The sequence below is a fragment of the Bacillus infantis genome, assembly GCF_008180445.1.
Lineage (GTDB): Bacteria > Bacillota > Bacilli > Bacillales > Cytobacillaceae > Bacillus_AB > Bacillus_AB infantis_B.
In genome coordinates this window covers 391860-436054 of record NZ_VTER01000001.1, presented here as the reverse complement: position 1 = coordinate 436054, position 44195 = coordinate 391860, and the positions used below count along the sequence as shown (strand labels likewise).

Annotated in this window: 40 protein-coding genes, 1 tRNA gene, 2 rRNA genes, 1 pseudogene, 1 riboswitch and 2 other annotated features (1 of these 47 only partly in view); of the genes and pseudogenes, 35 read left to right on the top strand and 9 right to left on the bottom strand. The window is 46.2% G+C overall.

The annotated features are described in order from the left end of the window. A 23S ribosomal RNA gene (locus FZD51_RS02365) occupies window positions 1-130 on the top strand; the annotation flags it as partial. Between the two features lie 68 nt (window positions 131-198). Further along, window positions 199-315, top strand: a 5S ribosomal RNA gene (gene rrf, locus FZD51_RS02360). Between the two features lie 673 nt (window positions 316-988). Here rrf and FZD51_RS02355 read toward each other — a convergent pair. Beyond that, window positions 989-1612, bottom strand: a complete 624-nt coding sequence (locus FZD51_RS02355; protein WP_148973272.1) for a LysE family transporter — start codon at window positions 1610-1612, stop codon at window positions 989-991. 148 nt (window positions 1613-1760) lie between these two features. Between FZD51_RS02355 and mgtE the strand changes: the two genes are divergently transcribed. The 4 genes from mgtE (at window position 1761) to FZD51_RS02335 (ending at window position 7154) form a co-directional block, all read left to right on the top strand. After that, the gene (gene mgtE, locus FZD51_RS02350; RefSeq protein ID WP_420886206.1) at window positions 1761-3107 is read left to right on the top strand and encodes a magnesium transporter; all 1347 of its coding nucleotides are present in this window, start codon (window positions 1761-1763) and stop codon (window positions 3105-3107) included. Between the two features lie 65 nt (window positions 3108-3172). Then, a complete protein-coding gene (locus FZD51_RS02345) occupies window positions 3173-3352 on the top strand; it encodes an H-type small acid-soluble spore protein (RefSeq protein WP_022544063.1) in 180 nt (59 codons plus the stop codon). A 144-nt stretch (window positions 3353-3496) separates the two neighbouring features. Next, complete coding sequence (locus FZD51_RS02340) at window positions 3497-6298, top strand: response regulator (RefSeq protein ID WP_148973270.1); 2802 nt, start codon at window positions 3497-3499, stop codon at window positions 6296-6298. A gap of 64 nt (window positions 6299-6362) precedes the next feature. Continuing rightward, a complete protein-coding gene (locus FZD51_RS02335) occupies window positions 6363-7154 on the top strand; it encodes a CheR family methyltransferase (RefSeq protein ID WP_262380649.1) in 792 nt (263 codons plus the stop codon). A 166-nt stretch (window positions 7155-7320) separates the two neighbouring features. Here the strand turns inward: FZD51_RS02335 and FZD51_RS02330 are convergent, their stop codons facing one another. After that, window positions 7321-8535, bottom strand: coding sequence for a fused response regulator/phosphatase (locus tag FZD51_RS02330; RefSeq protein WP_148973268.1), 1215 nt, complete (start codon window positions 8533-8535; stop codon window positions 7321-7323). A 291-nt stretch (window positions 8536-8826) separates the two neighbouring features. Between FZD51_RS02330 and FZD51_RS02325 the strand changes: the two genes are divergently transcribed. The 4 genes from FZD51_RS02325 to FZD51_RS02310 all read left to right on the top strand — a co-directional run bounded on the left by FZD51_RS02325 (window position 8827) and on the right by FZD51_RS02310 (window position 11796). Next, a complete protein-coding gene (locus FZD51_RS02325) occupies window positions 8827-10047 on the top strand; it encodes an MFS transporter (protein ID WP_148973267.1) in 1221 nt (406 codons plus the stop codon). 196 nt (window positions 10048-10243) lie between these two features. Continuing rightward, on the top strand, window positions 10244-10552 hold the full coding sequence (locus FZD51_RS02320; RefSeq protein ID WP_148973266.1) for a hypothetical protein: 309 nt from the start codon (window positions 10244-10246) through the stop codon (window positions 10550-10552). A 115-nt stretch (window positions 10553-10667) separates the two neighbouring features. After that, the gene (locus FZD51_RS02315) at window positions 10668-10931 is read left to right on the top strand and encodes a DUF2188 domain-containing protein (RefSeq protein WP_148973265.1); all 264 of its coding nucleotides are present in this window, start codon (window positions 10668-10670) and stop codon (window positions 10929-10931) included. A gap of 121 nt (window positions 10932-11052) precedes the next feature. Then, window positions 11053-11796: an SGNH/GDSL hydrolase family protein gene (locus FZD51_RS02310; RefSeq protein ID WP_148973264.1), complete on the top strand. Its 744-nt coding sequence runs from the start codon at window positions 11053-11055 to the stop codon at window positions 11794-11796. Window positions 11797-11893: 97 nt separating this feature from the next. Here FZD51_RS02310 and FZD51_RS02305 read toward each other — a convergent pair. Continuing rightward, window positions 11894-11976 (bottom strand) — tRNA-Leu (locus FZD51_RS02305). Between the two features lie 73 nt (window positions 11977-12049). After that, the gene (locus FZD51_RS02300; RefSeq protein WP_262380642.1) at window positions 12050-13141 is read right to left on the bottom strand and encodes an aromatic acid exporter family protein; all 1092 of its coding nucleotides are present in this window, start codon (window positions 13139-13141) and stop codon (window positions 12050-12052) included. Between the two features lie 157 nt (window positions 13142-13298). Here FZD51_RS02300 and FZD51_RS02295 point away from each other — a divergent pair, with 157 nt between their 5' ends. The 5 genes from FZD51_RS02295 to FZD51_RS02275 all read left to right on the top strand — a co-directional run bounded on the left by FZD51_RS02295 (window position 13299) and on the right by FZD51_RS02275 (window position 20179). Further along, complete coding sequence (locus tag FZD51_RS02295) at window positions 13299-14765, top strand: response regulator transcription factor (RefSeq protein WP_262380640.1); 1467 nt, start codon at window positions 13299-13301, stop codon at window positions 14763-14765. A gap of 139 nt (window positions 14766-14904) precedes the next feature. Then, a complete protein-coding gene (gene hutU, locus FZD51_RS02290; RefSeq protein WP_148973261.1) occupies window positions 14905-16581 on the top strand; it encodes a urocanate hydratase in 1677 nt (558 codons plus the stop codon). Further along, window positions 16578-17840, top strand: coding sequence for an imidazolonepropionase (gene hutI, locus FZD51_RS02285; protein WP_148973260.1), 1263 nt, complete (start codon window positions 16578-16580; stop codon window positions 17838-17840). The genes hutU and hutI overlap by 4 nt, the downstream gene beginning before the upstream one ends. Before the next feature lies 1 nt (window position 17841). After that, window positions 17842-18813: an agmatinase family protein gene (locus FZD51_RS02280; RefSeq protein WP_148973259.1), complete on the top strand. Its 972-nt coding sequence runs from the start codon at window positions 17842-17844 to the stop codon at window positions 18811-18813. Between the two features lie 34 nt (window positions 18814-18847). Then, window positions 18848-20179: a YjiH family protein gene (locus FZD51_RS02275; protein WP_148973258.1), complete on the top strand. Its 1332-nt coding sequence runs from the start codon at window positions 18848-18850 to the stop codon at window positions 20177-20179. Between the two features lie 47 nt (window positions 20180-20226). Here the strand turns inward: FZD51_RS02275 and FZD51_RS02270 are convergent, their stop codons facing one another. From FZD51_RS02270 to FZD51_RS02260, 3 genes are all read right to left on the bottom strand, one after another. Continuing rightward, entirely contained in the window at window positions 20227-21270 is a 1044-nt protein-coding gene (locus tag FZD51_RS02270) for a ribonucleotide-diphosphate reductase subunit beta (protein ID WP_148973257.1), read from the bottom strand. 17 nt (window positions 21271-21287) lie between these two features. Further along, window positions 21288-23519: a ribonucleoside-diphosphate reductase subunit alpha gene (locus FZD51_RS02265; RefSeq protein WP_148973256.1), complete on the bottom strand. Its 2232-nt coding sequence runs from the start codon at window positions 23517-23519 to the stop codon at window positions 21288-21290. A gap of 134 nt (window positions 23520-23653) precedes the next feature. Next, a riboswitch (cobalamin riboswitch) is annotated at window positions 23654-23850 on the bottom strand. A 220-nt stretch (window positions 23851-24070) separates the two neighbouring features. Next, window positions 24071-24454, bottom strand: coding sequence for a hypothetical protein (locus FZD51_RS02260; RefSeq protein ID WP_148973255.1), 384 nt, complete (start codon window positions 24452-24454; stop codon window positions 24071-24073). A gap of 226 nt (window positions 24455-24680) precedes the next feature. On the opposite strand from FZD51_RS02260, the gene FZD51_RS02255 reads away from it, so the two are divergent. From FZD51_RS02255 to FZD51_RS02245, 3 genes are read left to right on the top strand one after another with little or no spacing between them, the layout of a single operon-like run. Beyond that, window positions 24681-25433, top strand: coding sequence for a DeoR/GlpR family DNA-binding transcription regulator (locus FZD51_RS02255; protein WP_148973254.1), 753 nt, complete (start codon window positions 24681-24683; stop codon window positions 25431-25433). Then, complete coding sequence (gene pfkB, locus FZD51_RS02250; protein WP_148973253.1) at window positions 25430-26341, top strand: 1-phosphofructokinase; 912 nt, start codon at window positions 25430-25432, stop codon at window positions 26339-26341. The genes FZD51_RS02255 and pfkB overlap by 4 nt, the downstream gene beginning before the upstream one ends. A gap of 13 nt (window positions 26342-26354) precedes the next feature. Continuing rightward, window positions 26355-28229 carry a PTS fructose transporter subunit IIABC gene (locus FZD51_RS02245; protein WP_148973252.1) on the top strand — a complete coding sequence of 625 codons (1875 nt, stop codon included), beginning with the start codon at window positions 26355-26357 and terminating at the stop codon, window positions 28227-28229. A gap of 54 nt (window positions 28230-28283) precedes the next feature. Here FZD51_RS02245 and FZD51_RS02240 read toward each other — a convergent pair whose 3' ends face one another. Continuing rightward, window positions 28284-28817, bottom strand: coding sequence for a DJ-1/PfpI family protein (locus FZD51_RS02240; protein ID WP_148973251.1), 534 nt, complete (start codon window positions 28815-28817; stop codon window positions 28284-28286). 157 nt (window positions 28818-28974) lie between these two features. Between FZD51_RS02240 and FZD51_RS02235 the strand changes: the two genes are divergently transcribed. From FZD51_RS02235 to FZD51_RS26815, 6 genes and pseudogenes are all read left to right on the top strand, one after another. Further along, on the top strand, window positions 28975-29772 hold the full coding sequence (locus FZD51_RS02235) for a DUF2935 domain-containing protein (protein WP_148973250.1): 798 nt from the start codon (window positions 28975-28977) through the stop codon (window positions 29770-29772). 91 nt (window positions 29773-29863) lie between these two features. Beyond that, window positions 29864-30214 (top strand): hypothetical protein, encoded by a 351-nt coding sequence (locus FZD51_RS02230; protein ID WP_148973249.1) that lies wholly within the window; start codon window positions 29864-29866, stop codon window positions 30212-30214. Window positions 30215-30316: 102 nt separating this feature from the next. Next, complete coding sequence (locus FZD51_RS02225) at window positions 30317-30553, top strand: hypothetical protein (protein WP_148973248.1); 237 nt, start codon at window positions 30317-30319, stop codon at window positions 30551-30553. Between the two features lie 146 nt (window positions 30554-30699). Next, window positions 30700-30822 carry a hypothetical protein gene (locus FZD51_RS26465; RefSeq protein WP_257991495.1) on the top strand — a complete coding sequence of 41 codons (123 nt, stop codon included), beginning with the start codon at window positions 30700-30702 and terminating at the stop codon, window positions 30820-30822. Window positions 30823-30824: 2 nt separating this feature from the next. Continuing rightward, window positions 30825-31589, top strand: coding sequence for an alpha/beta fold hydrolase (locus tag FZD51_RS02220; protein WP_148973247.1), 765 nt, complete (start codon window positions 30825-30827; stop codon window positions 31587-31589). 1016 nt (window positions 31590-32605) lie between these two features. After that, window positions 32606-33160 (top strand): annotated as a pseudogene (locus tag FZD51_RS26815) (methyl-accepting chemotaxis protein); the annotation flags it as partial. A gap of 74 nt (window positions 33161-33234) precedes the next feature. Here FZD51_RS26815 and FZD51_RS02210 read toward each other — a convergent pair. Continuing rightward, a complete protein-coding gene (locus FZD51_RS02210) occupies window positions 33235-34506 on the bottom strand; it encodes a bacillibactin exporter BcbE (protein ID WP_148973245.1) in 1272 nt (423 codons plus the stop codon). Between the two features lie 168 nt (window positions 34507-34674). On the opposite strand from FZD51_RS02210, the gene FZD51_RS02205 reads away from it, so the two are divergent. The 11 genes from FZD51_RS02205 to FZD51_RS02160 form a co-directional block, all read left to right on the top strand. Continuing rightward, the gene (locus FZD51_RS02205; protein WP_148973244.1) at window positions 34675-35319 is read left to right on the top strand and encodes an MOSC domain-containing protein; all 645 of its coding nucleotides are present in this window, start codon (window positions 34675-34677) and stop codon (window positions 35317-35319) included. Window positions 35320-35380: 61 nt separating this feature from the next. After that, window positions 35381-35628, top strand: a binding site (T-box leader). Window positions 35629-35670: 42 nt separating this feature from the next. Then, window positions 35671-35918: a binding site (T-box leader), on the top strand. Between the two features lie 73 nt (window positions 35919-35991). Next, window positions 35992-37395 (top strand): anthranilate synthase component I, encoded by a 1404-nt coding sequence (gene trpE / locus FZD51_RS02200; RefSeq protein WP_148973243.1) that lies wholly within the window; start codon window positions 35992-35994, stop codon window positions 37393-37395. Next, window positions 37379-37990, top strand: coding sequence for an anthranilate synthase component II (locus FZD51_RS02195; protein WP_148973242.1), 612 nt, complete (start codon window positions 37379-37381; stop codon window positions 37988-37990). The genes trpE and FZD51_RS02195 overlap by 17 nt, the downstream gene beginning before the upstream one ends. Next, on the top strand, window positions 37962-38987 hold the full coding sequence (gene trpD / locus FZD51_RS02190) for an anthranilate phosphoribosyltransferase (RefSeq protein ID WP_148973241.1): 1026 nt from the start codon (window positions 37962-37964) through the stop codon (window positions 38985-38987). Before FZD51_RS02195 ends, trpD begins: the two co-directional genes overlap by 29 nt. Further along, window positions 38987-39775, top strand: coding sequence for an indole-3-glycerol phosphate synthase TrpC (gene trpC / locus FZD51_RS02185; protein ID WP_148973240.1), 789 nt, complete (start codon window positions 38987-38989; stop codon window positions 39773-39775). The genes trpD and trpC overlap by 1 nt, the downstream gene beginning before the upstream one ends. Then, on the top strand, window positions 39772-40401 hold the full coding sequence (locus tag FZD51_RS02180; protein WP_148973239.1) for a phosphoribosylanthranilate isomerase: 630 nt from the start codon (window positions 39772-39774) through the stop codon (window positions 40399-40401). The genes trpC and FZD51_RS02180 overlap by 4 nt, the downstream gene beginning before the upstream one ends. After that, entirely contained in the window at window positions 40398-41606 is a 1209-nt protein-coding gene (trpB, locus tag FZD51_RS02175) for a tryptophan synthase subunit beta (protein WP_148973238.1), read from the top strand. The genes FZD51_RS02180 and trpB overlap by 4 nt, the downstream gene beginning before the upstream one ends. Beyond that, window positions 41599-42387: a tryptophan synthase subunit alpha gene (gene trpA, locus FZD51_RS02170; RefSeq protein ID WP_148973237.1), complete on the top strand. Its 789-nt coding sequence runs from the start codon at window positions 41599-41601 to the stop codon at window positions 42385-42387. Before trpB ends, trpA begins: the two co-directional genes overlap by 8 nt. 259 nt (window positions 42388-42646) lie before the next feature. Then, window positions 42647-42814, top strand: a complete 168-nt coding sequence (locus tag FZD51_RS26010; protein WP_187445595.1) for a hypothetical protein — start codon at window positions 42647-42649, stop codon at window positions 42812-42814. 286 nt (window positions 42815-43100) lie between these two features. Then, window positions 43101-43889: an ABC transporter ATP-binding protein gene (locus FZD51_RS02165; protein ID WP_148973236.1), complete on the top strand. Its 789-nt coding sequence runs from the start codon at window positions 43101-43103 to the stop codon at window positions 43887-43889. After that, window positions 43873-44195: the 5' portion of an ABC transporter permease gene (locus FZD51_RS02160; protein WP_148973235.1), read on the top strand. Its footprint extends 439 nt past the window's final position; the window shows 323 of its 762 coding nt (coding positions 1-323); the start codon lies at window positions 43873-43875; the stop codon falls past the right edge of the window. Before FZD51_RS02165 ends, FZD51_RS02160 begins: the two co-directional genes overlap by 17 nt.

Genomic DNA, 44195 nt, shown 5'->3' with positions numbered 1-44195 from the left:
CCTCGAGATGAGATTTCCCATAGCGTCAAGCTAGTAAGATCCCTGAAAGATGATCAGGTTGATAGGTCTGAGGTGGAAGCGTGGTGACACGTGGAGCTGACAGATACTAATAGATCGAGGACTTAACCACAATTGATTGCTTAGTAATTCTTCTTCTGCATTATCTAGTTTTGAGGGAACAAAACCTCATCTAAATAGTCTGGTGGCGATAGCGAGAAGGTCACACCCGTTCCCATACCGAACACGGAAGTTAAGCTTCTCAGCGCCGATGGTAGTTGGGGGCTCTCCCCCTGTGAGAGTAGGACGCTGCCGGGCAAAACGAAGAACAGTCTGCGTGACTGTTCTTTTTTTTGCCGTTTTTTAGTGTAAAAGGAGAAGTTAATATAAACAGAATTGCTCTTGGTTAAAATTTGCGTGCGGGCGGGCGAATCAGCTGGGTTTTTAATTATTATAATGGGGAGTTTTGCTGCTTTGTTTGCTGCTTTGATTGAGAATTTCATCAATTGGCCCGATAATCTACCGAAATTGCGATTTATTCTACCGATTGAAAGATTAATTTACCGACTTCCCCAATTAATCTACCATTTGCCTTAAATTCAACTAAAACCAGCTGCTAATTTCTTAAACAATGCTCAAAAAAGCGTGTCGGGCGGGCGATAGAGCTGGTTTTCAATTCGAATAAAGGGGAGAGCAGCGGCATAAACCGTGAATTTCATCAATTAGCCCGATAATCTACCGAAATTGCGATTTATTCTACCGATTGAGAGATTAATTTACCGACTTCCCCATTTAATCTACCATTTGCCTTAAATCCAACTAAAACCAGCAGAATCCCCTGCACAGCCGCAAACAGAATCACTTACACCAAACCATCCGCCAAATCTTCTATGCTTTACGATAAAATGAACGCTATCTCTGCTCTCCCCGGTAATCACGACAGATTTTTCTGCTTCCAATGAGACTCCACTTTCCCGATTTTCTATTATTGTTAGAAAAACAGCTTATATGCCTCATACCCGAAATAAAGCCCGAACCCGATAAGGGAGAGTCCGGATAAGATAGAAATGAGCGTGAGTATCCTGCTGGTCATAAATCTTCTGAAGCTGCTTGCTACCGCTGCCATTGTCAAATCCCATAACAGCAGCCCTATGAAGATTGCACAGCTGTATATCAATATTTGGCTTTTATCATATTCTGCGGCTGTTTTAGCCAATACAGAACCATATATGCCAAGCCAGAAAAGAATGGTCAGGGGATTGGAAATGGACATAAGGAAGCCGGAAATAAAAGACTTTGCTGCCGATTCGTCTTTAAGGCGGTCGTTTGATACTATCTTTCCTGCTGTTAAAAGGCTTTCAACTCCTGTATAAACAAGCACAAAAAAACCAAAAAGCCATAAAAATGATTTTACGAAAGGAATCTCAAGAAAATTCACGACCCCCATGTAGACGGCAACCATATATACTCCATCTGCTATCATTGCTCCCAATCCGACTAGCCAGGCATGGAAAAAGCCGTTTTTAATACCCTTGTCCAGCTGAGCTGCATTTATAGGGCCAATAGGAGCTGCCAGGGATAGCCCTAGAAAGATATAGCTTAAAAATACGCTCAAAAAAAACAACTCCTTTTCATTTGCTGCTTGTACAATTCTATTCAGCATAATAGGTTTGTACGACAGAAAATTGGATTAAAACTGCGGCTGGCTTTGCGAAGACAGAAATGGGGAATAGTAGAAGCGAAGCCAAAGGGGTTGATAAATGATGATTGATGAACAATATTTAGTAAAATTGATCAAACATTTAAAAGATGCGGATAAACAGCAATTCCAGGGAATGATTGCCGAATTGCAGCCTTATGATATTGCCAGGCTGTATGAGGAGCTTCCGGAGAAGCATCGGTCGAGATTCATCCTTCTGCTGGATCCCGAACAGATTGCAGATCTGCTTGAAGAGCTTGAAAGGGACGAACAGTATGGAGTTTTAGTAAAGCTTGGTGTGGAAAAATCGGGCCAGGTCATGGATCTGATGGATAATGACGATTTGGCATTGCTTTTAGAAGGCCTTTCACCTGAAAGGATAGAGGAGCTCCTGGCTGGTATGAAGCAGGAGGAATCCCAGATTGTCCAGAGCATTATGAATTACCCGCCTGAAACAGCAGGCAGGATCATGACGAACCGGTTTGTGTGGATTCCGGAAAGCTATACAGTCAGTGAAACGGTTGCAAAAATGAAATCATTTGCTGTATTTTCGGAAACAATCAATTATTTATATGTGATAGATGAAGACAAACGTTTGACAGGAGTTGTTTCTTACAGGGATTTGATTCTAGCAGAGCCTCATGAACAGATTAGGGATATTATGTTCAGCAGGGTGATTTCTGTTCTTGCGGAAACGGACCAGGAAGAAGCAGCGATGCTGATTGAACGCTATGATTTCCTGGCACTGCCTGTAGTAGAAGAAAATGATCGGCTTGTAGGCATCATTACGGTGGATGATATCATTGATGTGGTGATCAGGGAAGCTACAGAGGATATTGAAAAGCTCTCAGCTTCCGGGAAATCGATTGATTTTGACACTAAAGCTTTTGTGGCTGCCTACCGTAGGCTGCCATGGCTGATTCTGCTGCTATTTATCGGACTTGTTTCGGGATCGATCATCAGCAGCTTTGAAGAGACGATTTCCAAGGTGGTTGCATTGGCTTTCTTTATGCCGATGATAGCAGGAATGACAGGGAATACAGGAACACAATCTCTCGCTGTAGTTGTAAGGGGGCTGATCAGCAGAGAAGTCGATCGGGAGCTTGCAGCAAAGCTGATTCTCAGGGAGCTTGCTGTCGGGCTTATTATTGGGGTTACTTGCGGCATTCTGATATCTGTGATCGCATATATCTGGCAGGGCAATGTATTTTTGGGCCTGGTGGTTGGAGGCTCTCTTATTATCACCTTGATCATAGGAACTCTAGCTGGAACAATAGTGCCGCTTGTCCTCTATAAACTGAATATTGATCCGGCAGTGGCTTCCGGGCCTTTGATTACAACCTTGAATGATATTATCTCGCTATTCGTTTATTTCGGCATTGCAACTGCCTTTTTATCAAAGCTGATGTGAACAGGAATAAATCTCTTCCAGCTGCGAAATGCTAAACCGACAAAACTTTTTTGGAGGGATTGGCTTTGAACGCAAACCGTGTGAAACAGATCCTTTCTTCATCTGCAGACATTGAAGTCACTTATAATGGCGCATCAGTATGGATTGACAGCCTCAATGAAGATGGCCGGACTGCAACTGTCCATTTGAGAGGTCCGCTTGAAGAAAGGTCGACTGTAGAAATTGGAGAATTACTGGAAAAGTAAGATTGACGCCGCTCAGAAGTGAGCGGTTTTTTTATTTTTTTCTTCAAAAGATGTTTGAAACATAAAAGAGAGGGTATAAAAAGAGGTCGGATTCTGTCCGCTTTTCTATTTATAGGCATTCAGTGCTGATTTAGGGGGGAAATTATGAGTTTTAGAAAGAAACAGTTCCTGGGTTTCGGGATCATTATGCTGTTTGTGGCAGCCATCCTATTCTTGACAGTTTACTTTATGAATGGGATGCGAAGCAATCTTAGGGAAATCACTGAGGACAGATATGAAAAAGTTAAAACAGCTGGTGAAATCAGGCAGGGATTTACCCAGTCTGATCAGGTGATTCTGCAGCTGATTAACAGTGAAAAAGCTGCCGATGCGGAAAGCAAAGAGAGAATTGAGGAAAACAGAAACGCAATTCTGCAGGGCATTGCATTTCTTGAGGACCGCCTCAATCGCGAAGAGGCGCGGGATCTGCTGATGCAGATTCAGATTGAATACTCCTCCTTGATCAACACAGAAGAAGATCTGATTAGGGCGCTGGATGGTGACGTACCTGCAGCAGATTTGCGGAGGCTTATGGAAAGCCGTCAGGAGCAGAGGGACAGCCTTAGTGAAGACTTATCTGACTTCAGTGCTTTTCAGGAAAGCCTGATGGGTGCTTCTGTGGAGCAGTCGCGTGATACATATGATCAAATGATAATCAGTATTATAGCAGGGTCCATCCTTTGTCTTGCTGCTGTCGTGGCAGCGGCTTTCTGGGTGATCAGAAGCACATCCATGAGCTTGAAAAAGATAATCAGTGTCATATCCGGGGTAAATTATGCCGATCTTTCTTCCCTTCCCAGGGTAGAAATTAATACAAAGGATGAAATAGGCGAAATCGGGCTCGCTTTCAATGAGATGGCTGCATCGCTTGAAGACTATAGTTTAAAAGAAAAAGACTATACGAAACATATATCTGAACAAAATTGGCTGCAGACAAATATTGCAGACATCGCTACGATGTACCAGGATATAACGGATATCAAGACGCTGGGAGAAAAGTTTATTGCAGAAGCAGCTGTTATTCTGGATGCTTCTGCCGGTGCGTTCTATTTGCGCAATGGCGAAGGCAGGGACATGAAGTTCCTTAAGCAGGCAAGCTATGCGGGAGATGGAAAAGATGCTGGCAGGGAGGAATTCTACCTTGGCGAAGGACTCATCGGCCAGGCAGCCTTGGATAAGCGGACCAGGGTGCTGAAGGAGATTCCCGACGACTACTCTCTTGTCAGTTCCGGGCTTGGGGAAGTGAAGCCTAAAAGCATACTGATTGCCCCGGTCCTATTTGAAGGGAATGTCACTGCAGTCGTAGAGTTTGCTTCCATCAGGGAGTTCAAAGCTCTTGAGGAGAAGCTTCTGACACAGCTGCTGGATACGCTCGGTATTACAGTCAACAGTGTGCTCGGAAGAATGGAAATCGAGCGATTGTTAAAAGAATCCCAGATGATGACAGAAGAGCTGCAAGTCCAGTCAGAAGAGCTCCAGACTCAATCTGAGGAACTTCAGGTCCAGTCCGAAGAGCTCCAGTCCCAATCGGAAGAGCTCAGGATGATCAATGAACAGCTTGAAGAAAGAACAAGGGATGCAGAAAAAAAATCCCGGGATCTGCAGCAGGCCAATAAGGACATTGAAGAAAAAGCAGAACAGCTGTTATTAAGCTCAAAATATAAATCTGAATTCCTGGCCAATATGTCGCACGAGCTCAGAACCCCGCTGAACAGCATCCTGCTGTTATCAGAAATGCTGTCAGAGGGGCAGGGTGAAGAAATACCTGAGGAGCAAAAGGAAGTAGCTAAAGTAATCCACTCATCAGGAAAAGACTTGCTTTCTCTCATTAATGACATCCTGGACTTATCTAAGATAGAGGCCGGAAAGCTGGATATGCTCTTTGAGGAGATGAATTTAAGCGAATTGCCTTCCTATCTGGAATACAATTTCAGCCATCTTGCACAAAAGAAGAATCTGGACTTTAATATTTCAATTGCTGAAGACCTTCCTGGAATCATGTATACAGATCAGCAAAGATTCCAGCAGATTATCAAGAACCTGCTTTCTAACAGCTTTAAATTCACAGAGAAGGGCTCTGTTTCGATCGAAGTAAATCTTGCTGATCCTGAAAAGACAAAAAATCTGCCTTTAAAATCACAAACCGATTTTTGGACAGAGATAAAAGTGTCCGATACAGGAATAGGCATTCCTGAAAGCAAGCAGTCGATCATCTTTGAAGCATTTCAGCAGGGAGATGGTGCATCTGTCAGGAAATACGGAGGCACAGGGCTTGGCCTTTCCATATGCAGGGAATTTGCAAAGCTATTGGGAGGCTGGATATTCGTGGATAGCGAGGAAGGTGAGGGAAGTACCTTTACACTGTATATACCAAGCCTTCCTAACGGCTTTGAGGAAGAACAGCATACTGCAGCAGCACAGCTCGAAATAGCCGCTTCGGCTGCCGCAGAAGAAACAATCACAGACACGGGTGCGGAGGAGCCGGAAGTTCCTGCGGGAATTTCAAAGGAAATCCGCCATATCTTTAAGAATAAATCTGTGCTAATATGTGATGATGACAACCGCAATATCTATGCGCTTGAAAAAGCGCTTAAAGCCGAGGGCATGGAAGTTACCACAGTGCAGAACGGGCAGGAATGCCTGGAAATGGTCGGGCAGAGAAGGGATATTGACATTATTCTGATGGACATCATGATGCCTGTTATGGATGGCTATGAAACAATGCAGCGGCTGAGATCCCTGGATGGTCTTGAACAAATGCCGATCATTGCATTGACTGCGAAAGCGATGAAAGGGGACAAGCAGAAATGTCTGGATGCAGGTGCATCCGATTATATCAGCAAGCCCCTGAAGCTTGATCAGCTCCTGTCCGTCATGCGGGTGTGGCTGACAAAAGCTTCAAAGTAAATTGGAAAGGGGCATATGCGTGAAAAAGGATGTGCTTAAGGCGGATGAACGGGAAAAAATTGAGATGGATCTGCTCCTTGAGGCAGTCTACCTGATTTCCGGCTATGATTACCGCCAATATATGCGCTCCTCTGTGGAAAGAAGGATACAGCATAGAATGAGGCTGGAGCAGATTCCGACAATCAGCAGGCTCACTGAGAAAGTCCTGCACTATCCAGGCTTCATTAATAGAATATTGGATGATTTATCCATCAGTGTGACAGAAATGTTCCGGGACCCGTCCTTCTTTAGAGCTTTTCGTGAAAAGGTTGTACCCCATCTCAGGGGTCTCCCGGAAATCCGGATATGGCATGCAGGCTGTGCTACAGGGGAAGAAGCATATTCTATGGCAATATTAATGGAAGAAGAGGGACTTGCCGGCAAAACCAGGATTTATGCGACCGATATAAACGAAAATGTTTTAAAGCAGGCAGAGAGCGGGACTTTTTCCCTTGCCAGGATGCAGACTTATACTAAGAATTACATCCAGGCGGGAGGTAAGAGGGCTTTTTCAGAATATTATTCTACTGACGAATTCAATGCCTATTTTCACCGGGAGCTTGTAAAAAATGTGATATTTGCCCAGCATAACCTGGTGACTGACGGCTCTTTCAATGAATTTCATGTCATCATCTGCAGAAATGTGATGATTTATTTTACACCTCATCTGCAGCAGGATGTCCTTGATCTATTTCATGAGAGCCTTTCTGATGGCGGGTTCCTGGGACTTGGAAACAAAGAAACGCTGAGAATCGGACGTTCAAAGGAAAATTATGCGGAGTTTGATGGCAAAGAGAGATTATATACGAAAAAGTAAGGGGATTGCCTGAATCGTTTGGGCAGAAATCCAGAATAAGAAGGGCGGAACCAATGATGGTTCCGCCCTTCCGTTTGATATTTTACATAGCTTTGGGACAGGCCAGGACATCCGGCTGCAAACCAGGATAATCTATTGGATGCAGCCCTGCTGGCCAGTCTGCATCCTAAGCAAGCCCGGCTGCAGTATATTTCTCTGCGGCTTCAACGGCCGGATGCTTCAGCACCTGCTCGCTTTCCGCCATGGCCTGGATCATGACGACACACATATCATCCGGCTGGCATGCTTGAAGCTCTTTTGGGATGACAAGATTAATGGGCGCATCAATTGTTTCTTTGTCCCATTTCCTTCCCGCAGCCTCTGCCAGCAATGGAATGCCATCCTCAAATTTTCGTTCAATGGCTTCCATCACCCCGTCGGTATATAAAAGGATTTGAATGCTCTTTTCGTATTCGATGATTGATTTTTCGACTTTTATGTTTTCCCAGAAGCCGATGGCGCAGCTGCCTTTTTTCATTGGGACTGTCTCCCGCCCATCCACAAGGGCAAAGCATGGCGGATGCCCGGCATTAACGAATTCCACTGTTTTTTTCTTTGTATCGATCACCAGGTATACAGCTGTAAAATAGTAGTGAAGTCCGCTCTTTTTTTTCTCAAGCATAACCATCCATTTGTTCAGTTCTTTGATTACCCTTTCAGGCTCGCTGAAATTCCTGATAACGTCCCTAAGGACAGAAGAGATGAACATGCAGACAAGGGAGGCTGAAATGCCATGCCCCATCATATCCAAAACAATGGCGGCATACCTGTTCTCATCAATCTTGTGCCAATAATACATGTCGCCTGCCAGTTTAAAAGCCGGAATATAGGAAGCATTAATATGTATGTGATCCTCCTGAACCATTTCGCTCAAAAGATTATGCTGGACCTGCTGAGCAAGATCCAATTCATCCCTTATTTTCTTTTCGTGCTCTTTATGCCAATCTTTTTCTTCCTTTAGCCTTAAAGCTACTCTTAATCTGGCTGCAAGCTCCACTTTATTGATAGGTTTTGTTATGTAGTCAATGCCGCCTACATCCAGTGCCTCTGCTACCTTTTGGGAATCCTCAAGTGCGGTGACAAATATGACAGGGATGTCACGGTACAGCGGATTCTCCTGGAGGCGCCTGCATGCTTCGATCCCGTCCATTTCAGGCATCATAATATCCATCAGGATGACATCCGCGGTGTTTTGGGCAAAAGAGGGTCCCGCGTTTTCCAAGTGCTTGAACAGGTCTTTAGCCGAAGTAAATGACCGGTAGTCTTCATAGCCGGCATTCCTGAGAATTTTTTCAACTACAAACAAATTCACCTGGTTGTCATCCACTATTAAAATTGACATTCTCACTATCTCCTTTAGGAAAGGAGCATATTCAGCTCCTCATAAAACAGTTTTAATTCAGACAGGCCGGGGAAATAATTACCTGTAAAAGTATTATGTATGACAGCGGTTCAGGAAACCGTTCCGCATTATATACCCGTCCTCTCCAGCTGGTAAACATATTTTCCCGGAATTTTAGTTAAAGTTTCATGCTGCTGCACAAAATATATAATAGAAAGGCCGTTCATTAGGCAGCTGCTCATGGTTGCTGTAAAATAAAGGATGATTTTTACATAGGAAGGAGAACCATTTATGGATAAAGAAAACAGAAAAGTGGATCTCCAGCAGGATTCAGGTGCAGATAAAATTTGGACAAGGGATTTTGTCCTGATCTGCATTGCCAATTTTTTTGTGTTTTTAGGCTTTCAGATGACATTGCCTACCATCCCTTTATTTGTCGAAGAGCTTGGAGGCAACGACCAGCTGATTGGATTCGTGGTCGGTATTTTCACATTTTCTGCCCTGCTTCTCAGACCGTATGCCGGCCATGCTCTTGAAACAAAAGGGAGGCGCTGGGTTTACTTGCTCGGCCTTTTTATTTTTATTCTTGCAGTGGGAGCATTCGGGTTCGTACCGGGAATCATATTTTTATTTTTATTGCGGGTTATCCAGGGCGTGGGCTGGGGATTTTCCACTACTGCTTCCGGGACAATTGCAAGTGACCTGATCCCGCCTAAAAGAAGGGGGGAGGGTATGGGCTATTATGGCCTTTCAGGCAATATCGCCCTTGCTCTTGGACCTTCGCTGGGACTCACCCTTGCAGGAATACTGACATTCAAACAGCTGTTTTTAATTTGTGCAGCACTTGGCGGGGCCGCTCTTTTGCTTTCATCACGGATACGCTATAAAAAAGTAGAAAAAAGCCAGGCCGCTGCCGCTCCGGTAAAATGGGACTTTTATGAGAAAAGCGCCTTAAAGCCATCTGTCCTGCTGTTTTTTATTACTGTCACTTTTGGGGGCATTGCTTCCTTCCTCCCGCTCTATACAGCTCAAAAGGGCATCGGCGGAATTCAGTGGTATTTTCTGATTTATGCTCTTTCCATTATGCTGACAAGGACCTTTGCCGGGAAGGTTTATGATTTAAAGGGACATAAAGCTATATTTATACCAGGCGCTTTTCTGATATTAATCGCTATGGTCCTGCTCTCATGGCTGCCGGGCACCGGCATCTTATATCTCGCTGCAGTGCTCTATGGTCTCGGATTTGGAAGTGTGCAGCCTGCTCTGCAGGCATGGTCGATTGAACAGGCACCAAAGAATAGAAGGGGAATGGCCAACGCAACCTTTTTTTCTTTCTTTGATCTTGGTGTAGGGATAGGGGCAATGGCATTCGGGCAGATCAGCCACTGGTTTGGCTATGGCAGCATTTATTTAACAGCTGCAATATCAGTATTGCTATCAATGATCATGTATCTTATTTTTCTTAAAAAAGAGGATACAGGTAAAAATGGAAAAGCTGGAGCACTGCAATAGCAGGCCCAGTTTTTTTGTTATATAAATAGGCACTGCTATGTCTTTTGACACTATCCTTCAGGCAGGAACAGCAGTATGATAATAACTTCAAAATTCATCATCATGGTTTTGCTGGCAGAAAATCAGGGAAAAGAAAAACAGTATGCGTCAATCTGAAACTTTCTGATGCTTAAACTATGTCCATGGGGGGATATATATGGCTAAAAGATTAATTCTTTTATCAATGCTGTCTGCTGTTTTATTTGTATTGATTTCCTCATTCGATTTCGATGCAAAAAAGACAAATGCCAATGTAGAAGAGAAAAAAGACTATGTTTCTTTTGAATATAAAATTACCAAGGTTGAAGAAGGGACATACTACGGGAAGTCTGCTGATGGACTGGGGATTTCTTTTACACTGGATGACCTGGACCAGAATATCATCATAAAAAAAGAGGATACAGTAGTCTGTTATTTTGAGAAAGACAATATGAGGGACGGATTGGTCCGTGTTGAAAAGAAATAGCCAGTCTTTTGATTGGCTTTTTTCTTTTGACGGAATAGTGGCGGCTGTGTTTTTTTCAAAAATGAAAGGGTAATAGTGTAGTGGATAAAAAATTTAAAGGAAAGAGGCTGATCATATGGCAGATAATAAAAACAGCGATGACCGCAATCAGTATTTCCAGGACCGCGCAGGGACAGAAGAAGCAAATTTTCACGTTGTGCCAAATGATGAAGAAGGCTGGGCTGTAAAAAAGGAAGGCGAAGATGAGCCGGAATTAACAACAGGCTCCAAGTCCGAAGCCGTGGACAAGGCAAAGGAAATGGCGAAGGAAGCGGGTACAATGGCCATTATCCATAATGATGAAGGAAGAATAGAGGACCAGGAGAATTACCGCCAATAAGGATTTAAGGCTTCAGCCCCTGGCTGAAGCCTTTTTGGTGGAATGCCCGAACACCGTATTCGTTTTAAACGGGCTAATATGCTATTCTAAAATAAAGTTTAAAATGCAAAGGGTGTCCATCATGAAAATAGTTTGCTTTGGTGATAGTCTAACCCGCGGAGTATCCTACCTAAAAGGGCGGCTGAGGATCTTAAAAAAGAATTATCCAGCCGTCCTCCAGGAGCTATTCAAAAATAATAGTGCAGGTCAAGCGGGGCTGCATATTGAAGTGTTGAACAAAGGAGTCTTTAATGATAATTCAAATCTTCTGCTGTCAAGGCTTGAACGCGATGTTACTGATGAGGAACCTGATTTTGCCATCATCAGCATCGGCGGCAATGACTGCAATTTTTCATGGGAAGAGGTTGCGCAAAATCCGGGAGGCGAACATATTGCTTCTGTTCCGCTGGACAAGTATGCAGATAATCTAAGATATATGATAGAGAAAGTAAAGGACAGCGGGATCACTCCCATTCTTCTGACCCTGCCTCCGCTTGACCCGGTCCGCTATTACGAGAATATTTCAGGAAAGTTCAGTTCACAGATCAGCGGGTGGATATGCAGAGTTGGCGGGATAGAGCACTGGCATGGAAAATATAATCAGAGTCTGAATAAAATTGCGGATGAACTGAATGTATTGAAAATCGATGTAAGATCTGCATTAAAACAGGCGGGTGACCTGGCAGATTTAATTTCGGCCGATGGGATCCACCTGACTGAATGGGGATACAAAATCCTTGGGGCAGAGATTTACAATCATCTTGCAGCCTTAATGCAGTCCGGCAATATGGATAATAGGTGTTTAACTTCTGTAACAGAAAGATAAGGTCAGCCCGTGGGCTGGCCTTTATTTTTTATTGTCATGCAAGAATAGAAAAAAGCGATTTGCATTTGCAAATCGCTTTACTTCGTAAATCTTTTTATGCGGCTGAGAGGACTTGAACCTCCACGGGGTTGCCCCCACTAGAACCTGAATCTAGCGCGTCTGCCATTCCGCCACAACCGCTTACTAGCAACTGAATTTATTATAGCATAATAATTATGTTTGTACACTATTTTTTTATTTTTTTAAAAAAAAATTATCTGTCTTCACTGCTTGTATCATTTGCCAGCTGGAGCAGCTCTTTGCTGCGCTCCTCAAGTGACCTGATATGGATCAGCTCTTCGGCAAGATCATGCAGCGAGAGGATCTCATATAAAACCGCAGCCGCAGGTGAGATATGATGATGCTGATGCGGATGCAAATCAGCCGGAGCAAATGTTTCTTTCTGTTCATTGAACCATTGTGTGAGCGCATTTACTCTATTCTGATAATCCTCATCCGGAATAAAGCCTTTATCCTTGAAAATGAATGAAAGTGATTCCATGACCGGCATGGCCGAAGCATTGGTTTTCAGATCCAGGCTAAATCGGGACTTTGGCAGATAAACAAGGTTGCCAATATGATAAATCAATTGCCGGAGAATGATTAATTTCTTGTATTCAAGTCTGTAGCACCGTATTTCTTTGCGGGTAAAACGGTGGAACCTCCACTCATCTTTCTGATACAGGCATAATTTTTCGATTTTCTCCGTATCTCTTGACAGTTGGTGGAAATTTTCGAGAAGCCCCGCTTTTTCACTGTGGGAATCTGATGATATATGCGTGAACGCCTTCATCAAAATAGAGGAGGCCTTTTCAAATGCTGAGTCTATTCCCAGTGTAATCGTCTTAGAATACTGCGGAGGCATGATGAAGATATTGACCAAAGAAGAGACGATCAGGCCTGTGCAGGTTGTGCCCAGACGTATGAAAAAAGAAGCTGCGTAGTGGTCGTGAACAGTTGATATCATTGCAGCTCCTGTGAGCACAGCAACAACGGTACCCTCATAGAGCCTCAGTCGATGGCAGACAATGATGGTTGCAAGGGAAACGAATGCGTACGAAAATGGGCTGTCTCCGAACAGGAATGCAAAAAAGGCGGCAAAACCTGCTCCTATGGCAGATGCGGGAAGGCGGATGAATGCCTTCCTTATCGAATCAGCAGCTGTTGGCTCTATTGTTACTATGGCTGTTATGACAGCGAACATTGCAGGCCAATCCAGCAAATGGCAGATAAAGGCTGTTACAAAAACAGCAATCCCGGTTTTAACAATCCTCCCGCCTGCAAAATTAAACAGATAAGCTTTCATTTTTTTGCCTTCTTTAACTGTGTTGGATATTTTCATGATATATATATTATATCGCAAAACCCAAGCACTATGGGAAAATAATGTAGAGCCGGATTGCCGGCAAGTTTGCCAATCATTCATAGCAGCTGTCATGAGAGGCAGAGAAGGGAGTGCTTCAATGCTCATTCACTTAGTTCCTAAAGATGATCTGGAGGCTCAGGGGATACGCTGGGTGCTGGAATCCCATTTAAGCGGGATAGATCTCAGGGTTTGGAAAAACATTCGTGATTTTCTGGCTGCCATTGAACACGTTTCATCAGGACTGGTCATTATCAATATGGACAGCTGGGACCAATTCTCCGGTGAAGAAGCAGAAGAATTGAAGAATAAAAGATTATGCTGGCTGGGGATATCCTCTGAAAGGATTTTTCAAACAGCATATCGCGCACTTAAATACAGGGGCGAGGATGTGCTGTTCAGGCCCTTTTCTTCTTCAGAACTGATCAGGGCTGTCCAGCAGATCAGGTATGAGCTGAGGAACTCGCCGGAGCAGGGGCAAGCCGGACAAGCGCAATTAGAGGGACCCGGCTATCCGGATTTGTTTGTATCAAACGGGGAGGAGGAGAGGGGCCTGACCATGGCTGCTTTCCTGACGCCTGACAGCTCAGCGCTTGAGTCATTGTACAGCTTATTGAGCAGCCGCACTGCGGCTAAAGCCGGCAAAGTGTTCGCTTTGTCAGAGTTCGTCCTATTTGTCCGCACCCATCCATATGGAGGAGAGGCATTGGAAGAGTTCCACTCATTCATGGCGGATTGGAAAAAAAGCTTTGCTGCCCCGCTTGCTGTTATCGTATATCAAACCAGGGAACCACAATCACTGAAGGATACATACCAGCATGTACGGATGCTGACCAAACTGATTTTCTTTGAAGGCTATGACATTATCATTTCAGAAAATCATCCGTCTTTAACAAAGGAATTGGACCCTCTCCTGACACCGGTCGAGCAGAGGGAATGGATAGAAATGCTTGAAAAAAGAGACGTAAAAGCCATTCGGTTGTGGTGTGAAAGGGAGTTCCTTGCCCTTGAGGCCCCATATCCTGATCCGGAGCTGGTGAGGGTCCGGCTGACAAGCGTGCTTGCTCAGGCGAGAAGATATATGAAAACCTATCAGCTGCAGTCGGATATATTGGAGGAAAACTACCACCGCGTTTTTCAGAAGATTGTCCATTTGCCGACCATCCATGAGATTGTCAATGAACTGGAGAAATTTGCGGCCCGGCTTTTTGAGGAATATAGCCGCAAAGCTATTGATCCTGTCCCGGCTGTTGAAATAGCCGAGGAACTAATAGAGTCAAATTACTGGGAAGAGGGCTGGAATTTATCAGATTGTGCGGAATCCCTGGGAATACATAAAAGTACATTGAGCCGGCGGTTTGCTGCCGAGAAAGGACTGACCTTCCGCGAAAGGCTTCATCAGATCAGGATCCGTGAGGCAAAGCGGCTTCTGATTGAGACAGATCTGCCAATTGAAAAAATTGCGGGTATGTGCGGCTATTCACATCCCTCTTATTTTTCATCCAAGTTTAAATCCATTGCTTCTACCACACCCGCTTCCTATAGACGGAAAACTAAATATAAATGAAATTTCCGAAATTTATCATAATTATGTAAACCTGAGTATCTTTAAACTGCAATCGTTTATAAAAATATCAACAGATTATAAATAAATCTCCTCCTGTCCAGAAGTAAAATGAAAGAAACCATAACAGGAGGGAATAGTGATGGAAACAGCTGCTGAGAGAGTGAAAAGATACCGGGGGAACCAACTGAATACAAAAGGCTGGCAGCAGGAAGCTGCCTTGAGGATGCTGATGAATAATCTGGATCCGGAAGTAGCAGAAATGCCTGATAAGCTGGTCGTCTACGGGGGAATCGGAAAAGCGGCCAGAAACTGGGAAAGCTTTGATGCTATAGTGGAGTCGCTTAAGAAGCTGGAAAATGACGAAACACTTCTTGTCCAGTCAGGCAAGCCTGTCGCCATTTTTAAATCACATACTGATGCTCCGCGCGTATTGATTGCGAATTCAAACCTTGTGCCGGCATATGCCAATTGGGAAACCTTTCATGAGCTTGACCGCAAGGGCCTTATGATGTACGGGCAGATGACCGCTGGAAGCTGGATTTACATTGGCTCTCAGGGAATCGTTCAGGGAACTTATGAAACGTTTGCCGAGCTGTCCAATCAGCATTTTGGAGGCTCTCTCAAAGGCACTATTACTGTAACAGCTGGCCTTGGGGGCATGGGCGGGGCACAGCCGCTTGCTGTCACAATGAATGGCGGTGTCTGCATCGGGATAGAGGTGGATGAGACAAGAATTGACCGCAGGATTGAAACAGGCTACACGGATATGAAAACGGATTCATTAGAGGATGCCATTTCCCTGGCTGAGCAGGCAAAGAAAGAGGGGAAGGCCCTTTCTATCGGCCTTGTAGGCAATGCTGCTGAAATACTTCCGAAAATGCTGCAAAGGAATTTCATCCCGGAAGTATTGACAGACCAGACATCAGCCCATGATCCGCTGAATGGCTATATCCCTGAGGGCATGGAACTTGGCGAGGCAGAAGATTTGAGGGCTGCGGATCCAGCCGAATATGTCAAAAGGTCAAAATCATCCATGGCTGTTCATGTGAGAGCGATGCTTGAATTGATGAATAAGGGCGCCATCACCTTTGACTATGGCAATAATATCCGCCAGGTGGCAAAAGATGAAGGGGTGGAAAATGCTTTTGCTTTCCCAGGATTCGTACCTGCCTATATCAGGCCGCAGTTTTGTGAAGGAAAAGGGCCTTTCAGGTGGGCAGCTCTTTCAGGAGATCCTGAGGATATTTATAAAACGGACCGGGCTATCCTGAGAGAGTTCAGCGATAATGAGCATTTATGCAATTGGATCAGAATGGCTCAGGAAAAAATCCAGTTTCAGGGACTCCCATCCCGCATATGCTGGCTTGGCTACGGAGAAAGAGCCAGATTCGGCAAGATTCTTAATGATATGGTCGCGAGCGGGGAACTGAGTGCACCGGTAGTAATCGGCAGGGACCACTTGGATTCCGGTTCGGTCGCTTCTCCGAACCGTGAAACCGAATCCATGCTGGACGGGTCTGATGCTGTTTCCGATTGGCCGATTCTCAATGCACTGATCAATGCAGTTGGCGGCGCTACTTGGGTCTCCCTTCACCATGGAGGAGGAGTCGGGATGGGCTACTCCCAGCATTCGGGTGTAGTCATAGTTGCAGATGGCACTAAGGAAGCTGAAATGCGCCTTGAAAGGGTGCTCACTACTGATCCCGGCATGGGAGTTGTCCGCCATGCTGATGCTGGATATGAATTGGCAAAGAAAACTGCGAGAGAAAAAGGTATTAGAATGCCAATGCTTGATAAGGGGAGTGACCAGGCATGAGCAGCAGGATTTTATGGATTAAAAATGCCTCTCAGCTTGCGACTCTTGCCTCAGGCGTGAAAGGTCCGCGCTCAAAAAGTGATATGTCAGAGCTCGGCCTGATTGAAAACGGAAGCTTATTGATCAAGGGCAATAAAATTTTGGCAGCTGCTTCAGCAGGGGAAATCGAAAAAAAATATGCTGCCATCCTGAAGGATGCAGAGATTATTGATGCTTCCGGCCGGCTTGTCACTCCGGGACTGATCGATCCCCACACTCATGCAGCATATGGCGGAAGCCGGGAACAGGAGTTTGAAATGCGCCTTGAAGGTGCCAGCTATATGGATATCATGAACAGCGGCGGCGGAATCCACGCAACAGCCAGAATGACAAGGGAGGCATCGGAGGAGGAGCTGATGGACCAGACAGCTATCCGCCTTGATTCCTTCCTTGCTCATGGGGTTACAACTATAGAAGGAAAAAGCGGCTATGGCATGGAGCTGGAAACCGAGCTGAAGCAGCTGCGGACGATGAAAAAACTGAATGAACAGCATCCTGTTGATATTGTCCCGACCTTCATGGGGGCACATGCAGTGCCGCCGGAATACAAAGGAAGGGAAGATGAGTTCGTTGATTATATTATTGAAGTGATGCTGCCGGAGGTGTCTGCTGAAAAGCTCGCAGAGTTCAATGATGTATTTTGCGAAGTGGGAGTCTATACTCCTGAACAGGCAGAGCGGATTCTTGAGGCCGGGAAAAAGTTCGGGCTGCTTCCTAAGATACACGCAGACGAGATTGAGTCCTATGGTGGCGCAGAGCTGGCTGCCAAGGTGGGAGCTGTTTCGGCAGAACATCTGCTGAAGGCCTCGGAAGCTGGCATTGAGGCGATGGCAAAGGCGGGTACCATTGCCTGCCTGCTGCCGGCAACGGCTCTTTATTTGCGGGAAGAAGCTGCCAAAGGGCGGATGATGATTGACAGAGGGGTGCCTGTAGCAATTTCAACAGACTGCAACCCTGGTTCATCGCCGACAACGTCCATGCCCCTCGTCATGAATCTTGCCTGTATCCTGATGAGGATGACGCCGGCAGAGGCATTGACAGCTGCAACCTATAATGCAGCATGCGCCATCAGGAGAGAAGATCGGATAGGATCATTGGAAGAAGGCAAGCAGGCAGATATTGTCCTGTGGAATGTGAAGGACTACCGGGAGCTGCAATATTTGTTCGGGGTCAATCATGTCCATTCCGTCTGGAAAAACGGCATAAGGGTGGTGGGCTAGGATGGAGGCCCGCTGGCTGACGAAACCCGGCTGGTCCTGGAATACGGCTGAAGGCAGCTCCCCTGAATTCGTCCATCAATGGATCTCTCCGCTGGATGGGACAGAGGGGGAACCCGATGTCATCATTTATGGAGCACCCTTATCAAGATCATCCATCAGTGTTTCAGGTGCATCTTTATACCCGGATGAATTCAGGAAAATGTGGAAAGGATACGCAGCCTATAATCTTGATGAAGATATTGATTTGACCTCTTTAGCTGCTGCGGATGCAGGAGATGTGCTCATGCATACAACTGATATCCCCCTTTCCCACAGCCGTATTCAGGAGACAGCCTGTTCACTGGCAAAAGGCTTCCCTGAATCTGTCAGCTGCCTGATCGGCGGGGACCATTCAGTCACAGCCTGCTCTGTCCGCGGAATTAAGGAAGCTTTTCCTGACGAAAGAATCGGGATCCTTCAGCTGGATACCCATCTGGATGTAAGGGACCCAAAGGAGCTCGGGCCCGCGAATGGCACACCGATCCGCCAGCTTATAGACGGCGGTGAGGTTAAGGGGGAGGATATAGTCAATATCGGACTTCATGGCTATTTCAATGCAAGGCCGCTGGTTGAATATGCAAAAGAACATAAAATCCGGATGGTCACCATGAAAAATGCCCGGAGGCGGGGGCTTATCCAAACTGTGCAGGAGTCACTGCATGATTTGGCAGCAAGGACAGACCGTGTTTATGTAACAGTGGATATGGATGTTCTGGACATCTCCGCAGCCCCGGGCGTGCCTGCCTCGACACCGGGCGGTATGATGCCTTCCGAACTGTTTGATGTCCTGCTTGAAGTTGGCAAGTGTCCGCTTGTGCAGCATATTGACTTTGTCTGTCTTGACCCGACAAAGGATTCAAACGTGTCAGAAACGGTAAAAGCGGGTGTCTATGCCTGGCTGCAATTTATGACCGGCTGCACCCTGCGGAAATAAGGCTTGAACACTCACTGTTAAGGGAGCGATTGATATGGAAACCAATCTGCCAAAACAGCCCGGTACAGACATAAGCACCAGAACGCCGTATATGTGGAAATTCTTCGTTTACAGTTTCATAGGCGCGTTCATTTTCTTTGTCCCCATCACCATCGGCGAAAAGAAATCCATAATGCTTGATCATTTTGTGACCTATATCCAAACGGCAGCGGAACCTGCCATCCCTTTTTATACCCTGATCATTTTAGCAGCAGGAGCCATATATCCTTTTTGGACAGGAAAATGGAAAAAATCACTGACAGATATTATTTTTTCCTTGTTTAAAGTGGTTGGCCTGCTGACAGGCATTATGATTCTCCTGAATGAGGGCCCAGCCTGGCTGTTTGACCCGGATATGGGGCCATTTTTATTCAACAAGCTTGTAGTACCCGTCGGCCTGATGGTGCCCATAGGGGCTATCTTCCTTTCTTTGCTGGTAGGCTATGGTCTTTTGGAATTTATCGGGGTCCTTGCAAGGCCGATCATGCGCCCCATCTGGAAAACGCCCGGGCGTTCTGCCATTGATGCTGTCGCTTCTTTTGTGGGCAGCTATTCGGTCGGGCTTTTAATAACAAACCGCATCTATAAAGAAGGCAAGTATAACGGCAAGGAAGCAAGCATTATCGCAACCGGCTTTTCAACTGTTTCTGCCACATTCATGGTCATTGTGGCAAAAACTCTCGGATTGATGGAAATGTGGAATTTGTACTTTTGGCTTACCTTTTTTGTGACCTTCCTGGTGACAGCGATAACGGTCAGAATTTGGCCATTGTCGAAAATAAAAGAAGATTATTACAAAGGGTCTGATCCTCAGCCTGAGAAAAAGATAGAAGGAAACCTTTTCACCGCAGCCTGGGCTGAAGCCAGGGAAACCGCGGCATATTCACCGCGCCTGCTGGAGAATATATGGGTCAACTTGAAAGATGGGCTGCTAATGGCTATGGCCATCCTGCCATCCATCCTGTCGATTGGTCTGCTTGGCCTGGTTTTAGCTGAGTTCACTCCGGTTTTTGACTGGATTGGCTATATCTTTTATCCGTTCACATCCGTTCTGCAGCTGCCGGAGCCGATGCTTGCTGCCAAGGCAAGCGCACTTGGCATAGCAGAAATGTTTCTTCCAGCCCTGCTCGTCACTGAAGCTGCACTGGAACTTAAGGTCGTCATTGCTATTGTCTCTGTATCAGGCATCATCTTTTTTTCGGCGCTTGTGCCTTGTATTGTGTCGACAGAAATTCCTCTTTCAATTCCCGTGCTGATCGCCATATGGATTGAAAGGGTGATCTTGACGCTGATCATCGCTGCACCGCTTGTCTATTTGCTTTTATAAAGTTAAAACCAGCACGGCCTGTGCCGTGCTGGTTTTTCTGGTCCTGATTATAAATCATCAAACCCATTATCCACCGTATTCACCTTCACATACTGCCTCGGCTTTTGTTCAAAAAAGTCCGATTTTCCAAGATCGACTTCTTCATAGGCCTTGATCCAGCGGAGGGGATTTGTCCTTGATCCTTCAAAAGGTCGATTAAAGCCCAGCTGGTTGGAACGGACATTGGCATAGAACTTTATATATTCTTCCACATCCCCGATCAGGATGCCCTTTATTTTATCCCCGATGATGGATCGGGCCCATTCAATTTCAAGATAGGCTGCTTCCCTGAAAGTTGATTCTGCGAATTCCGCCAGCTCTTTTGTGTTATGTTCAGGATATTCATCAAGGATTTCACGGAAAATTTTAACGAAAAGGTCGACATGCAGCTGTTCATCTCTATTAATATAGTTGATCATCGTGCTGGTAGCGACCATTTTCTGGTTTCGTGCCAGATGATAGAAAAAGGCGAAGCCGGAATAGAAGAACAGCCCCTCTAAAACAACGTCAAATATGATGGACTTAAGAAGGCTGTCGACAGTAGGCGACTCTGCAAAATTTCTGTAGCCTGAAGCCACGAATTCATTCCGCTTTATCAGGGCAGGCTCGGTCCGCCAGAATTCAAATACCTCATCCTGCTTATTCTTATCAACAATGCTTGAAAGCACATAAGAATATGAATGGTTATGGATCACTTCCTGCTGGGCAAGGATGATCATCAGGGCGGAGAGGCTGGAATCTGTCAGGTAATCAGCGACCTTGCTGGCATAATCAGTCTGAATGCTGTCAAGCAGTGCCAGGAGGCCGATTATTTTTAAGAAAGCTTCCTTTTCTTCTTCTGATAAATCAGGAAACTGTTTGATGTCCTGTGACATATTGATTTCAAAAGGGGTCCAGAAATTGGCGAGCATCCGTTTATATTTAGGAAAGGCCCATTGAAACCTTACATCGTCCCAGTTCAGGATATTGGAACATTCTCCGTTGATGATTCCAGTAGAGCGGTTTGGTGCTGTTTTATTCATGATTTCTCTCTTATTGACAGGGATTGTCATAGAATCACTCCTTTTCATTAGCTTGAGCAGGAATCGCAGTCTTCAAAGTCGGAAGAAGTAGAGCGGACATAGTATGTCGTCTTCAGTCCGTTTTTCCAGGCAGACAGATGCAAATCCAGCAGTTCCTTTGCTTTAATATTGTTCTGCACATATAAATTAAAAGAAATTGCCTGATCGATATGCTTCTGTCTTTTGCTGTTCTGCAGGATGCTCCAATGCTGGTCTATCACATAAGCCGATTTGTAATACCAAGTTGTATGCTCATTCAGGTCAGGTGCTGTTACCGGAATCTTATAATCTTTCTTTTCCTCAGAGTAGAATTTCCTGAATATCGGATCAATGCTCGGGCTGCTTCCTGCAATGATGCTAGTTGATGCATTTGGTGCTACAGCCATCAGGTATCCATTTCGGATTCCATTTTTCCTGACAGCCTGCATCAGTGAATCCCAATCATGCACAGAATCCAAACTGCTGTATCCCCGGGATGTAAAATATTCGCCGGAATGCCAGTCAGAGCCTTTGAATCCCGGGTATGATCCTTTTTCAATCGCCAGATTCATGCTTGCTTTAATCGTCAGGAAGGCAATCTTTTCGTACAATTCATCTGCCAGCCGGACGGCTTCTTCGTTTTCCCACCTGAGCTTTTTCAAGGCGAGCAAATGGTGCCAGCCAAAGGTCCCGAGTCCGATTGCCCTGTATTTCCGGTTGGTGGCCGCTCCCTGCAGGACGGGAATGGTATTCAAGTCAATCACATTATCAAGCATCCTGACCTGAATGGGGATCAACCTTTCCAATACATGATCGGCTGCTGCCCTTGCCAGATTGATAGATGAAAGATTACAGACAACAAAATCGCCGGGGATTTTCTCTATGATGATCCGGCCATCTTCCTCGCGCTGTTCTTTTGTAATCGTTGCGCTTTGATTCTGCACGATTTCAGTGCAGAGATTGGTGCAATAAATCATTCCTAAATGACGATTGGGATTCTTCCTGTTTACTTCATCACGATAAAACATGAAAGGTGTGCCGGTTTCCAGCTGGCTGATCATAATCCTTTTCATAATATCGATCGCCGGAACTTTTTGCTTCGACAGCCCCGGGTTTGCGACGCATTCTTCATACTTAACCCTGAATGTACCTGCACCAGGCTTTTCATCATAAAAGTCTTCAAGGGAGAAGCCCATCACGCTGCGGACCTCATGGGGATCGAACAAATGCCATTCCCCGCGGGCTTCCACCGTTTCCATGAATAGATCCGGCAGGCAGACTCCGGTGAATAAATCATGGGTGCGGTAGCGTTCATCACCGTTATTCAATTTGCTGTCCAGGAAGGAAAAAATATCTTTATGCCAGATGTCGAGATAGACGCTGACTGCCCCTTTGCGCTGGCCGAGCTGATCGACGCTGACAGCTGTGTTATTAAGCTGCTTCATCCATGGAAGTACTCCTGATGAAGCCCCTTTGAATCCTTTTATATCACTGCCACGGCTTCTGATTTTACCTAGATAGACCCCGATGCCGCCGCCATTCTTGGAAAGATTGGCGATATCTGTATTGCTGTCATATATGCCCTGGAGACTGTCATCCACTGTATCAATAAAGCAGCTTGAAAGCTGGCCCCAATTTTTTCCGGCATTGGAGAGTGTAGGGGTTGCTGCTGTCATATACAGATTGCTCAAAGCCCAGTAAGATTCCTTAATGAGGGACAATCTGCGTTCCTTTGGCTCTGAACGGTTCAAAGTCATGCTGATGATCATGAATCTTTCCTGCGGCAGCTCAAAAAGCCTCTTTTTCTTATCCCGGCTCAGGTAGCGGTCAGCCAGCATTTTCACTGCTATATATGTAAAAAGCCTGTCCTTTTCCGGGTCAATATAAGTCCCGATTATATCAATTTCTTCTTTTGTGTATGATTCCAGCAGGACTGGGGAGTAGACGCCAGCATCGGTTAAATCGGTGATGAGCCCATACAGCGGGCCATAATCTTCTGCGGCAGAGCTGCGCCGGTGCTCGGCAGCCTTCTCATAAAGACTTGATAAATACAGGCGGGCGGCCACGTATGTCCAGTCAGGCTCCGCCTCGCTGATCATGGAAAGGGAATCAAGGATCAGCTGGTTTAGCAGCTCATCATTATCCGGAGTGTGATTCTCCTGAAGCTGAGTCGCCCTTTTATAGAGCGGATGAAAATCCAAATGCGGGAAATCAGAATCAATGGATGCCAATGGCAGCGGTTTTGCGGAAGAAATGTTCATAGTCGTACCTCCTGGGTTGGTCAGTATTTTGACAATAAAAAAATCCGCCCACAAATTGGGCGGATCAAACGACGGCATAAAGGAAAATAAAACGATTTATACCATCGTTTCATCTTCCCAATCCCCGAAGAACCGAAACTCGTACAAGCATGGCAGGTCTCCTGGCTTGTGCATCATCCTACTCCGAGCCCTTCCCGTATATGCGCCTATTCAGCCTTCATATACAGTGGATGCTCATTTCGTACACACTTACAGTTGCGGGGACAGCTCCGGCATTGAACCGGATTCCCTATTAAGCCCTAAAAGGGCACCATCGCTTGCGGATTCTTATTCAATTGAAGGCTGCGCCAAAAATCGGCAGCCAGGACGATTATTCGCTAAAATCCCCGGACTCTCTGCAAAAAAATCGCTTCCCGAGTTTCAGAAGCGAAAAAGGAAAAAGAGACCACAAACAAAATTCATTCACAAGGACAACAATATGTAGTGCTGATTCATGGTGGGTTATCCATATGTTGTACCATGATTGTAGCATAGTTAAAATCCAACAGCAATCATAAAGCGATAAAATAATAAAAATATGGAAGGAGAAGCATGGCGCTCCCTGCAATAAGCAGAATCCGTGCCGTATTTGTCGAAAGCCTGCCGCTATTTTTCCATTTTTTATACCAGCTCCACTTCTGCAGATTTGTCTTATAAAGAAGAAAAAGAAGCATGCATAAAGCAGCAGACTGAATATAGAATGGCACACCGTACGCTTTGCCTGTTATATCTCCATCTGCCGGAACCGCAAGTTCAAGAATCTTTTCATGGAATGACCCAAAAAGGGCAAACGCAGCAACAGCAATGATGATTACTTTAATCAATTCAAGATAAAAACCGCCAATATTTTTCACTAAGACACTCTCCAAAACATTTATATATTTTTGCTCTTTCATTATAGCCTCCCTTAAGGCAGCTAACAAAACATAACAATTATCAAAATAATAAAAATAAAAAGAAATCATTCACAAACAATCAGAAGGTGAATCTATTTGATTGTTTATGAGTGAAAATGATTGATTTTTGAAATCGATTCCATTACAATTGGCTTACATAATAAATCTAAAACTTTAAGCCAAAAGCCATGAAGCGGCAATAATAAAGAGCTGGGAGGTGACAATCTTGCTGACGCCAGAGAGACATCAGCTCATTCTGCAAATGCTTAAAGAAAAGCATACAGTTAAAATACAGGAACTTGTAGACATGACAGATTCCTCAGAATCAACCATCAGACGGGATCTATCACAGCTTGAAAATAATAAGTTTTTAAAAAGGGTGCACGGAGGTGCTGCCAGGCTGCAGGGAAAGCTTCAAGAGCCGAGCATGGTTGAGAAATCATCCATAAACCGTCATGAGAAGAAGGATATTGCCAAGTATGCAGCAGGCCTTGTAGAAGAAGGAGATTGCATATATCTGGATGCAGGGTCAACAGTTCAGGAAATGATTCCCTTTCTGCCTCTGAAAGATATTGTTGTCGTGACAAATGGCCTTATGCATATTCAAAGCCTAATGGAAAGAGGGATCAAGACCTTCCTCGTGGGCGGGTATGCTAAGCCGCACACAAATGCCATCATAGGCAGGGGGGCCTTAGCAAGCCTTGGGCAATACAGGTTTGATAAATGCTTTATGGGCGTTAATGGAATCCATCCGCAGTTCGGGTATACCACACCGGATCAGGAGGAAGCAATGATCAAGCAGACAGCTATTTCACTGTCGAGGGAAGCATATGTGCTTTCGGATAGTTCGAAGTTTTCTGAAATCTCTTTCGCGAAAATTGCGGAGCTCCATGAGGCCTCCATTATCACAAATGAACTTGATGCAGACAGCAGGGAACAATTTATCAGTAAAACAAAAATTAAGGTTGTGACAGCATGATTTATACATTGACACTTAATCCTTCAGTCGATTATATTGTCGAGCTTGACAATGTCGAGATAGGCAGTTTGAACAGGACAAAAAATGAATCTAAATTCCCGGGAGGAAAAGGCATCAATGTTTCCCGGGTCCTGAAAAGGATGGGAGTTGACAGCGAAGCGATCGGGTTTGCCGGCGGATTCACCGGCAGATATATCACAGACTCTCTCCAGGAAGAGAATATTAGAACCCGTTTTGTCCAGGTAAAGGATGACACGAGAATCAATATCAAATTGAAAAGCGGTCAGGAAACTGAAATCAATGCCAGGGGGCCTGAAATCAGCAAGGAAGACTTGGAAAGATTGACTTCTGAGATAAGCCGGCTGGGACAGGGAGATATGCTGGTGCTTGCAGGAAGCATCCCTTCCACAATGCCGGACAACACGTATGAAGCATTCGCGAAGATGTGCCATGAAGCAGGTGCAGGATTTGCTGCCGACGCAGAGGGCGAGCTGCTTAAAAAGGTTCTTCCGTACCGTCCTTTCCTGATCAAGCCGAATCACCATGAACTGGGCGAACTATTCGGAACAGAGATTCAGACTTGCGAAGAAGTGCTTCCATACGCTAAGAAGCTTATCGAAATGGGTGCGCAAAACGTCATTATTTCACTGGCAGGGGAAGGTGCTGTATTCGTGAATGAAGATATGGCCATCGCTGCGACTGTTCCAAAGGGCATCCTGAAAAGCTCGGTGGGTGCAGGCGATTCTATGGTTGCCGGATTCCTTGCCGAATTCAGCCGGAGCGGCAGCTATGAGGCAGCATTTAAATACAGTGTAGCTTCCGGCAGTGCAACAGCCTTTTCAATCGGCCTGTGCACGATTGAAAAAGTAGAAGAACTGCTGCCCCAGGTAGCGGTCAGAACAATATAAAGGGGAGAGCTTTATGAAAATTACAGAGCTGTTGACAAAAGATACAATCCTGCTCTCTATTAATGGCAGGGATAAGCGCGGAGCGATCGACCAGCTGGCAGAGACACTGGATAAAGCTGGAAAGCTTAATGATATTTCCGCTTTCAAAGAGGCCATTCTTAAAAGAGAAGAACAGAGCACTACGGGGATTGGGGACGGCATTGCCATTCCCCATGCAAAGACGGCGGCGGTTTCCAATGCTGCAATTGCGTTCGGCAAGTCTGCTGAAGGCGTGGATTATGATTCACTGGACGGACAGCCGTCACATCTATTCTTCATGATTGCCGCCCCTGAAGGTGCGAACAATACCCACCTTGAGGCACTTTCCCGCCTTTCTTCCATCCTTATGAGAGAAGAAGTGCGCAGGGAGCTTATGGAAGCGGATTCTGCAGAAGCCGTTTTGAATATCATCAATGCACATGATGAAGAAGGCGAAGAAGAAGAGCAGAGCATGGAAAACAAAAAAGATTTCATCGTCGCCGTTACAGCCTGCCCTACAGGAATTGCTCATACCTACATGGCAGCAGATTCCCTGAAAGCAAAAGCGGCTGAACTGGGCATTGATATAAAGGTAGAGACCAATGGTTCCGGCGGAGCTAAAAATGTCCTCACCCGGGAAGAAATTGAAAACGCAGCTGCCGTTATTGTGGCAGCAGACACAAAAGTGGAAATGGAACGCTTCAAAGGGAAGCATGTCATCCAGACCGCTGTAGCAGACGGCATCCGAAAGCCTAAGGAGCTTATTGACAGGGCTGTTAAAAAAGATGCGCCGGTCTATCAGGGTTCAGGCAATGCTTCATCTGAAGACAGCGGAAATAATGAGAAAAAGGGCGGCATCTACAAGCATTTGATGAACGGCGTTTCCAATATGCTTCCGTTCGTTGTCGGCGGGGGAATCCTGATTGCGATTTCCTTTATGTTCGGCTATAACTCTGCAGATCCGAACGATCCTTCTTACAATGAATTTGCAGCGGCACTTATGACAATCGGCGGCGGCAATGCCTTTGGCCTGCTGGTTCCTGTGCTTGCCGGCTTCATTGCAATGAGCATCGCGGACCGTCCAGGCTTTGCACCAGGTATGGTCGGAGGTTTCATGGCAGCGAGCGGCGGGGCTGGATTCCTTGGCGGCTTGATCGCCGGATTCCTTGCCGGTTACATTGTTGTACTGCTTAAGAAGCTCTTATCCGGGCTTCCGGCTGCTCTTGAAGGAATAAAGACGATTCTGCTTTACCCGCTTCTTGGAATATTACTGACTGGCCTTGCCATGCTGTATGCAGTGAATGAGCCAGTCGGTGCACTGAATAATGCGATTACAGACTGGCTTGCCGGTCTCGGCACCGCCAATGCTGTACTGCTGGGAATTGTACTGGGCCTTATGATGGCCTTTGATATGGGAGGCCCTGTCAACAAGTCAGCATATGTATTTGGAACAGGCCTCCTGGCAAACGGCGTCTATGAGCCGATGGCTGCCATCATGGCGGCAGGTATGGTTCCGCCGCTTGCCATCGCCCTTGCTACTACTTTCTTTAAGAATAAATTCACGAAACAGGAAAGAGAAGCAGGCACTGTCAACTATATCATGGGCATTTCTTTCATCACGGAAGGTGCCATCCCATTTGCGGCAGCAGATCCGATCAGGGTCATTCCGTCGATCATGGTGGGTGCTGCCACAACGGGCGCATTGTCCATGCTGTTTAATATCGGCCTTCGTGCACCTCACGGCGGAGTGTTTGTTTCCCCCCTTGTAGAAGGAAATGCGCTGCTGTACCTTTTGGCTATCCTGATTGGCTCGGTTGTATCTGCCGTCCTTTTGGGAATCTTAAAAAAACCTGCAGCTCAAGTGAAGTAAAAATGACCGGAAAGCCCTCTGTGCTTTCCGGTTTTTTCTTTTCTCAATATTTTCTCACCGGTACCAGCCGGGATTGAAATCAAGCTCCAGCACTTGCCCGAATTTAATGGCAAAGTCCACAAAGGCATTGCCCTTCGCTGTCAATATTCCCCTGTCAAAAACATAAGGGGCGTCTACAAATCTTTCTTCACTAAAAACCCCTAAGAACTCCCTGGACTGTTTGGAAATGCCCGCTGTGTAAGAGCGGTCATCCAGGATGCCGGATTTCGCCATAAGGTAAGGCGCACTGGAAATTGCGGCAATGACGGCATCTTGTTTGTATCCGCTCCGGATAAAACTGAACAAGGCATCTTCCTCCAGCAGGTGCTGAAAATCATCTGTACCTGGCAGTATCAAACTCTGGTAGTGGGAAATCTCTGCCTCCTTCAGAGAAATATCGGGAATGCAGGAAAGCCCTGCTTCTCCTTTTACAGGTTCATCATCCAGGCCGATGAAGACCTTTGGATGGTTTGATTGTGTCAATACAGAGATAACGGCTGATAATTCGTACTCGCTGAATCCGGGATACAGGATAATGGCTGTAGTCAACTTTCATACCTCCAAACAGGGTAATTTACAATACTATTCGCCGCTCCTGCAGGAAACCCTTTTCAGTCAGTACTATGAATCCTGCTTCCCTGGCCATGCATATTCTCTGGCAATTTTAATATGAATGAGAGAGAAGTTTTAACAGGGAGGCGAAAATATGGCCAAAACATTTAAAGAAGCAGCAAAAGAAGAGAACGGATTCTGGCTGCAGATCCTAGGGGATCATGCGCGGTTCATCCATGATGCACTTGCGCCGTCTGAAAAGGAAGATATCCGGACAGCCGAATATTTTATAACGGTCTTCGATGAACTGCTCGCACAGGCAGGAAGCGCTGATCCTGTACAATTAAGCATTCTGGCAGAAGCAGAGGGGGAAAAGCTGCGCAGCTTTAAGCTGAAACTGATTGAAGAGCATCTGACCGGCAAAATCAAAATCCACCTTGGCCCGACCTTCATCAACCATATGGTGAACGAGCTGGAGGAATACCTGCTTGTCCTGAGTTACTTAAAAAAAGGTGAAGCTCCGCCGGTATTTCATGAGCTTCATCATCATCTGATCTGGCTGCTTGATGCTGCGGGTCATGCCGGTGCGATATCAGACAATATGGACCGGATAGAGAAGATGATCAAAGAAAAAAGCGATGATTATACAAAACATTTTGAGGGCTTTTATTTAAAGGCTGTAGAGCTTACCGGGTTTTTGCGGACCAATATCCAAAGCTTTCCGGCACTGGACCGGTTTAACAAAAACGTCAAACTCGAGATGAAGTTATTTATGAATTTCCTGGATGAAATTGAAGAGCTTGAACTCTCAAACCAGGCTCTCGGAACGTTTGCTCCCCTGATGGCCGACCATATGTTCAGGGAAGAATGCTATTATTTGTCTAAGCTTGCCGAGGCACAGTCAGAAGAAAAGCCGGACTGTGATCCAGCGAAACCCCGGCTTCAGTATTAGCAAGCATTTCCCGGGCTGATAATATTACGCATTTTAACCTTCTCTAATGTGAACATACTAAAAAAGATCACATTTTGAGGAGGAATTCTTAGTGAAAAAAAGAGCAGCATCCATTCTGGCGATATTGTCCATTGTCCTGCCATTATCAGCATGCGGCACAAACAACAATCAAATGAATGAGCCGGAAGAGATGAATTATACACCTATGCGCAATAATGGCGATGGTTTTGATAATGACCAGGTCAATCAGCCTAATAATGACAGCAACAGAGTCATTCCTTCCCGCTATGTTGATCCGGCTGACATGAGGCAGCTTGATGAACAAATTGAAGAGCAAAATGAAAGCAGCGAAGACTGGAGCGACCGGGGAATGCGAAATGACGAGACGCCGAAGACTGAAGACAAACCGGATATTGGCGGAAATTTGTCTGGTGAAAGATAAAAGGAAAAACCACAGCCGCAGAAATGCGGCTTTTTCTGTTTATGTGATAATCCCCATGGATTAGGGTAAAAGGTAAAAAACTAATCAGATTGCAGGGATTGTATGGACATTTTAAGATGGGGCTATATGCGGAGGGGCCAGAGAAAAGCTGTCTTTGATAAGTACCCGAATACCACTGTTATCTTCCGCCGGGTCAGGGGATATTTCCTTGTCTACAGCATCGGGTGGAATGAGAAGGATGGCGTTGTGGAGCGAAGTGATATTGAACAGATGGAAGTCCTTCTGAATAATGAGCTGGGTCTGCTCGAAAATTACAAAGAAAGAGGCGGCAGGGTCTAGCCGGCCGGTAAATCAAGGCAATCCATTTTAGGTGCATGGCAGTTCTCTGATGCGAGCCATACTATTAAGGCAGCCAGGTATAATGCTGAAGGCATTACGCTGCAGTAATGGCTGTCCAATCATGCTTCGGAAGGAGACGATATATCATGACTAAGCGCAATAGAAAAACGAAATCCGGCCTGCAAAGCGCCAAGAGCATAAACGATATGGAGTTTTCAAAGGAAATGACAGCTTCAGAAAAGAAAGCTGAGAAACAGAGGCCGCACTGACTTTGGCCAGCTTTGACTATCGGGGCGGGAGGATTTTTTATGAGGAGATGGGGAGCGGGATTCCATTAGTCTTCATTCACCCGCCTGGTATGGGAAGCGCGGTCTTCGAATGCCAAAAGCCCCTTTCTGAATGGTTCAGGATTATTCTTCCAGACCTCAGCGGGCACGGCAGATCACCGGTCTGTCAGACAAACATAACTATTGGCGGGTATGCTAATGAAATAGCCGCTCTGCTGGATTCACTGAAGATTGAAAGAGCTGCCATCCTTGGCTATTCTGCCGGGGGGCTGATCGCACAGGAATTTGCCCTCAGTTATCCGGAGAGGGCTGCCGCGCTCATCCTGGCCAGCGGCTACCCGGAGGTCCAATCAGCTGCATTTAAGTACGAACATCTTGCAGGCATGTATATGATCAAGCACCATCCGGAGGTCCTGATACCGCTGCTTGCGGCAAGCCACACGCGTGATCATGCTTACCGGGCCAGGCTGGCGGAGCATATGGAGCTTGCGGACAAACGGATATGGTTTCAGTTCTACGGCCAGTCACTGCATTATAGTTGCACAGACAGGCTGAGAGAGCTCAAGGCTCCGCTGCTTCTGATGTACGGTTCCCGCGATTTTACCAATCAGCATATCAGATCATACAAGAAGCACACTGATTTTCAATCAGCTGTCATAAAAAAAGTGGCCCATCAGCTGCCTACTAAAAAATGGCATACTTTTAACCAGATCATACTTGGCTTCCTTTTTTCGGAGGCAAAAATTTAGAACAGCCAGAGTGCTGTTCTTTTTAGCGTGAAAAAGCTTTTCTTAGGTATTATTTCCCATTATAATGAAGTTACTGAATTTATGCTGAGTAAATTTAGAAATAGATGATCAGGAGAATATATATGACAGATTACTTGGCTGACCTGCATAAACGGAATCGATTGCTTGTCTATCTTTTATGGGCATGCGTGATACTTGGGGTTGCAGTAGCATCGGATACACCCAAAACAGTTGTGACCATATTGGCAGCGGGAGGGTCTTTCTCCCTGTTTTGCAGCTTTATGATCTGGAGGAAAAAGGCCATCCCTCTTATCATGTATTTTATATCAATAGGATTGGCAGTCATTTCTTTCTTTTTTGTCCAAACGACTACTGAATTTACAAATTTGCTTATTTTCTTTTTAGCGCTTGGAATCATCTCCCTGTATCATAATTACCGTCCTCTTCTCTTGAATGGACTGACCGCACTGGTGATGATGAACTATTTCCTGGCTGTTAAACCGGATTATGGCGAGGTTGATAAACTGGCTGTTAATGCATTTTTCATTTTGGTGCTTGCGGCTCTTACCGCCCAAAGTGTGCTTGGGAGCGGGATGCTGAAAAAAGTTGAATCAGGCAGGAAGCAGTCAGAGCTCCAAAAGCAGAAGACCGAAGTGGTCCTGCAGGAAGTTCAAAGAACAATCGAGGTATTGGGAAAGTCAAACCGGGGCTTGAATGAAAATGCGGAAGTAACGGGGAAAATCACAGGTGAAGTGGTCCTCGCTTTCCAGGAGCTAGCAGGAGGGATTGAATCTCAGGCTGCAAGTATCACAGATGTTAATTCCGCTATTCAGGATGTGTATGATGGAGTTCTGAAGGCAAATGAGGCATCAGGCATCATGGAAGCCTCTTCAACTGCCTCGGCTGAAATGACGCTGCAGGGTAAAGAAAAGATGGACAGGCTCTATGAAAAAATGAACAGGATTGGAATGATGGTAGAAACGACCAATTCTGTCATGGCGAAGGTCAATGAGGAAAACAAACAGATTGAGGGCATTGTCAAACTGATTGCCGGCATTGCAGATCAAACCAATCTATTATCGTTGAACGCCGCAATTGAAGCAGCCCGGGCAGGCGAGCATGGGAAGGGGTTTGCTGTCGTGGCCGAGGAGGTCAGAAAGCTTGCCCAGCAGGCTCATGATGCTTCCGGCCAGATAACCGGTATTCTGGAAGGGATTCAAGGCACATTCAAAGAGGCATCGGAGCTGATCGGGAACGGAATGTCAGAGGTCTCTGATGGAATTCAGTCAGCGGAAGAGGCGGAGAACCTGTTCTCATCTATCCAGGAAAAGTCTTCTGCTGTCTTGGGACAGGCCGAATATCTAAGGTCGCTCAACGAAAAGCTGCAGCAGGCAGCAGCCAGCGTCCGGGAAGAAATGACTGCTGTTGCAGCCATCACCGAGCAGTCGGCAGCTTCCGTTGAAGAAGTGCTGGCAAGTGCAGAAGTGCAGGAACAGCGGGTAATGGGAATCGTCGAAAACATCCGTGAGCTGAACGAAATGACAGGCAGCCTGGAGGAAGCGGTAAAATGACTAAAAGCCCGGCTATTTTGCCGGGCTTTTGGTTTGCCGATTAATTCTTTTCCGGAGGACCCTCTGTATGTTCCCTACCCCTTTTTATCCGGCTTTATGGCAAACAGGACTGCGAGTGCGGCGAGAATGGAAACTCCGCATAATATATAAAACAAGAGCTGATCTGACTGCTTAACGATGATTGCGACAGCTGGCGGGCCGGCTGCTACGCCGATGAACCTCATCGAGCTGTACAGTGAGCTGATCGTCCCTCTTTCTTCCTTCTCGATGCCCTCAGTGATCAGGGCATCCAGGCAGGGCAGGCTGACACCGATTCCGATTCCCCCTACAGCAAACATGGCCATGAGAAACCAGAGATTGGTTGAGAATCCAAGGATTCCGACTGAGGCAGCCAGCAGGATGCTGCCGGAAAAAGTAATCCACTTCATCAGCGACTTATTCTCTTTGATCAGCTTTCCGGTAATATAGGACGATAAACATAGGGCGCCTAATGGAATGGCAAGAAACAGCCCTTTCTTCACATCTTTGATATCATACTGCTTTTCAAGGATATCAGAGAGGTGAAACAGCACTCCGAATAATACGAACATTAATATGATGCCTGCCGCAAAAATGGCGTAAAGCCATTTGCCATTATTTTTGAAAATTCCCTTGATTTTTTTGAAAAAGGCTTTAAAGGGAATAGGCTCTGTCCGCTTCTCTGGAGTTTTTACCAGCAAGACCATCAGAAGGATAGAGATGGCACAAAATACTGGAAAAGCAAAAAAAGGCAAAAACCATAGAAAACCTGCCAAAAAGGCGCCGAGAATCGGGCTTAATACCTTGCCAAAGGTGTTAGAAGTTTCAATCACCCCAAGAGAACTGCTGACTTCTTCCTCATTTTTGAACATATCCCCAACCAAAGGCATGACAATAGGCGCCCCTCCAGCTGCGCCAATTCCCTGCAGCGATCTGCCAATAAGGATGAGCCAGTAGGGATCAGCCATCTTCCAGGATGCCCAGCCGGATATGAGCCCGCCGACAGCAGCAATCAGAAGGCTGGGAATGATAACCTTTTTCCTTCCGATATGGTCTGAAAGGTATCCGGCAAGCGGTATCAGAATAATGGCCACAATGCTGTACACCGTAATGATCATACTGGACTGGAAGGAAGAAATGCCAAGCTCCCGCTCCATGACTGGCAGAACTGGAATAAGCATGGAATTCCCCAGTGTCATCACCAGGGGGATTGAGGAAATAGAAAGTACAGCCCATTTTTGATTATGCGTGTCATTATTCTTCTGGCTTTTCTGTTCCTTTGCTTTTTTCTTGGATTTCTTTAAAACGACTTTCTCCACATGCTCCATTTGAAAACCTGCCTCCTGTGTTGATACTATTACTATTAGCAAACAGGCTGACTTCTTTCCCTGCTATTTTTTGGCATAGAGAAGGGTTGGAACATTCCGCCAAAAGAGATAGAATAGGTAATAATAGCAGCGGGCAGACTAATTGGGTTCATGGAGGGGAAAAAAGCAATGAAAGGCCGGATTATTGAATTCAGCATAGGCAAACCAAAGCAATTTGACTGGAAAGGAAAAAAAGAAACTTCTGCAATAGGGAAAACCCCGCTGGAGGAAGCCAGACTGGCGCCAGAGGGTTTTGCCGGCGACGGTGTGGCCAATCCCGAGTTCCATGGCGGCCCTGACAGGGCAGTATGTTTGTATCCATATGAGCATTACAGCATGTGGGGAAAAGAATTTGGTAAAGTATTTCAGCCTCCGGCATTCGGAGAAAATATCTGTGCAGAAAATATGAAGGAAGAAGATGTTTTCATCGGGGATATCTTCACACTGGGCGATACGGTCATCCAAATCACCCAGGGGCGGATTCCGTGCTCGACCATCTCTAAGTTCAATGAAGCAGATAAGCTGCTGGCAAGAATCGTGGAGACAGGTTTTACAGGATATTTTTTCAGGGTGCTCGAACCAGGGGTGGTCCGGAAAGATTCACAAATGATCCTTCTTGAACGGAAGCAGGAGGATATTTCGGTTTTGAAGGGAAATGAAATCTTTTTCCGGGGGCGGAAAGACGCCAAAGCAATGGAGAAGATGCTCAGGATAGAAGCGCTGGCGGATGTCTGGAAAACGAAGCTCCAAAAGGCTCTGTATAATATTACATAAATTTATATAAAAAATGATTTGACAAACGGATATATCCGATTTATCATAATAATCAATATATCGCACGGCAATGACGAAGAGTAGTAGCTTTTGCAGATGCTATAGAGAGCTGATGGATGGTGGGAATCAGTGCAGATGCAATCGTGAATGGCCTTCCGAGCCTCCAAACCGAACCCTTTTGAGCAGTAGGCTTTGGCGAACAGTCTCATCGTTACAAGAGACAGATGGCAGGAATATTGTCCTGCTGTCTGTAAAGTGAGCTGATTGATCAGCTAATGAAGGTGGCACCACGGGTTTCTCGTCCTTTTTATAAGGATGGGGGACCCTTTTTGTGTTATAAAAAAAAGGATATAATAATCGCTGAACAAGAGTAGTAGCAGTGCATTCGTTCGTTACAGAGAGCCGGGTATGGTGGAAGCCGGCACGAACAGCATTGTGAATGGACTTGTGAGAGGCATCCTGAAAAAAGTAGGGATGCACGGGATTCCGCCGTTATCAGGATAGGGTCTGCAGGGCTGAAAGTCTTGCGCACCCGAAAAGAGAGAGCATTTCTTGCTCTAACCAGAGGTGGCACCGCGGTCCGGAATATCGTCCTCTATATGCACAATACCTGTGCGTATAGGGGACTTTTTTTATAGGAGCCGAGCCGAGAAAAGCATAGGAGGAAAGAACATGAGCAGAGCAGAGGCAGTATCAGGCATGATTATTGAAGAACTGGAAGGAGACATACTGACGCCCATCAGCATTTATCAGCGGATCAGCGGGGAAAAAAAATTCCTGCTTGAAAGTTCGCTGAAGCATGAGCGCTCAGGAAGATATTCGTTTATCGGTGCAGATCCTGTATTTGAATTAAAGGGGAATGGCGGCAAAAGCATTCTGATCAAGGGAGGAGAAGAAACCGAACTGGCAGAACCCGCCCTTGAGATGGTGAAAAAACTGCTTCCTGAAAAACCCATGCAGGCACCCTTTCCCCTCACAGGAGGAGCGGTGGGCTATGTCGGGTACGACAGCATCAGGCAGTATGAGGATATCGGAAGTATCCCGGAAGATGAATTGGGAGTCCCGGATGTGCATCTGATGTTCTTTGAAATCATGGCTGTCTATGACCATGCTGAACAGAAAGTTTACCTGATCGGCACCCCGCTGTCACCCGATACGACAGAAGAAAGCCTAAGGCTAAGGATTGCCGGACGGAGAAAGGAAATAGAAGAAGGCTCCGCCGTTCCTTCTGACAGCGGTATAAAGATATCAAGGTACTCGGCTTCAGAAACGAAAGCGTCTTTTGTTGAAAAGGTGAAGAAGGCCAAAGAGTATATCATCCAGGGGGATATCTTCCAGGTAGTGCTGTCACAGCGCATGCAGGCAGACATCGAAGGCGACCCGTTCTCGTTCTACCGCAGGCTCCGTATTCAGAATCCTTCACCATATATGTATTTTCTGAATTTCGGGGATTATGCAGTCGCCGGCGCATCTCCGGAAAGCCTGATCAAGGCAGATGCTGATAAAGTAACCACGAACCCCATTGCCGGAACAAGGCCAAGGGGAAGGGACGAGGAAGAAGATAAAAGGCTGTCGGCCGACCTATTGAGCGATGAAAAAGAGCTTGCTGAGCACCGGATGCTCCTGGACCTTGGCAGAAATGACCTTGGCAGGGTTTGCGAATTCGGTTCAGTAAAGATAGAGAAATACATGCAAGCCGAGAAATTCAGGCATGTCATCCATTTGGTTTCTGAGGTTTCCGGAAAGCTGAAGCCGGGCTATTCACCCGCAGATTCGCTTGCTGCCTGTCTGCCGGCAGGGACAGTATCGGGTGCACCGAAAATCCGGGCAATGGAAATCATCAATGAACTGGAAGAATACAAGCGGGGTGTTTATTCAGGGGCGATCGGCTATTTTTCTGCGGGAGGCAGTATGGACTTCGCGCTTGCAATCCGCACAATGCTGATAAAGGGGAATAAGGCCTATATCCAGGCTGGGGCAGGCATCGTACATGACTCGGTGCCCGAAAAAGAGTATGAAGAAACCATTCATAAATTAAGGGCATTTTTGGAGGATCAAGATGATTTTATTAATTGATAACTACGATTCATTTACGTATAATCTGTATCAGTATTTGGGAGAGCTTGGCGAGGAAATAAAGGTTGTCCGCAACGACAAGATCAGCCTTGATGAAATCAGGGGGATAAATCCTGAAGCCATTGTCCTGTCACCAGGGCCAGGCAGGCCTGAGAAGGCAGGCATTTGCATAGATCTGATCCGGGAATTCAGCAGCAGCATCCCGATCCTCGGGATTTGCCTGGGGCATCAGGCCATTGGCCAGGCATTCGGGGCCAGTATCGAGAAGGCTTCCAGGATCATGCACGGAAAAACATCAAAGCTAAGGCATACCGGCTCTTATTTATTTCAATACATGGAGCAGCCCATCGATATCATGAGATATCACTCACTTGTCATCCAGACAGGAACGCTCCCGGCACAATTCAAGGTGCTGGCAAGATCGATGGATGATCAGGAAATCATGGCCATCAAGCATGAAGACTACCCTCTCTTCGGCCTTCAATTTCACCCAGAGTCAGTCGGGACGATAAACGGTAAAAGGATGCTGGCAAACTTTTTAGCGGAAATCAGAAAGGAGAATAGCTATGAGGCACATACTGGAACGCATATCTGAAAGGACGGAACTGACGGAATCAGAGATGATGGAGGCGATGGCCCACTTGCTGTCCGAAGAGGTGACAGACAGTGAAATTGCGGCTTTTCTGGTCGGGCTGAAAACAAAGGGAGAAACGGTTGCTGAAATCGCAGCGCTGGTAAAAGGATTAAGGGGCAGGAGCCTTAGATTTGAAAGGAAAATACCAGGTGCCCTGGACAATTGCGGGACTGGCGGGGATGGATCAAAAAGCTTCAATATCAGCTCGACCAGTGCATTTGTGATCGCAGGAGCGGGAATTCCTGTTGCCAAGCATGGAAACAGGAGCGTGTCCAGTAAGACAGGGAGCGCTGATGTACTGGAGCACTTGGGGATCAACCTGAACCTGGCGCCGGAGCGTCTTGAAGAAATCCTCCAGGAAATTGGCATCGCCTTTCTTTATGCACCGCATGTTCATCCTCAGATAAAGAGAATTATGAAGGTGAGGAAGGACTTACGGATCCCGACGATTTTCAACCTGATCGGGCCGCTCACCAATCCGATGGAGCTTGATTCACAGCTTCTGGGAATCTACAGGAGGGATTTGCTTTCCATGTTTGCAGAAGTACTGAATGAACTGGGGCGGAAAAGAGCGGTTGTATTGAACGGAGCCGGATACATGGACGAAGCTTCCCTCCAGGGAGAGAACCATTTGGCAATCCTGGACAATGGGATTATCACAGAGAAAATCCTCCTCCCTGAGGAGACTGGGCTTGGCACATATAATAATGAAGAAATACGGGGCGGAGACTCAAAGGAAAATGCGGCAATCCTGCGGAAAGTGCTCAGCGGCGAAAAAGGGGCCTACAGGGATACTGTGCTGCTGAACAGCGGGATCGGCATTTTTGCCGGCGGAAAAGCAGACACCATCCAGGAGGGAATTAGGCTTGCCGGAGAAAGCATTGACAGCGGTGCGGCACTGGAGAAGCTTGAACTCCTGGTTAACGCTGGCAGAAAGTTCAAACAAGAGGTGATATAATGCTAACCATTTTAGATAAGATCATTGAAGAAAAAAAACGTGAAGTTGAAAGGCTGAAGGCTCTAGGGCAGCCAGAAATCCCTGAAACAACAAAAAGGTCATTCATTTCCAGGCTTGAAGCAGCCGAACATTTAAGCATCATCGCCGAATTCAAGCGGGCTTCGCCTTCAAAAGGCGATATTAGCATGAATGCATCACCGGCCGAACAGGCTGCCAAATATATCGAATATGGGGCCGATGCTATTTCCGTATTAACTGATACGTCCTTTTTTAAAGGAAGTTTTGAGGATCTGGCTGCAGTCAGGGACACTGTCGATGTCCCGATTCTCTGCAAGGACTTCATGATTGATAATATCCAGATTGCAAAAGCAAAAAGTGCAGGGGCCGATATCATTCTCCTGATCGCAGCAGCTCTTGGGGAAGGGCAGTTGAATGAGCTGTACCATTATGCTTCCAGTTTGGATCTTGAGGTACTGGTAGAGGTTCACAATGAGGGGGAAGCAGAAAGAGCGGTGCAGGCAGGCAGCAGGCTGATCGGAGTGAACAACCGGGACCTCCGAACATTCCATGTGGATCTTTCTATCACAGAAAGACTCGCTCCGGCAATCAGAGAATCAGGTGCATTTCTGATCAGCGAAAGCGGCATGAAAACGATCGAGGATGCTAAAAGGGCCGCCTATGCAGGGGCAGGTGGAATCCTTGTCGGGGAAACTTTCATGAAAGCACCTGATCTTGAATCATCGCTCCGCGGCATGAAGCTTCCTTTAAAGGAGGTGCGGATCCCATGAAGGTGAAAATCTGCGGCATCACTGATCTGGAGAACGGGCTGTATGCAGCCAATAGCGGGGCAGATGCATTAGGATTTGTTTTTGCCGAAAGCAGGCGCCGCATTTCGCCCGAGGAAGCGGCCGGAATAATAGCAAAGCTTCCCGGCGAGCCCCTTAAGATTGGCGTCTTTGTTAATGAATCCAAAGAAGTAATTGAAAAAACGGCGGAAATTGCGGGATTGGATATGGTCCAGCTTCATGGTGATGAGACTCCGGAATTCTGTGCGGAAATCGGCTTGCCAGTCATTAAAGCCCTGAGTGTACAAGGCGAGGAAGACCTTGGACGTATTGCTGAATATCCTTGTGAGTATATCCTTCTGGACAGCCCAAAAGGAAAATACAGGGGCGGGAACGGAATCGTCTTTGACTGGAGTATTCTTGAAGGCAGGGATTTTGACGGAAAAAAAATAATCCTTGCAGGCGGCTTGAATCCGGAAAATGCAGCAGAAGCAATCCGTAAGGCAGCGCCTTTTATGGCCGACGTCAGCAGCGGCGTAGAAAAGGACGGAAAAAAGGATCCTGCCCTGATCGCGGAATTTATATCAGAAGCAAAAAATGCGCTTAAAAATGAGGAGGAAGCAATATGACAGCAGTGTATACGATGCCAGATGAAAAAGGTCATTTCGGCATATACGGAGGAAGATATGTGCCTGAAACATTAATGCAGGCAGTTACAGAGCTGGAGGAAGAATATAAAAAAGCACTCCAGGATGAAAGCTTTACAAAGGAACTGAACAGTCTCCTGAAAGACTATGTTGGCCGGGAGACGCCGCTTTATTTTGCTGAAAACCTGACGAAGCATGCAGGAGGGGCAAAGATTTTCCTGAAAAGGGAGGATTTAAACCATACCGGCGCTCATAAAATCAATAATACGATCGGCCAGGCTTTATTGGCAGTCCGCATGGGGAAGAAGAAAATCGTTGCAGAAACAGGGGCAGGGCAGCATGGCGTAGCCACTGCAACCGTCTGTGCCCTGCTGAATCTTGAATGCGTCATTTATATGGGGGAAGAGGATATCAGAAGGCAGGCTCTGAATGTTTTCAGGATGGAACTTCTCGGAGCGAAGGTCGTGGGTGTCAGCTCAGGCAGCAGCACACTGAAAGATGCTGTCAATGAAGCGCTGCGCTACTGGGTTGCCAATGTATCTGACACACACTATATACTCGGCTCGGTAATGGGGCCGCATCCATTCCCGATGATCGTAAGGGACTTTCAAAGCGTGATCGGGGCAGAAACGAAGCAGCAGTATCTTGAAAAAGAAGGAAAACTCCCGGATGCAGTTGTAGCCTGCATCGGCGGGGGAAGCAATTCCATGGGGATGTTCTATCCTTTCATAAAAGACGAGAGTGTCCGCATGTATGGTGTGGAAGCAGCCGGTCTTGGTGTAGATACCGGAAACCATGCGGCATCATTGACCAAAGGCAAGCCGGGAGTCCTCCACGGCGCACTTATGTATCTCCTGCAGGATGAGGACGGACAGATCCAGGAAGCACATTCCATCTCGGCAGGCCTCGATTATCCGGGAGTGGGCCCTGAGCACAGCTATCTTAAGGATACTGGCAGGGCAGTCTATGAATCTATCACAGATGAGGAAGCTCTTGAAGCCCTTAAGCTCTTGTGCAGGCTTGAAGGAATCATTCCGGCACTCGAAAGCGCCCATGCTGTAGCTTTTGCCTTAAAGCTTGCAGGGACGATGAAGAATAATGAAGGAATTGCCGTCTGCCTGTCAGGGCGGGGGGACAAGGACGTAGAAACGGTGAAAGCCAGATTAGGAGGGAAGAAGGATGAATAGAATCGAAAAAGTGTTCCGCCTTTTGAAAGAAAAAGAGGAAAAGGCCTTTATCCCTTATATAATGGCAGGGGATGGCGGGCTTGCCACACTGGGGGACAAAATCACCTTTCTTGAAAAATGCGGTGCCACAGCTGTAGAAGTGGGCATTCCCTTTTCGGATCCGGTAGCGGACGGCCCGGTCATCGAAAAGGCGGGAATCCGCTCGCTGAAAGAAGGGACTACGCTTAAAACAGTCCTTGAAACCTTGAAAACGATCAGGCCGATCGTCCATATCCCTATCATTATCATGACTTATGTAAATCCTGTCATGGCTTATGGAATCGAACGGTTTACAATGGAAGCAAGCAAAGCTGGTGTAGACGGCCTGATCCTTCCAGATCTCCCTCCTGAAGAAGAAGATCTGATTGCACCCCATGCAGAAAGGGACGGCCTTGAAATCATCAGGCTTGCTACATTGACAAGCCCGATTGAGCGGATACAGCAAATTTCGGAAAAAGGGAATGGCTTTTTATATGCGGTCACAGTCAAAGGGACAACGGGCGTAAGGAGGGACTTTTCCGGAGAGCTTCAGGAGCATCTGCAGAAGGTAAAGGATGTGAGCCGGCTGCCGGTGCTCGCTGGCTTCGGCATCTCGACCCCCGGACATGTCAAGGCTATGAACCAAATTTGCGACGGTGTCATCGTCGGAAGCAAAATCGTACAGCTTTTTGAAGAAAATCATCTGGAAGAAATCGAGAAGCTCATTAAAGCATCCAAAAAGGAAAATGCCTTTCAGCCATAAGGAAATGCCTCTCCCGATTAAGGCAAACAGTTCTGTTTTGGTGGAGTCAGCATATCTTTCAGCATATAAAACAAATGGATAAGAGAGCAATACTAGAATAGCATAGCATAAGCACCCCAAATAACACTTTGACAATAATATTGCCATCGTGCAATTTAGGGTGCTTTTTTTTTGCTGGTTGGGAAGTGATTTCAAACTGCCCCAAGAACTATATGACTAGATTTACCCTTAGAAAATACAACAGATGGGAAGCTGAATAGTGAAAGTCAGTGATATAAAAATAAGGGGAGATTTTACCCTTAAATACATATTAGAAGCAGTTTTGCTGAAAATAAGGGCAGTTTTTCCCTCTAAGCAAAGAAAAACTGTCTTCTTTCACGTTTTAGAATCAATTAAAAGGAATTTCTCCCTCTATAAATCTCCATGAGCAAGGAACCTAATTTTAGTTTATTCATTCCCAGTGCCTTTTTCGTTACGAAAACGCATGTGATTGGGGCTGTGATATTCTGTTTTCTCCACATTTTTGAACTTCCTGCGAGCTAATTCTTATTACCAGCCCAGCGTGTGAAATCCCCTGCCTTCCTTTGTATAAATCATCAATTTATCCCTGTTTTGAAATTAACTTAGAAAGCTTGACATGCCCGGTGAATACATTATAATTACATACTATATCCGAGTATTATAATAAGATTTCTTAGAATAGGTGGTTTTCTGTGTTTATTGATGTTCAATCTGTAAATAAACAGTATTTTGATAAAAACGGCATCCCTGCAGATGTGCTGAAGGATATAAACCTTAGCATTGAAAAAGGCCAGTTTATATCGATCCTTGGCCCATCCGGCTGTGGCAAGTCAACACTGCTGAATATTGTGGCAGGCCTTACCTCAGCAACGAGCGGCAGTGTGATGATCGATCAGCAGAAGGTGACAAAGCCGGGCAAGGACAGGGGGATGGTTTTCCAGCAGGCCGCATTATTTCCATGGCTGAATGTACTGGAAAATGTGACATTCCCGTTGAAAAAGGAAATGTCAAAGAGTGCGGCAAAGGAGACAGCCCTCAGATATCTGCAGATGGTTCAGCTCGGCAAATATCCCGGCCATTATCCGCATGAGCTGTCGGGCGGCATGCAGCAAAGGGTTTCAATTGCGCGCGCCCTTGCCATGAACCCTGAGATCCTCCTCATGGATGAACCCTTTGGGGCCCTTGATGAGCAAACAAGGTCAAGGCTTCACCAGCAGCTTGAAAAGATCTGGATGGAGACTAAGAAAACGATCCTCTTTGTGACCCACAGCATCTCTGAATCTATTAAGCTCTCTGACCGCATCATAGTGATGGGCACCAAGCCGGGAACGATCCTCCAGGACATCAAGGTGGATCTCCCCCGGCCGAGAGACCAATATAAGAAGGAAATGCTTGAAATAGAAGATCATATTATGAGCTATCTCAAGAAGGAAATCGATAAAGTCGTAAGCGAGGAATTAGCCAATGAAACCAGCAATTAAACGAATCATCTTCTTTGCCATCGTCATTGGCTTATGGGAGCTTGGCTCAAGGCTGGGCCTTTGGCTGCCGACCATCCTTCCATCGCCGACAGATGTGTTCCAATCACTCGTTACAGGAATCGGCGATAAAACGCTTCTGTATGATCTTGCCGCAAGCTTCAGGAGACTGCTCATTGGCCTTGGCATCAGTTTAGTGCTGGGCTCGGCCCTCGGGATTCTGCTTGCCAAATCAAAGACGGCTGACGAAACACTGGGCACGGTCATTCTTGCCCTCCAGAGCGTACCGAGTATCGTCTGGCTTCCGCT

Coding starts and splice junctions, on each gene's coding strand:
- mgtE (WP_420886206.1), top strand. CDS start 1,761: ATGATTGATGAACAATATTTAGTAAAATTGATCAAACATTTAAAAGAT.
- FZD51_RS02340 (WP_148973270.1), top strand. CDS start 3,497: ATGAGTTTTAGAAAGAAACAGTTCCTGGGTTTCGGGATCATTATGCTG.
- FZD51_RS02335 (WP_262380649.1), top strand. CDS start 6,363: ATGGATCTGCTCCTTGAGGCAGTCTACCTGATTTCCGGCTATGATTAC.
- FZD51_RS02330 (WP_148973268.1), bottom strand. CDS start 8,535: ATGTCAATTTTAATAGTGGATGACAACCAGGTGAATTTGTTTGTAGTT.
- FZD51_RS02325 (WP_148973267.1), top strand. CDS start 8,827: ATGGATAAAGAAAACAGAAAAGTGGATCTCCAGCAGGATTCAGGTGCA.
- FZD51_RS02320 (WP_148973266.1), top strand. CDS start 10,244: ATGGCTAAAAGATTAATTCTTTTATCAATGCTGTCTGCTGTTTTATTT.
- FZD51_RS02315 (WP_148973265.1), top strand. CDS start 10,668: ATGGCAGATAATAAAAACAGCGATGACCGCAATCAGTATTTCCAGGAC.
- FZD51_RS02310 (WP_148973264.1), top strand. CDS start 11,053: ATGAAAATAGTTTGCTTTGGTGATAGTCTAACCCGCGGAGTATCCTAC.
- FZD51_RS02300 (WP_262380642.1), bottom strand. CDS start 13,141: ATGAAAGCTTATCTGTTTAATTTTGCAGGCGGGAGGATTGTTAAAACC.
- FZD51_RS02295 (WP_262380640.1), top strand. CDS start 13,299: ATGCTCATTCACTTAGTTCCTAAAGATGATCTGGAGGCTCAGGGGATA.
- hutU (WP_148973261.1), top strand. CDS start 14,905: ATGGAAACAGCTGCTGAGAGAGTGAAAAGATACCGGGGGAACCAACTG.
- hutI (WP_148973260.1), top strand. CDS start 16,578: ATGAGCAGCAGGATTTTATGGATTAAAAATGCCTCTCAGCTTGCGACT.
- FZD51_RS02280 (WP_148973259.1), top strand. CDS start 17,842: ATGGAGGCCCGCTGGCTGACGAAACCCGGCTGGTCCTGGAATACGGCT.
- FZD51_RS02275 (WP_148973258.1), top strand. CDS start 18,848: ATGGAAACCAATCTGCCAAAACAGCCCGGTACAGACATAAGCACCAGA.
- FZD51_RS02270 (WP_148973257.1), bottom strand. CDS start 21,270: ATGACAATCCCTGTCAATAAGAGAGAAATCATGAATAAAACAGCACCA.
- FZD51_RS02265 (WP_148973256.1), bottom strand. CDS start 23,519: ATGAACATTTCTTCCGCAAAACCGCTGCCATTGGCATCCATTGATTCT.
- FZD51_RS02260 (WP_148973255.1), bottom strand. CDS start 24,454: ATGAAAGAGCAAAAATATATAAATGTTTTGGAGAGTGTCTTAGTGAAA.
- pfkB (WP_148973253.1), top strand. CDS start 25,430: ATGATTTATACATTGACACTTAATCCTTCAGTCGATTATATTGTCGAG.
- FZD51_RS02245 (WP_148973252.1), top strand. CDS start 26,355: ATGAAAATTACAGAGCTGTTGACAAAAGATACAATCCTGCTCTCTATT.
- FZD51_RS02235 (WP_148973250.1), top strand. CDS start 28,975: ATGGCCAAAACATTTAAAGAAGCAGCAAAAGAAGAGAACGGATTCTGG.
- FZD51_RS02225 (WP_148973248.1), top strand. CDS start 30,317: ATGGACATTTTAAGATGGGGCTATATGCGGAGGGGCCAGAGAAAAGCT.
- FZD51_RS26465 (WP_257991495.1), top strand. CDS start 30,700: ATGACTAAGCGCAATAGAAAAACGAAATCCGGCCTGCAAAGCGCCAAG.
- FZD51_RS02210 (WP_148973245.1), bottom strand. CDS start 34,506: ATGGAGCATGTGGAGAAAGTCGTTTTAAAGAAATCCAAGAAAAAAGCA.
- FZD51_RS02205 (WP_148973244.1), top strand. CDS start 34,675: ATGAAAGGCCGGATTATTGAATTCAGCATAGGCAAACCAAAGCAATTT.
- trpE (WP_148973243.1), top strand. CDS start 35,992: ATGAGCAGAGCAGAGGCAGTATCAGGCATGATTATTGAAGAACTGGAA.
- FZD51_RS02195 (WP_148973242.1), top strand. CDS start 37,379: ATGATTTTATTAATTGATAACTACGATTCATTTACGTATAATCTGTAT.
- trpD (WP_148973241.1), top strand. CDS start 37,962: ATGAGGCACATACTGGAACGCATATCTGAAAGGACGGAACTGACGGAA.
- trpC (WP_148973240.1), top strand. CDS start 38,987: ATGCTAACCATTTTAGATAAGATCATTGAAGAAAAAAAACGTGAAGTT.
- FZD51_RS02180 (WP_148973239.1), top strand. CDS start 39,772: ATGAAGGTGAAAATCTGCGGCATCACTGATCTGGAGAACGGGCTGTAT.
- trpB (WP_148973238.1), top strand. CDS start 40,398: ATGACAGCAGTGTATACGATGCCAGATGAAAAAGGTCATTTCGGCATA.
- trpA (WP_148973237.1), top strand. CDS start 41,599: ATGAATAGAATCGAAAAAGTGTTCCGCCTTTTGAAAGAAAAAGAGGAA.